Source organism: Pseudomonas fluorescens (assembly GCF_902497785.1).
Taxonomy (GTDB): domain Bacteria; phylum Pseudomonadota; class Gammaproteobacteria; order Pseudomonadales; family Pseudomonadaceae; genus Aquipseudomonas; species Aquipseudomonas fluorescens_BO.
In genome coordinates this window covers 114,646-172,316 of record NZ_CABVHK010000008.1, presented here as the reverse complement: position 1 = coordinate 172,316, position 57,671 = coordinate 114,646, and the positions used below count along the sequence as shown (strand labels likewise).

Sequence of the window (57,671 nt, the reverse complement as noted above, 5' to 3'; positions counted from 1 at the left end):
GATGCCATTGCCGACGCCTAAAAATGCCTGCAAACGTTCTTGCCATTGCCTTAGCAGCTCAGTCCTATGCACAAGCACTAACGTGTTAACACTACGCTTCGCTATCAACGCTGCGGCAGTCACGGTTTTGCCAAATGCGGTCGGAGCACACAGGATGCCAGCGTCATGACCAAGCATCTCGCTAACAGCAACTTCCTGATCACTACGTAACGTACCGAGGAAACTCACCTCAATGGGTTCACCTGCAAAGCGTTCATCTTGAAATTCAGGGGCTATACCATTTCCCTTTAGCAGGTCCAGCGCAGCATCCAAGCATCCACGTGGCAAAGCGATATGTTTAGGAAGATTTTGCGCACAGCCAATGATCCGAGGCTTGTTCCAAACCGACATTCGCATTGCCTGGGCCTTATAGAACTCAGGATTCTGAAATGCCGCGAGTCGGACAAGCTGATTTGCCAAGGGCTGCGGTAATTCCGATTTTTCGAAGTACACCTGGTTGGCCAGTGTGATATGGAGAGACGCAGGTAACGGGCAAGTCAATTTACGCGATCTCGAATCACGATCTTTCCAAGGTTCAGCATCCCCCTCGTCCTCGACATACGCGACACCTACGGGATCACGGTTACCCATCGCCCGGATAATAGCCGGCTCAATATCCCCAGGGCTCATCCGCTGAATGGAGGCCAGAAAGGCCCATTGATCGGAATGAGGTTTAAGTGACTCATCTACAAATACGCTGTTATTTTGAGCCCTCGCACGCTTTTGCAAAGGCAGAGCAATGAGGTTCCCAAAGCCACCCTTCGGCATATAGTCCTGGTTTGGAAACAGTCGGTCATAGGAACTGAGTGCCAATTGGCGAGTACGCTCACAGGCATGACTTATGATCGCAGCACCTAGGCGGCGTGCATCAAAAGCAGAAACATTACGGTCGAAAAAAATCCACGCATGAGCACCATTGCCTGAGCGCGAAATCTCTAATGCAACTGGGACATTTAGCTCATGACACGACTGAACAAAAGCTCGGGCATCATCACGCCATTCAGCCTCATCGAAGTCGACGGCCAGAAAGTAACAGGTGTCATCAGGGAGCAAAGGATAGATACCAACCACCACGTCGCCTGCCAAGTGACGAAAAATCACCTCATCAGTCAGCGGCAGCAATTGACGATTGCCGCAATCGCCACATTTGATTCGCGGCTTCTCACAAACCCCAAGGCGCCATTCGTTAGCACAGGCTGGCGCGTATCCTGACTTGCCGGCCTTGCTTTCCCAACGGATGGGATAAATGTCGGCTCTACCGCGAAACAGGTTTCTGAATAGGTCAACCTTGGCATCTGTATTGAGCAGCCGCGAAGCCTCAATGTGAGCAACCGGTATCTTCACCGGCTCAACAGGCAGGTGCCAATCAATCCCATGAGCGTCGAGCAAGGCAATTAGCCTCGCGTTCTCAGCTTGTAATGTCGCCAGCAGATTGGCGTCTGTCACAGCTTTCCACCTCTACCATTCAGAACCAGCGCACAACCCAGCGCTGCTGACCTCAATCCAACAGAAACATAGCGGTTATCAAAAGTCCAAGATTCTGATCTCGCATCCACGATGCTTGAGCGGCGTCTCTAATGTCCAGCGACTTCAAGGAGCCCCTTGATCCATGCGATTGGCTCCTGACTTCCTCTGGAGTCAAACACAAACTCTTGCCCTCGCGCTGCGCTTTTGAGAAGACAGAATTCCCCATTGGGAGTCCAACGAGTCAGGTCCGTATGGAAGCTTAAGTTAGATACTCCCTCACTAGGCAAAAACCAAGACGGCAATCGCCATTGAGTAGGATTCTTAGCGCCTGGGGCTGTGAGCATCAGGGTTTCATAAATATGGGGAAACACCCCTGCACCAGGAGCATTCGACAGCTGCCCATCAAAAACCAAACGGTCAGCTGCCAAGTACAACGTGTTCGATTTGTCTTTGCCATAAGAGAAGTGGGGGTGATAGCGCGCCCAGGGAATGGCCGTATCAGCTAAATCATCCACTTTCAAAATTTCTCCGATTTGCAGCCATCCCCAGATAATGTGCCGAGCGGGTTCACTTCTAATGAATCGCCAGACACCATCCATTCTTTCGGTGGCCCGAAAAGAACCAAAGAAAATGAAGATATCCCCAACCTGTACCTTTTGATTGAGCAGGTGTCCCTGTGCGCTACCAGTCTGACCGAGTACAGGCCGCCATCCAGGTTGCCGCTTCAAGGCTGCGTGACGCAAATCGGGATCTAGATGAGCGAAATGCCGAACACGCTTTGGATCATTTGTTAGTTGCGCAACCAATTCGCCCACATCAAGTCCATCGAACTGGATTTCGGAATATCCAATAGACGAAGCTTTGTCGGGAATAGGGAGGGAAAAAAAGCGTCCATCCGGCAGGATTGGACTGGGACAACCACCGGCAGCTGAATCAAAACCCTTTCGACTTAAGATGATCCGCATCGACGTCCTCCACAGGGCGTTTTGGTCAGGACTTCGTCTTCCGGCCAATCCGTCGGGTTGCTATGTCGCCCTGGCTGATAGCGGTCTTTAATGTATTGGATGAAACGCAAGGCCTGTTCAGGTGGCGTCAAACGCCCGTGTGCTGACTGCCCCTTCGGTAACCATGGCCGACACTCGACGGGAATGCTAATTGCGTGAGCGCCAAAGTAGTAAAATGTATCCGCCACCAAAACGTACTGACCTGAAATATCTCGTTTGAGGTCGAATTCGCTAGGCCCAGAATCGGCCCAGTGGTTCGGATTCTTGAGCTGTTCGAAGTGTGAAAACTCGCATGCGCCAGTTACTAAGGGACGGTAGATATTGTCTCCTGCCTTGGGTACAGGCCCAGACAATTGCATGTCCGGAATCTTGTCTTGAAAACGAGGATCGTTGAAGTAATCGCGCAAATGACGCTTCTCGCCAACCCGCATAAGGTAAATCAATCGCTCTTCACCGACGCGGTCACCGGTCAGTGCCATTGACGTGAAACCTGCGATCCATTGGCCTGCATGCTTGGCCCGGCGAATCATGGGTTTACAGGTCGCAAGGGTGAGTGTGTAGCCAAACGGGTTAGGTGCGAACCCAGTGTCATGGGTCATCTTGTAGCTAAACAATCGCATCAGGGCCTCCGTACTCGATGAGCCCACAACCCTAAGGGATAACGAACGTCGCGTCGGTAAATTGCCCCAGCAGCCGATAGCAAAAAACGCTGGCAATAAAATCAACTCTAGTTGGAGCAATACCGAGAGAGTTTTTTATATGCCATCACATGAAGAATGTGAAGGACAAATGGATCGATGAAAGAAATCTAAGATTGTAAAAGTAATTCTCGACGTCTCGACACTAGAAATAGACGGTAATAATTTTCGTAGCACCGGCGAAATCGTGAGTCCCCCAAAATGGCTGGAGACGACTATTAGATGGGCCGGCAATTCAAATTTATCAAAATCCCCCAAGCGTCAAAATCATCGTAAATGCAATGATCGTCGATACTGAAAGTTCAATGATAAACATTTTTTGTTTGAATTTTTGACTTCGCTCGACTAAAGGAAAGAAAATCGCTTCGATCTGAGGTTTGATTTTTGCGCTAATTTTTATGTGCTTGAGTACTTCTGCATCAATTTCGTGCTGAATTGCACGCATGGAATCTTTTTGGTTTCGCACCAAAATATCCATCAGCACCCCGAAGATTAAAACCCCCAATATCAAACTGATTTTTGAAACATCAAAACCGACACCCCCCTTAAACTGAGTGCCAACAAAAATGAATGCGGCGGGAATTGCTAGTAACTGATTTTGCATCTCAGAAATAAGTTTATTAATTCTTATATGAAAATCTAGCTTCGCCTTGGTTGCATCCTCAAGAATTTTCTCATAAGAAAACTCACTTACATAAAGTGCATAGCCATGCTCAACTGAGCGCACAAACGCTGTAAACTTCTTGAGCAACACGGCAAACATTTCATCGACAACACCTCCTCCAATAGACTCCTGAAGGCTGGCCTTTATAATTGAGTGGCGCTGATTTTTATGTTTGTCCCCATCCTGAAGAAATAGCTCGATCCCTTTAATATCCTCATCAATCAAAGAAATATCCAAGTCGGAATACATGATAAACATTTCTAATTTTTTCTTGCCTAGATATATCAATTTACGACTAGAAGCATCAGGATCAACGTGATCAGCGGCCAATTCAAGAGCCCGTGCAACTCTGACGATTTTTGCGTAATTTTCCCGATGAGCCTGCGACCTATCCTTTAGAATGAAATACTCAACAGGTGGGTTCCAAGAAAAACTTCCGGTCGTTAGCAGATCTGTCCAATCTTCAGCATAAAATGCATTAGAAGTTCTAGGCACATCTAAAGAAATACTGACTCGATCACCATCAGACTGTCCAAAAACTTTAGTACGATCAAGAAAGTGATCTGAAGCCTCCAGATTCTTAAGGATTGCACGTAACTCAGCTGTTAGCTGAAAATCACCGACAAGGCTTCCGTCGATAAGGGAGGGTGTTCCCATTACCTCGGTCAGTCTGACGCACGCGGCAAGCCATTCATCTTGAGTCATTGTCAGTTACTATCGAGTTCGTCTTTAAGCTCTTGAGGCAGCTGTTTAATTAATAGCTCGCCCTTAACTTTATCATAAACTACGCGCTTACCCAACAAAGATCTATTGAAGTTAATAGTTAAATCTTTGTCTTTACCTCCAACTCGCTTCAAGTGCTTGTACGCATCTTTAATCGGATCAAAAGAGTCTGGAACAGTCAACAAGTTATCGTCTATATATTGAATAAATGCGGTCGGATCTTTTTCATTTATTCTAGTGGCAAGTGCAGCTAAGGAAATAGGCTGTCCTTCTTTTTTCTTCTCTTCACAATAGAAAAAAACTTTCTCTTTAATTTCATTTGCTTGATCAAGAGTTAGCTTGAGGCTTTCACAATAACTTTCAACAGCTAGTACTAATTCGTTGGTTTGTGCTTTTGCATCCTCAAATTCATCGCAACCTATAAAGTCCCTAAAATACTTCGTCGGTTGCGAGTTGCTTGCCTTTTTTACAAAAGATATATACTTTCCATCCGCCGCGCGCCACTTAGCAACATTAATTCTAGCCGCCTCGTGAAGGTGCTCGATATCTAAGTTTATGTTTTCCTTTACATCAAGAGTAACCTCATCAATACCTGTTCCTGGCTTTATCTTAAGTTGCATTATAAGCAAAAAATCTAACTGATTGAGCTTGTAATGACAAAATAGGATATATCCGCCGGTGGCCAGAGCTTCCTTGGTCATCTGCGCTTTCAAGATATCCATTGCAGATATCGATAGAGCCATGAAATCACAAGCATTGGTTAGATATTTATCAAGCTGGTTAGAAAGAGGATATGCAATTACACTTTTCTGAAAAACCGCATAACCTTTTGAGCTTGTCTTCCGAAAGGCACTGACTGCGCCGCCTAGCAAATCAATGACAGCCTGATCTTTTGTGTTGAACAAAGTCTTTCGCGGCGTGATTGTGACGACTTTAGTTTGCTTGGCGTCTTTGTGAACCTTGTGAAGAATGCTGGATACAATATCCATTTGCTTTCCTTTGCTATAAATTCAAAAGCAGCAATATGATGGCACCTCGACACCATGTCAATCGAGATACTCAAATCCTAACTTTGACGCGACCAAGCGACGCTAAAACGGCGTATCACTTTTTGTCGCCTCCACAGATTCTAGTATGCATATTCGATCACAATGAATCGCCCCGGATGCGTAGATACATCGAATGGCAGCTTTGGATTGTTCTCTCTCGGTCATGGCGATGGCGACGGCAGCGAGATGAGCGGGTCATCTCCGATGCAAATAGCTGTCAGCCGATGTTGAGATTCCTCAGTCGGGCCAGGCCCTGCTTGATGTGACCGGCGTTTTCACCAATCGCCTCCAGCGCACCTCTAACATTCCCTCCAACCTCCGCTGAGCCCCGTTGCTCCACCCAGAGCGTCAGCTCCATCACCGCCGCCTCCAAGGCCAACTGGTTGTGGTAAATTCTTTCTAGAACTTCCTGTAACGAATACTCAGCTGCCATGGTTTCGACTCCTTCGAAAAAAATTAAGCATAGCAGCGGGGAATGCTCGCGATAGCACTTCCTAGCTTTCGTTTATATTTGAGAAGGAGACGGATCGTGCTCAACAACGTCTTGTCGTGAGTTGGTTGATGGCACGTTCGGAGAGCTTAGATGAGCCGACCTCCATTCAAGTCCAAAACAAAATCACTTCAGTCCGACTCTGCTTCGTTCACCACGGACAAACAACTGTCGATTGCCTCCACTGCCCGCATCAGATCAATCCTCAGTGACGGAAGCGTTGTGCGCATCACAACGCTGTTACGCTCGGCCATCTCTAGGAAGCTAGCCAAGGCGGCATCGGAGTGTTGAACAAGGCGCGCTAAGTGTTCTCCACGAGGGCCGCAAGTCCCTTTCAACCAGTTTTTGGCCGTTCGTTCGTTTGCGTTCGTCCATCTCATCAGTGTCTTCACGGCCTGGTGCGTCGAACCCAACTCACCTTGTAATGCCACCGCCAACCCCGACGCATACTCTTGCCTGTTCGGAAAAGTTTTGCCCTTTTTAGGAAACATTTTTCCCCCTTTGATCCTCTATGGTTGGTAGGACACACCGCTCGCTTGAGTAGCCAGCAGAATGGGTACGCCCCAACGGCGCACGTCCAGTGTGGATGCACACAGGGGCTATTGCGTATGCGCAGTCGTAGAAGTGCTCAATCAGAAGACACTCGCCAAGACTCAGGTTTGGCAGCGGCCTATGTCCGGATGTCCACAGAACATCAGCAGTACTCAACTGAAAACCAGCTAGACACCATCAAGCTTTACGCAGAGGCGCATTCTCTCGAAATCGTCAGAATTTATACCGATGCGGGAAAAAGTGGCCTGCGCCTGGAAGGACGTGATGCGTTAATTCAACTGTTCAGCGATGTTGAGAGCGGAACGCTCGGTTTTTCGACAATTCTCGTCTACGACGTCAGCCGCTGGGGGCGCTTTCAAGATCCGGATTTGGCCGCCAGCTTCGAGGTCCGTTGCCGACAGGCAGGTGTCTCGGTTCACTACTGCGCGGAGCAATTTTCCAATGACGGCTCTCCCGTTTCTAACATCGTCAAAAGCCTGAAGCGCATGATGGCTGGCGAGTACAGTCGGGAGCTATCCGTCAAAGTCTTTGCGGGACAATCCCGACTTATCCAGTTGGGCTATCGGCAAGGGGGAATGGCGGGCTACGGGCTCAGACGTCAGTTAGTGGACGCGGCTGGCAATCCAAAAGCGGAAATGGCGATTGGCGAACAAAAAAGCATCCAAACCGACCGCGTAAAGCTTATTCCTGGACCGCCGGAGGAGGTTGCAACCGTTCATTGGATCTACCAACGATTTGTTGAAGCCGGTTACTCGGAGACTGAGATCGCGCAACAACTGAACAGTCGAGGACTCCAGAATGACTTAGCCAGGCCGTGGACCAAAGGGGGCGTCCATCAGGTCCTGACCAACGAGAAGTACATCGGCAACAACGTCTGGAACCGGTCCTCCTTCAAACTTAAACAAGAACATGTGCGGAATGATCCAGACCAATGGATACGCGCGGACGGTGTCTTTCCTGCTTTAGTCGACCACGTACTGTTCGCCGCCGCCCAAGAGATCATCCAGTCACGCAGCTATCGCATGCCCGACGCCGAAATGCTGGAGCGGCTCAAAAAACTGTACGAGAAAGCGGGTTATTTATCGGGCCTGATCATCAATGAGTCTGACGACTGCCCCTCCAGCACGGCGTATCAATATCGATTTGGCAGTCTTCTGCGTACTTACTCGCTCATTGGCTACACCCCTTCGCGAGACTACGACTACGTTGCCGCCAACCATCATCTTCGACTGATGCATCCACTGATGCTGGCTCGAACGGTGGAGCACATTCAGCAAGTCGGGGGAAGAGTTGCAATCGACCCAACTAGCGACCTGCTCCAAGTCAACGAAGAGCTACTGATTTCTCTCGTCCTGTGCCGCTGCCAGCGCAGTGGCTCGGGAGCAAATCGTTGGAAAATACGCTTCGATCTTGGCCTCTCACCGGATATCACTGTTGCCGTCCGTATGGAGCCGGGGGAAGAGATCGCCCGCGATTACTACATCCTGCCAACCCTAGATATTCAACAGCCCAACATTCGTCTGAGTGAGTCCAACGCCTCCAACCTGGAAATCTATCGCTACGACAGCCTCGAAGCACTCGCGCAACTGTCTCGCCGCACTGTCGTGGGGAGAGCCGCATGAATATGCCGCAACACCCTCGAAGCCCGCACCATGTCGGCGAAGCGACGACCGTCCAAATGGTCAGCCTGGATCGTATCCGCGTCCTCAATCCCCGTGCGCGCAACAAACAGGTATTTGCCAAGCTGGTTGAAAACATTTCGAGCTTGGGTTTGAAGCGGCCGATTACGGTCACCCCAAGCAGCGACCAAGACAATACTGGTTTTTTCGAACTGGTCTGCGGACAAGGCCGATTCGAAGCCTTTTGTGCGTTGGGCGAGCGAGAAATTCCCTGTGTCGTTGTCAGTGCCAGTGAAGCCGACCGGTTTCTCATTAGCCTGGTCGAAAACCTGGCCCGTCGTAAGCACACGAACAAAGACTTGCTCTACTCCATTCAAATCTTGTCTGACCGTGGCTACACCACCAAACAGATCAGCATGAAGACCAGTCTGGACCCCACCTACATCAACGCCATTCTCCTGCTCTTGCGTCAAGGAGAGGAGCGGCTCATCGCCGCAGTCGAAAAGGGCTGGTTACCCATCACACTCGCGACGATGGTGGCCAGGTCGAGTGATACCGAAGTACAGGTCGCGATGGTGGAAGCCTATGAAACCGGTGTCTTGAAAGGCGAGCAGTTGATTAAGGTCAGACGTCTGATCGATAGGCGTCGATTTCTAGGAAAACACTACGGTCAAAAGCGATCAGCCGCCGAGCAACCGACAACGCCGCAAAAACTTCTTAGTACCTACCAGACCGAAGTCAGGCGCCAGCGAGTCATGCTTAAAAAAGCCGACATCAATGAACAGCGCGTCTTGATCATCGTCACCGCCATGCGCCGACTGCTGGCCGACGACTATTTCTGCACGCTGCTGCGCAGCGAAAACATCGCGGACATGCCTAAGTCGCTGGCTGACCGTATCCAAGGGGAGGGGTGATCATGGGCCAGGTAAAACAAGGTTTTGAGCGGCAGATCATCCCGATCCCCCTCGACCGAATTCTGCCGACCCGATCTGTGGAAAAGGATATAGAACAGACCAAAAAATACTTAACGATCCTGACCTCGATTCGGGAGTTAGGCGTCATTGAACCGTTGGCGGTGCATCGGCAACAGACCAATGTGGAGGGAGCGTCAGCCTTCGTGTTGCTCGATGGCCATCTTCGCTTGCACGCCCTTAAAGCACTGGGCGCCACGGAGGCACTGTGCCTGCTGTCAATCGATGACGAAGGCTTCACCTACAACCGGCAGATCAACCGCCTAACCCCCGTGCAAGAGCACAAGATGATACTCACCGCTGTTCGTAAAGGCATTTCCCCCGCCCTAATCGCCAAGGTCCTGGGCATCAACATTGAGCGCATCCATGAACGGCAGCGCTTGCTCGATGGCATCGCGCCCGAAGTAGTGGAAATGCTCAAAGTCAAAATGGTCAGCCAAGGCGTATTCCGCACATTAAGAAAAATGAAACCCATGCGCCAAATCGAAACCGTAGAGCTGATGGTGTCCGCCAACTGCTTCACCCAGACCTACGCCGACATGGTACTTGCCGCTTCACGCCCGGACATGCTGATCGAAAAAAAATCCAAGCTCTCCGCCGAAGTCAGCGTCGAAGAACTGGTGAGGATGGAGCGCGAGATGGAAAAGCTGTTTCACGATTACAAGGTCGTGGAGGACACGCTAGGGGAGACGATGCTGTTTTTGGTTGTTGCCAAAGGTTATCTCGCCCGTCTGCTGCGCAATGAAACCCTATCGGGCTACTTGAACCGTTGCCACGGCGAACTCCTGGTTGAGTTGACGGCAATCATGGACGCGGTCAGCTCCGACGCCAGAAAGCCTGAACGGGAGTGACCGATTCAGGCGAGTGTCGAATCGTTTCTACTGCCCCCTCTGTGGGCGGGGGATAAACCGCCGAGATCGGCCAAATTGAGCCGCAATCTCCTGAGCGCGGGTGGCAAGCGCGACGTCCACTCGGATCTTTTGCTGCGTATCCAACGCCTGATACCAGGTGTTCCACCGGCGCCTCGCCGCCGCACGCTCAACACGCAGCGCCTGTTTGCGCTGTACCAGTTGTGCAAAGGCCGATGCCTCGCATGGGTTGTTCGGCAGGGATTGGGGCAGGTCAGTCATGGGGAATGCTCTCATCAAGACGACAGCGCACTGTCATCATCCAGGATAGACGCGGCGCTGGGTGTAAGCGGATCCAACCAATCGGCCATACTTCGCCCCCAGTGCAGCAACGACCGCTGTTCGGCGTTAATGTCCTCACCCTGGTGTTGTTCCAGCGCCGCAAGGTACTCGCGTAGGCGTGCGGCGCGCTGCCAACGTAACGCCTGGTCTTCCAGGTGGGCCAATCGCGCCCGTTCCATCGCTTGCGCTTGCTGTCGTTGCACAAGAGCTAGTCGGACCGCCTCGCGCTCAGCGGCCTCTACCGCGTACCGCTCCTCGCGCTGAAGAATCTCTACCGCTCGGGTCACCATCAGCACGATCACATGATTGAGCTGATCGTCGACCGAACGGGCGCTGGAATCACTGACTTTTCCGCCGAAACCGTCGCTGACAATCAGCTGCAATTTGCCCGTAGGCTGAAACTGCCACTTCGGCCAATACCCCGCCTCACCAGCGGCGGCTTCCGCCCGTTCTTCGGCGGTGGGCTGATAGTCCAGACGATGCGTGGGTTCATAAAAGCGGACAGTCAATGCCACGCCCAAGACCTTCACTTCTATGCGCTGCCGACCCGGCGCGAGGGTGTAACCCCGCACTTCCAGCGCTTGCAATAGAGCATTGGCCACGTTCAAAGTGCGCGACAGCAACGCCGGCGACACGGAAATATCCAAGGTGCCGGCGGTGGTTTGCGGCAACCCTCGGGCATCAATTCTGGGGCGTTGCAGCGACGCCTGGGCGGCCGCCACCACGGGGTGCCACGCCTGCACCGACGTCACTACGCGGATGCGATTTTCCGCTCGCGCCTCAAATTCAATCACCGCCGCCAACCGAGGATCGACGGGCGTAGGGGAATCCGTAGTCGCTGGGCGAGTGGGGCGTCGCAAGGCACTGGGTGCACCGGTGTATGCCGGCAAAACGGGGACAGCGGGCACCGGTTTGCCTACCGTCTGCTTGGCCCAATACCCTTGGGCGGGGCGCGGAATATTTAAACGGGTGCACAGCTTGGCAATGCCCACATTCGACAGACCGTAGCGGCGCGCGACCACGGTCAGGGGTTCGGCCCAGACCTCCGCCAGCAGCTGCGCGCGATCATATAGTTGTTCCATGCGCTGGATCTCCCCCGGTGGATGAAACTACCCCTGATTGAACCGAAATCCGATTATGCGCAGCGCGGTTCGAATCCACCGGCAGCATCGTGCCCGTGCGTCGACTCACGGCCAGCTTAGATCAGGCCGTGGGTCACGAAAGCCATTGGGGACTGACCGTTACCGGTGCCCGCCACACCTCATTGATAACCTCGCACACTCGGATAAACCCCGCGCACCAAGAGGGCTAGCAGCTGATCCAGCGAGTCTCTGCCGTCGGGCTCGGCAAAGGTCAGGATCACGTAATAACTGCCGGTCTGGGTACGCAGGGCCCAAAACTCGGGCCATTGATCCACGTGTTGGATATCGGAGGTGCGAATACGATGGCCATCTTGAAAGCGGCCGTCCGGGCGCACGCGAACATGGTGATAGACCTGCGCCAGACAACAACACACGCAAAACTGGGCATTGACCAAATAGGCTGTGACCGGCTGATCGAAGTCCAAATGCAGAGCACGCTTAAGTTGGCGTGCGGCATAACCACTGAGCGACGTATTCATTTATTTAAAACCCTGTTTAAAAAACAACGGTTTGTTTTCTTTGTAACTTTGCAAGGCGTGCTCAACAGGACTACTCAATATTCACGCCGACTGATACTGTGCAGAGACGTTATGTCGCGCTAATTATTGAGGTCACTGATGACCCTCACCCTTTTTTGGTTAATCCTGCTCACAGTGACTGGCTTTCGCATGGCCGAACGTGAACTGCTGTGCTCGCCCACTACCCTGTCTGCCCGTCATTACCCTGCCGTGTTGTATTCACTGCTGCTGGGCAGTTTCGCGGCCTGCGTGACTGCCGTGGCCTTGGTGCTGGTGGCGCTGTGCGCGATGACGCTGCTGCCGGCCTGGGCCCATCAAGTCGCCAGCGCCAGCCTCACCACGCTCCAACGCTTCGTACCGACCGCGCCCGACAACGGGCTGATGGTGAGTATGACGGGGGTCCTGGTGATCAGTTTCGTCACCGCACCGCTGCATCGAAAGTGGCTCACACGTTTGCAGTCGTAAGGCCGATCTACTTATAACTTCAGGCCGTCTCGTGCTTATCCGAGCCACGTTTATTCCACTGGGCGGCGGCCAGCAGTTCATCAATACTGAGCAACAGCCCGCGCTGCACCCCATAAGAGGCCTTAGTGGAGACCGGTTTAACCCCGGCCGGCATCAGTCCGCGCAATATCCACGGCGACTTGCTGTTAGCCCGATGCGCAAGTTCGGCCAACACCGCATAGTTGGACATAAAGTCCAACAAGGCCGACAGTGAAATAAGCGTCACTGCACGGTTGTCTCGTGTTTCAACGGTGGCCTTCAACAAGCCCTGTTTAATCCAGGTCATGATGCATTCCTGTTTCCAGCCACGCAGATTGACCACCTCACTCACCAGCAACTTGACCTCTGGCTGTTCCTCGACCACCTCTTCCTTGAGGTCATCGAGGTCGAACCGCAGGCCCGCCAAACCGTGCAGGCTTGGGTTAAGCGCCACCGGCCGAATTTCGAGGGCGAGTATTTTGTGCAGGACCGAGCAAATGCGGTCCGTGGAAATGCCACGACGCACCGAAATATCATGCAGGCCAATTTGCCGCGCCATCGGCACCTCACGCGGCGCCAGTGCACCGTGCAGGCGAGCCACCAAAGCCTCCACGTCCTTGACCTTAAACTCGGCTGACACCAGCGCCGGGCGCTGTTTTTTGACTTGCTTGCGCAAGGCACCCGCCTGCATCAGGCGTTCAAACAGGACCTTGGACACACCCAGCTGTTTACGCACCTCAGTGGCGGTGTAATAGGCCTGTCGATTACGCCGGATGGTCTCCACCTCATCGCGATGAATCGAGAAAAACCGATTCGCCCCCGACAAGACCACCTTACCTTTCACTTCCTGGGTGGTGATCGCCGAACGCACCAACTCCGCGCCCATCCCGATCAAGCGACCCGCCTCCTCAGCGGTCAACCAGCACTTCTCCTGGAGGTGCTGGGGATCGACGGTACTGAGGCGCAGGTTGAGATGACCGTCAAAATTTTCCGTTAGCTGGCGCATCAGCGCCTCATGAATGAAGTCATACGCCGAATCAGCAAAGTGCTGGTGCAGCGCGCGATACCAGCCACCCAGGCGCTTGGCCAAACCCGGTCCTTCACTGCCGATCAGGAGTGCGTCAATGCGACCGTCAAACCCCATCGGCCACTGCGCGATCACGCTCCAGACCTTGTTCAGCTCCTGCCGGGCGTCCGCCAACGAGGAGGGGCGGGCGGCCGTGCCTCGTTTTTTCTCCGCCCCCTCGGGCGAAAGGTGCTTGGCCAGGAAGACCAACAGCTCGGCGATGCTGGCCGGCGGCTGGTCCTCCCGCCAGGGCAGCGGCAGCAACTGCCGGGCAGGATGCTCCACGCCCATCAGCAGGGCGGTTATAGCGAGTTCAGGCTCTGTGGCAGCGGGGCGGGCCAGTGCGGTCAATGACTGCCCACAATCACAATGGCCGATACGCTCGCGAGCCGTGGAGAGCGGCAAGGTGCAGCGCGGGCACACGTCGAGCAGCGTCAGGTGATGGGTCGGGCAGGCCGTCACCAACACATGGCCCCAGGCCATCCGCACGTAGGGCTGCTCTGCCAGACACGCCGTACACACCGGTTGCACCTCGCCGCGCTGAAACTTGCGCCGCAACAGCGCTGTGCTGGCGTCTACACTGGGTTGTCGCTGACTCAGCTCGACGGAATCCACCCCGAAGGCCTCGGCCATTTTATGAAGTTGAAGCGCGTCATATTCCAGACGCGGTTTCAGGTCGAGAGAGCCCAGTAGGCGCTTCACATTGGGCACGATATTACGCTCGCTCAAGCGCAGCAAATACCCGGCGAGGCTTTCGTTTTCATACGGAGTCAGCTTAACGATCAGGGTCATGGGCGCGCACTCCGACTGCGAACGCCACTGGGTGGCGCCATGTGAGCCTCTTCAAGCATTCTGACGAAGCCTTGCCCCAGCAAACTTTCGGCTGGAGGATTGCCCTGTTCGAACGGATTGAATTGAAGAAAGCCGGTACCCACGGTTTCAGCGTGTGCTTTAAACAAGGTCTTCTCGGTAATGCGCTTAGATTTTGCCAACTGTTCAGCGGCGTTAAACAGCTTAAACAACATGCCCACACGACCGAGGCAGGAACCATAGACCCGCTGGCTGAACGCGATATCGGACGCATCGGGCACTTCCCAACCGGCGTCGATGAACACTTCCATCAGCGAAACAAGGGCCTTACGAAACTCCAACTGCTCCTCTGCGTGATTCCAGTTGTAGGGCCTAAACTCATGCACGGCTTCGGCCCGATCTCGCAGTTGCTCATTACGTGTGAGGACCTCTTTGGCAATTGGAAGACCTGTCAAAATAAGCGTTAGGTTCATTTCTTCAGCCAACACCTTTAGCCAGTCGGCAGCCTCACGCGCGGCCGTTACTGAACCGCGCTCAGCAAAGTGCTGCATTTCATCAAAGATCAAGACTCGGGTACCGGTGACTTTCAGTAGCTCGCATGCCATACGGGTCAGCTCTTCCGCACTGGAACGGCCATAACGTCGGGATCCCAATGCTTCCAACAGTGCTACCGGCAGTGAGCGGCGTGTCGGATTGACCGGGGTGACGACTCGGATCACCGGCATGCGCTTTATCCCATCCACGACACTGTCCGGATGATCCACCATTACCGTCTTGATCAGCTCGGTTTTGCCGACACGGGTCGGGCCGAATATTGGAAGGATCAATGACTCGCCCGCCAGACCGCGCGCCACGACCGCTTCAATGCGCTGCAACGCTTGGACAAACAACGCATGTTCAATGAGTTCATGCTTCACCAATGCGGTCATACCGAATCACCCCCACGCATTTTTTTTCGGCGCGGAGCGGCGATGAGGGGCTGAGCACTGAGCGAAGCTGCTGGCGCGTCCTGGACCACACGCTCGCGCAGCTGTTGCTGTCGATGGGCCTCCCGCTCTGCTTGGCGGGCGGCACGGTTACGATCACCAACTTTCCCGGATTTGGCCTTCGCGTGATTCTCACGCAGCATCCGCACATGGGCCGCTTGGTACTCCTCGCCTGAGAGCGCGGCATCGCTTTTACGATGCGATTTACGAATTGCTCGGGCTTCTTCAAAGCTGATCAGTGGCATCGCCGGTTCTCGATTGCGCGCCACGATCAGGTTGTCTCGATTACGCGGATCAACGACGAAAATCTCAAGACAGTCCAGCGGGTAGTAGCGCACCTGAACTTTGCGTTTCATACCCAGCTCCTTGTACAAATGATCCAATTCGCGGCTGTGGTAAGTCATCGTGTCGAAACTGATGCCTACGCGACTCAGCGTGAGTTCTTGCGAGTGATAACGCAGACAAGCCGCACGGAACTCCTCGGGATTCGGAGGGGGCAGAACCACATACTGCTGCTTCAACAGCGCCATGGCTTTAGCCGGACTGGTGCCTACTCCGAAGCGGCTTTCGAGCCTTGAACTGGGGGTTTGCATGTACACATCGGCTACCCAGCGAATAATCAACGCCTCCAATTCAGCGACCGTGTACAAATTCTGAGTCATCGCTCGACCGATGGGATCTTTTTCCATCTTGCTTTGAGAGACGACAGAGCCCGGACAGGTATTGATCAGGTGCGCTTTGAGCGTGCCAAAAAAACGCTCGATGTAAGGCTTGGCCTGAGGTTTCCCGGCCATTGGATAATCAATCACCGTGTTGAGGTAGCGCAGTGCATTAAGCACCACACCTCCGTGGTGTTCTTGCGCGTTGTCCAGGACGATACTTTCAAGGCTGGTGGGTGCGAGCCATGGATGTTTAAGGTTGTATTTCTGACTGAACTCCTCCCCTTTCGGAGAGAAACAGAATTCCAGTGCCGACAACACAAAGTCCTGCGAGGGCTTTTGTATTGAACACTTGATCATGACAATCGCACCCGTGGCCGAATCAATACCGGCGTAGCACGTCGGACGGCCGATGATCTTGCCGTTTTCGTCACAACAGAAAACGTCCAGGGGCGTGGCATCAACTTCGACACGCTCATAGGGGCGCTCCACGACCAACTTCTTGATGGCGCCACGCATTTCCTGGGCGTAGGTGGTTTTATCCACGCGTCCAAACGTCAACAGCGTTTGAGTCAGGGCTTTCAATCTACGGCCAATACTACGGCGCGAAATACCTTTAAAAAACATATTGCGTTCCTCCGCCCGTTCGCGACAACGATGATTAACCAACTTGGTTATCTGACTGACATTGAATTTATCGGTCTCACAGAACCATTTGAAAATCTCATCCGTTACGGTTTCTTCAAAATCAAGATCTTCCAGTGTTTTGAATGGCCGCTTGTTGCCACGGGCACTGTAGAAAGGCGCCAATTGATCAGTCGCCGTAGCAATGTGATCCGCTTTTCTCCAACGTTGAAGTGTTCGCAGATTAGGAACCGTAATACCTTGGGTACGGCAATACTCGTCCAGCTGTACAATGATGGCGCTCCACGATTTTTCGTCGTTGCGCCCCCTCCGTACAAGTTCCAACAACTCCAGACGATGGTCCAGCGCACAACGCTCAGTCTTCGTCAAATGCCTGACCGGTATTTCCGCAATAGGTGTTGTCGCGCTATTGGAGACCCAACGGTATTGGCCGCGAGCCACACGCTCGTGAAACTCGTCAAAACTACTGACGAACTCTTCGCCTTTATCACCCACCAATACAATCTGCGAGATCTCTGGGCGCAAGGAGTCCACTCTCAGCAGACGGGACCCTGAAAAAACCACACTGTTGGCGGCAAATGCACTTCTCATTGGCCCAACTCCAACAACTGGAAATGGCTGAGGTCACCGTGAGCGGCCGATACCGTCGACTGTTCGGTGAACAGTGAGATATTGAGGTCTGCCGCCAGTGTCCCACTCAAAATGCCTGCCAAGACGGCGGCCTTTCCACCCGTCAACAGCGCCGCCAGCTCAAAAATGGGCCACTGCGGTTTTATCGCCAAAGCGGACTCCAGTTCTTGAGTAGCCTGATCTCTAAACGCTTTAAGAAAGTCCGCGCGCAGGTTATGAAGACAGGACATATTTGCGACCATTGCTTTGGATACCGCCGTATCCGGAACGATCAGAAAGCGAATACCGTGCTGATAAAAACACGCCTCAATCGCCGGCCGCTTTTCTTCAAACTTCTCAATAAACGAAGTGTGTTTAGCGTCGACGGCAATCAACGAGCCATCGGCCATCACACAGCGAAAGTCTGGCGTATAAAAACTCGGCGTAACACCTGCTGGCTTCTTATAATCGTCTTTAGTCGGCAACAACGTATTACTGATGATTTCTAGCGTAAAGGGTTGTGCTGTGTAACTTTTCACACGTGGATCGGCTTCCAGCAAGAGCCCAACGTTTTTTTCCAATGCACTTTCGACACGAAGTTCGCCGCCTTCACCTTTCAGTGAATTGAACGCAAGTGCTCTTTTGCCTCGACGAATTCGTCGCGTGACGTCACGCGCAAAGTGAGGACTCTGATGATCTTTGATCATGTGAAACGCTCCTGGCTATGTATGGATTATTTGCTAGCCTAGGAATATTGCAAACTTCAATACGCGCTTACTTGATACTACTAAATTATGGTTTATAGCATTGACATAACATCAACAAGTTTGAATATAAAAATCAACACGTTACTTTTTTGACATTTTTCATGGTGACAAAACAGCCACTCTACCCAACAAAATGATTCTGACGACTGGTCAACTTACTCCCTTGGAACTCTCATGAAAGCGCCCAAGCGTCGGCAGTGGATTCGCGATCTCTTCGATGCCCAAGGTCATTTCAAAGACCAGTGCATGACGGTCTGGCCGCGCCAACACCTTGCACTGCTACTCAACTATGGGCAGGTGAGGAGAGTGCTTGAGCCCTACGGCACTATTTTTCTGGCCGATGCCTGGGATCTGCCGAATCATCCCGAACGCGGTATCGAGCTGATCATTTTCTGTCTTGAACCAGAAGAAGCTCTCGACCTCAGTATTCAGCTGTCCGAACTGCTCGAAACCCGCGTCTACGCCTACGCCGTCAACGACGACAACCTGGATGCGCTGGCAAAGAGGCTCGTTCATGCCTATCCCCTGGACGACATTTTGATTCATTGGCACCTGGACGAGGAGACCGTCACACGACATTGAGTCGTTACGCATCTACCGCTTCCGACAGCTCTTGATCTCACGAGGCAAATACTAGCAATGCGTCAAATAAGTAGTCAATACTTATTTGACGCATTGCTTTGTAATCGCTACCTTGGTTGGGCAACTCGTGCGTATTCAGTTTTTATCGGAGAGCGTCACCATGATCATCAATGAAAAGGTTTTTACCCAACTGCTGGAGACCGTGAGCGCTGCATCACGCGAGCCCGTAGCGACGGTTTTGGCCTTCCTGTACTGGTGGCGCTTACAAGAGCAGGGAACGCTCGATGACTCACAGTCCATGCAGCGCTTCGTCGGACGGAGCACGACCGGCACTGTTGATGCACTCAAAGGTATGCTGGAGCGTGTGGGGTACGCCGCTGTGGACAGCGGCTGGGATCGAATGGAAAGCCTGCCCACCCTGAATGCACTGGTGGAGAAGATTTGTTTGTTCGGCGCCCAAGGGCTCCTGAAAGACCTGCATTTTGACGATGCTTACTACTGGGCACCCAGCGCTTCTCCTTCGCTGGCGTTAGCCCCCACGCTGGCAGAGCTATTGGTTTCGTTACTTGAATTGCGCCCAGGCCAACAGGTGTATGCACCTTGGGATGTAACTGGGCAGTTGAGTACGCGCCTCCTTCGATCAGACACTGCCCCGACCACTGAAACGGCCGCCACGTCAGCCGTCGCTTCACTCATCGCGCTGGTGGTGGAGGCGGGTAAAAGCACAGTGCACGCGACAGACCCGATCCTGTCACCCGCAGCGGTCAAAGCTGGCCAGTTGATCCAGTTTGACGCCGCCGTGGCAGCCCCGCCCATGGGTCTTCGTTACCCTACGACTGCGGTGGAATCAGACCTGTTTAACCGCTTCCCCGAAAAAACCTCGACGGGGAGCATCCTCCAGATCCGGCACCTGATCGCGCACACTCAAGGCCGAATCGTGGTCGTGGTGCCCAACTCCGTCCTGTTCAGCGTCGGGGCGGAGCGCACGCTCAGGAAGGAGCTAGTTGAACGACAATTGATTGAAGCCGTGATTGCGCTGCCGAGTGGGCTGTTTGCCGGGTCCACCACCTCAGCCGCGATCCTGATTTTAAATTCCGCCCGTCCAAGTGAGCAGGTGCGGTTTGTGAACGCAGACGCCCCGGCCTTTCGGGCAATCGACAGCCGCAAGCGCACAACACTCACCCACTTACCCGCGCTGTTGGACCTCATCAACGACACGTCCCCGTCCCCTCAAGCCACCAGCGTGAACAGCGAGACGTTGTCAGGCCAGGACTTTAGCCTGGAAGTCGGACGTTACGTTGTCGAGGATTCGGTTCGCGAACTGGAAAAAACGCTCGCGTCGTTTCAAACGATAAAATTGTCCGAGGGCTTCGAGATCATCCGCGCCCGACAACATGCCACCACAACCACCGGTGTTGCAGTGCGTGAGGTCTTGGCGGCGGACGTACCCGATTTTGCTTACATACCGTCCGCAGGCAAGGAGGCACTGTTCGACTTAGGCTCTCCGAAAGCCACCAGCTACTTCCTCAAGCCCTATGACATTGTGCTCGCCATCAAAGGGTCCGTCGGCAAAGTGGGGATGGTCCAAGCGGTTCCCGCGCCGGGTGAGGGCGGCTGGCTGGCCGGGCAATCCTTCGTCGTACTGCGGGCGCTGCCACAAGGGTCGTGTACCCCACATGTACTTTTAACATACCTACGCTCAGCGGCAGGCCAAAGTGCCTTGAATCGCTTGATGGTCGGGGCGACGATGCCCACGCTGCAACTCGCCTCACTTAAAGAGTTGTCGGTTCCCGTGCCAGATGAACTGGATGCCGAGAAAATGCGTGACGCAGTGGACGCTGAGGCGCGGCTTCAAGCAGCCATTGAAGAGCTTAAACGCGGACAGGCGGGCCTCTCCGCCGGATTCTGGCGCTAGCTACAACAGAGCCGCGCGACCTAGCTTGTCGCTGAGGTCGCTCAGAGGCTCCTGACAGCCACCAATAATCACACTATCAAGTTGCAACTTGATATTGACGAGTTACCAGTCACAAGATAAATTAGCTCCTACAGCCACCGCCTAGGAGTCATTATGCTTCCCTACCCATCCTCTCCCGAGTTCCCAGCCGCCCTGAAAGCCCGTCGTGAATCGCTGGGCATGAGCCGCTCGGCCTTGGCCCGCGAAGCCAAGATCCATGTGGTCATGCCGCGTCGCTACGAAGAACCTGACTGCGGGGAGTTCGCTCGACCTCGCGTCGACACCACCTGGCTGGCCTTGAACAAGGCACTTGGGTACGACATTCCAGCTGACGTATTGGGATCACTGCTGCATGAGCCCCTTACGCCATCAGCCGATGAGGATGCCATAACCACGAAGGCAGGCGAGGTAAAAGCCCTGACCCTCGCGGAAGCCAAAGCCGGCCTGGCGCTCACGTTTGGTGTGGACGTCGACCGCATCGAAATCACCATTCGTGGCTGATGTGCAAAAAAGCAACATCAACCCACAAAAAAGTTGCAACTTTTAAGGTGCCCTAAATGAACACTACGCAGACTTCGGACTGGGAAAACGTTTCGGAAACCCTGAAACACAACGTCGTAGCTATGCCGCTCGGCCAAGAGCGCAAGATTCGCGAGATCATTGGCGAAGTGACTTGGGCGCCACTGCAACGATCCACGCGCCATCGCTTTGGAAAACACGTACGCGCCAACCTTGAGCACTATGGACTGGTGTTTGCGCGCATGGCAGGGCGTATAGCCGTCTATAAAAAGTCGGCCATTTGAACCGTCGCACTCGGGTCTTGGTACACCTGTCGCCAACGGATCGGGGTCCGCTCAGCGAGCCCACTGCGTTGGCCCCAGGTTGCCCTGACGGCCGCGCTGCATGTAATTGGTCATTATGATCGCCCCCACAGCCGGGCCGGTCGTGGAAAAAACCCATCCGATGCTAATCATCAAACTAGTAAACTGCGTACTACCAGCCCCCTAGGCTATGACTAATCCCTAGCACCGAAGGGTCATCACGCAGGGAACCCGGCCGCGTTGGACGAGACTGGCGCGGCGCGGGTTTCAGTACTGCGAATGGGGAAGTCTGGTGGCTGAGAGTGCTAACCAGTCAAACCCAGGATAGCCTTAACCGCACGCAAAAAATGCTCAGTTGAAGGCCATCAAGCCACTGCCGTCGCTCGTATCCCAGCGAGTACATCCACAATCTGCGTCACAGTTGCCGGTGGGAAAACGCCCATCGGGCCCTTTGCGTTGAGGTCGGTAAAGGGCGACTCGAACAAGCGGGTAGGCTCCATCACACCGGTCTGCGTCAACTCCTGCACAATCAGATCGATAAACTCAATCTGATTCGGCGTGGCCTTTTTACCATTGATAAATTTGCTGAAGGCTTGCATGGCCGCTTCGCGATCCAACCCCACCAACGAGCGAATAAAGATACCGAGGCCATGGTTCTTTTCCTTGGCTTCATCAATCAATGCCTGAGAGCCACCGGCATCGATCAGCATTTTCTCCAACTCAACCAAGTCAGATGGCGTGAGTGCCTGATTACGGCGTAGACGTTGCAATGAAAGGTGAGCCTCATGTGCCTTAAGGAAAGCTCTGACTTTCTCCTTGAACTTACTCATGTTCAAACCAGCGGTGACTTGAGGCAAGTCGATCAAGGCAACTTCGCCAATCTGGTCCTCAAAGTTCGAATAGACGATCTTCCTCTGCCGCTTCGGAATCAGCCGGATCAGTGCCCGCAGTCGGCGGCGCACGGTTTCCAACATGGGCAAGGTGACGCCCTCCCACCACTCTTCACTTCCCAGAGACTGGATCAACACCATTTCCGCTTTGATAGCCGGTATGTTGGTTTCAGCCTCCAATACAGCAGAAATATCCTGGATCTTCTCTTTGAGACTCAGGAAGTCGGGCTTAGCTTGAAGGATCGCCAGCTGAGTGCGCAAAACCAACATGTCGAAACGCTTTGCTTCTTCATCTTCATCGACCTGTTCAGATGGCAAGTCAGCCACTTTACTGGCAAGTTCATGGAACTCTTCCGGGCCAATAGTTTGCCAAGCTTCTGCCTTGCAAAATTTTTCGACAAATTTGCGCTGCGGTCTCACCACAAAGTTATCCACATTCATGGAGGCTACCTTGTCGTGCAGCAAACCAGCAGTCTCGTTACGCAAATGAGATATGCTTACTTGGTCGTCATAGGACGGGCTATTGGCTTCTATGGCCTTTATGCCTTCCTGAAGCTTCTTGTCCAGCTCGGTAATCATCTCTAGCCGCGCCTTGAACAGGCGGGTGCCCAACGCTTCGGTCGACGAACCTTCGGAGAATTCCGGATTCTGACTGAAGAACTCCAAGTTCTGGCAGAAGTCGAAAATGAAGAAATTTTTCTTGTCCTCGCCAGGACCGAATAGATCTTTGCACAATCTCGTACCGCGCCCAACCATCTGCCAGAACTTGGTTTTGGAGCGGACGACCTTGAAGAACACCAGGTTTACCACCTCAGGCACGTCGATACCCGTATCGAGCATGTCCACCGAGATGGCGATGCGTGGCATCTTGTCCTTCTTGGAAAAGTCGTCGATGAGCGTTTGGGCGTACTCAGTTTTGTAGGTTATTACTCGTGCAAAGTGACCTTTATAGTGCGGATAGTTGACGTTGAAGCGCTCGGCAATGAAGTCCGCGTGGGCATTGCTCTTGGCAAATAGAATGGTCTTGCCCAGCTGATCACCGCCGGCAACTTTCTGGCCCTTGGTCATCAGCAGTTCCAGTACCTTGTCCACCGTGTCGGTGTTGAATAACCACTGGTTCAGCTCAGCAGCATCCACTTCATCCGGGATCGTGCCCTCGTCATTCCACTCCAGCTCGTCCCATTGCGCTTTCTCATCTTCGCTGAGTTCTGCGTACTTGATACCTTCACGCTGAAATTTCAGCGGCACTGAGATGGGAACCGGGGGTACCAAGTGACGGTCACCCACAGCCTCGTCCAAGCCATAGGCATCAGTCGGTACTCCGGTTTCCAAATCGAATAGACCATAGGTATTCTTGTCAATCTCGTCTTTGGGTGTGGCGGTCAGGCCCACCAACAAAGAATCGAAGTATTCGAAGATAGCGCGATACTTCTGGTACACCGAGCGGTGTGCCTCATCAATCACAATTAAGTCAAAGTGGCCCACACCAAAACGGCGCTGGCCATCTTTAGCTTCGTCTATTAGGCCCATCATAGTGGGGTACGTGGACAGAAACACCCGTCCTTCAGTGTTCTTTTCGGTGACTAGGTTTACCGGGGCTGAATCTGGTAGGAAGGACTTGAACGAATTGACCGCTTGGTTCACCAGCGCCACGCGATCCGCTAGGAACAGAACGCGTTTGACCCAGTTGGCGCGCATTAGCAAATCAACCAAAGCAATTACCGTGCGAGTTTTACCACTGCCAGTGGCCATGACCAGCAGCGATTTTCTCTGCTTGTCCACCTCGAAAGTTGCCCCAACACGACGCACGGCACGGGTCTGATAATAGCGCTCGACAATCTGGCTGTTAATCACCGCTTCGGCCAGCGGTTTACGACTGTTGCGACGCTGAATTAGCAGCTCTAGCTCGTCTTTCTTGAAGAAGCCCTGCACAGGCCTGGGCGGGTAGAAAAGATCATCCCAGCCCCAGTGCTCGTAGCCATTGGTGTAAAAAATCATTGGGCGCTGGCCATAGATCTGCTCCAGGCAGTCAGCATACAACTTGGCCTGCTGCTGGCCCACCGTTGGGCTCTTGGTAGTACGCTTGGCCTCAACCAGCATCAGAGGCTTACCGTCATCGCCCCACAGCACGTAATCAACGTAGCCGGTATTCTCCCCGTTGGGCATGCCGGTAACTTTGACTTCGAAGTTCTTGGCTGGATCCAGGCTCCAGCCCGATTCCTTGAGCAGGAGGTCGATGAAGGCCTTGCGGGTTTCAGCCTCAGAATAATCGTGAGTATCAGGCTGAGCGGCATTGACCTTCTTGGTTATCGCCACCTCTTCACGCAGACGCTTCAACTCCTCATTCAACGCCGCATGTTGGGTCAGCACCTCAGCGAGTTTTTCATCCTTCTCTTTGAGTTTTTTCTCCAGTTTCAGAAGCTGCTCAGCCGACTGTGGGGCTACTCCAGATGGGTTTGGTAGCAAATCAAGAGAGAAGGTTTGGCTACCGGATGGGCGAGCAGTTCGCCCATAGATACGCGCCAACCAGTAACAGAAGTGGAATAGTTCCCGCGTGGCATTCTGGGCATCTGAAGTGGAGATCTTTTTGGCCCCATGAACTGCCAGATTGCCCAGATCCTTAATCAGCCGGGCCTTGGTGAACAGGGTATTCCCCACGCCCTCGCGAAAGGTAGGTTCGTGGATCAGGGCACTCAGGGTGTCCTGGTAGGGAAGCTTGAATGACTTGTCATGGGTGTAAAGCCAGGCCACCCCGATTTCCAGCGCACGTCTGGCATAAAAGCAGGCCGTGCGAGGGTCGCTATTGACTGCGCCTTCCGCTTTACTCGCTGCCTCATGCAGCAACGTCCATTCAATCGCGAGGAAGGCGAAGTTACTCATATCCTGACTTTCTCCTTGAGAATAGCGTTTATAAGCTACACCAACTCTTCATGCCGGTACTGCAAAAATCGCCATACCACTCCGTGGCTTAAAATGAAGAGCCGGTTAGAACGCACAGATGGTCAATGCGCACTCAAATTATTGTCGATGGTACTAGCAGGTAATCTCGAATTGGCACCAGCTAATGACCTTTCCAAACCAGCGTCCACCATTAAGGTAACCAGTGATAAGCGAATCCAACAGATCAAGTGCAGTCTAACCTGCCAGATGTAGTAGTGCTAGATTTCAAGCAGGCACAATCCTTTACGCTTGTACACTCCAAACAAGATACCAATGGTGATTTCTGTGCATACTCAGAACTCTCCACAGAAGGCACGATGTTGAAGTGACGAAAACAAAAAATCATCATGCTTAGAAGCCTTCACAATACGCTCTCGAATCTTTTCTAGCTGTCCCATGACGGCAGAAAACTCGACCTGTAAATCAACCGGAGGCACCGCTACGGGAATTTTGGCCAAATTGGATTGATTTATTCCAGATATTGTAGATTGAGTTACATAGGGACGAACGAACCTTTCTCGAACCCGTTTGTTATTGAGGTAATGGAAGAGATAAAGGGGGCTTACCAACGATTTAATTGGTCTGACTCGTATAAATGAGGACTCAAAAATTAACGCCTCATCTGCCTCCGGTACCATGCAGGGTTTAGCAGCCCCCTCATAGGTCAAGGAACGGCGAGCAATGATTAAGTCATCAGGTGTAAGAGAATATTTATCGACAACTTTTTGATCACAATCGACTCGCTTTAACCCCCCACGCTCAATAATCCCACCAAATGCGTCGCTCATGTGAACCATCTCAACGCCATCATCAGAGTACTTTTCTTTGGGAAAGTAAGCCCCATTCTGGAACCCATCCTCAACGAGCGTTAAAAGTGGCCGCAGTTGAAACTTACCATCTTCTGCACTCGGGTCACCGAACATCTCCACAAAAATCGAATGAGTAAGGAGGTCAAGTTGGACCAATGACTCGAAACGCTTGGCGCGGAGGGCATTCGCTTTGTCTAGTAAAGCGGCGATGCGGCGTTGTTCCGGAAGAGGGGGAACTGGCACTGCAAAGCGCCAAAACTCGCTCATGACCATTCTCGGCATTTTTGCACCAGCAACAACTCTGTTCGCAAAATTCAGAAATTCCGGGGCACGCAGGTAGTGCGCCAAATAGGGCGCGTAGACCTTGTCGGAATTACATCGCAACGAGACAAGCTCTGTCGTTGCATAACCATGCTCGTCCGCGAGAACAACCTTGTTCAAGTAGGGCCGTAATTTTGAATAGAGAACAGTGCCTGCGGTAAATGGATAAGTAGAGGGCCCCAAATCACCAACACACACCCTACGCTTTTCGAGAACTTTTCCTGAGTCCCGCTCAATCTGGTCTAGATTAAGGTTCCACACCTCATCGTCAACGGATATTGCATTGGTACATTTTTCATCGATGACCAACTCGGCAATTGGAAGACGAATGAATCCGGTCACTTAAACATCCCCTCTAACTCAGCAATTCCCGTCTGAATCTCAATTTCCAGATGTTTCAGTCGTTCGATGATTTCCAATGGAGTCTCATAAATAGCGACTTCATGCACTACTTCCTTGTAACGATTGATGGAAAGGTCATAACCCTGAGCCGCAATATCGACCTTCGGCACATAGAAGTTCTGCTCAGTGCGTGGGCTTTCACCTTCATTCCTGCCGCGCTGGCGCCAACGGGTTAGGAGGTCGGGTAGATTGTTTTTGGCATGATCAGCTTCGCTCAACTCCTGCCTAGGGCACGGGCCCAACTTAGCCTCATCCAATAAAGGCTGGCGTCTGTCGTCCAAGCTCCAGCCATCGGCTTGCATGTCGTAGAACCAAACATTGTCGGTGCCACCCGAATTAGTCTTGGTAAATAGCAATATTGCTGTGGAGACGCTCGCATAGGGCTTGAAGGCACCGGAGGGGAGGGAGATCACGCCATCCAGTTTCTGATCCTCCACTAGCATGCGGCGAAGCTCCTTATGCGCCTTGGTGGAGCCAAATAGCACCCCGTCCGGCACAATTACTGCTGCCCGTCCGCCCGGCTTGAGTAGGCGCAGGAATAGAGCAAGGAACAGCAACTCGGTCTTCCTAGTCTTGACAATGCTGAGTAGGTCTTTTGCCGTATTGTCGTAATCTAGGCTACCGGCGAAGGGTGGGTTGGCCAAGATCAGCGAATACTTTTCTTCGTCTCCCGCGTGATCCTGAGCCAGGGAATCCTTGTAGCGGATATCCGGGTTATCCACCCCGTGCAACGCCATGTTCATACTGCCGATGCGCAGCATGGTATTGTCGAAGTCGTATCCGTGAAACAAGCCGTTATGAAAATGCACTCGGTCGGTATGACTGTTGAACAAGTCAGCATGCCGCTCACGTAGATACTCACCGGCAGCAACCAGGAAGCCACAAGTACCGCTTGCCGGATCGCAAATTACATCCTTGGGCGTCGGCGCAGTCAGCTCAACCATGAGCTGGATAATGTGACGCGGGGTACGAAACTGACCGTTCTGCCCAGCAGCAGCAATCTTCCCGAGCATGTATTCGTAGATATCGCCCTTGGTGTCCCGATCTTCCATCGGAACCTGGTCGAGCAGATCAACTACCTTGGCCAGCAAACCAGGTGTAGGAATGGTGAAACGGGCATCCTTCATATGGTGTGAGTAAGTGGACCCGTCGCCTCCCATTTGGCGGAGGAAGGGGAAGACGTGTTCACCAACAACTTTATACATTTCCGCCGGTGAAAAGTTTTTGAGTCGAGACCAGCGCAGATCGTCAAAAGGTCGACCTTTATCGTCCGTACCTGCGGGGTAAATGGGTTTTCGGATAGCCTCGCCAAGAATTCTGGCCTTAGCCTCTTCGAGCATCTGCTCATCGTCCAAACGGCGAATGAACAACAGATATGTAATCTGCTCAATCACCTCCAAGGGGTTAGCAATTCCTCCTGACCAAAAAGCATTCCAGATTGCGTCTATTTGGCTGCGAATTTCACCGGTCAGCATGACGCTTACCACTCCTTACTGGTTATGTATAAGCCATAGCGAATGGGCGCCGGCTAAATCCGTTTCATGTTAACTGACTGGCCGTCAAAGCAGTACCGAGTACACAGCCAAACAACTCACACAGCAACAGCACCCGACAGGGTGCTATTGCGAGGGCTTTCAAGTGACCTTTGATTTCTTCAAATCCGCTGAGCTTCGGCAAAAATGGAACAACGTTCCCTACTACAACACCCAGGCAAGGTTGCGGTTCATTTTAATGAAGCGGCAACCATGCTCCATAACCTAGCGCAGAATAAAAGAGAACCACGAGCATGCCCTGAACCGTTGATTGGCCGACACGGGGTTTAACCTACCACAATGAAAAACCCCGGCACATAGGCCGGGGTTTTGCTTTAGCAGGCGACAATATTCCGCCCACTTACGACATTTAATGTGCCCATCGACACTGGATCAGAAATCCAGGTTGGAAACCGCCAGGGCATTGCTTTCGATGAAGTCACGACGAGGTTCGACCGCATCACCCATCAGGGTGTTGAAGATCTGGTCCGCGCCAATGGCGTCTTCGATAGTCACTTTGAGCATCCGGCGCTGGCTTGGGTCCATGGTGGTTTCCCACAGCTGATCCGGGTTCATTTCACCCAGACCTTTGTAGCGCTGGATGGTGTGACGCTTGGTGCTTTCAGCCATCAGCCATTCAAGGGCTTCCTTGAACTCAGTCACCGGCTTCTTGCGCTCGCCACGCTGGATGTACGCGCCATCGTCAAGCAAGGTGCTCAGCTGGGCGCCCAGGGAGACAACGGTCTTGTAATCGTTGCTGCCGAAGAAGTCGCGGTTGAACGTGACGTAGTTCGACAGGCCGTGGGAGATCAGTTCGACCTCGGGCAGCCAGACGTTACGCTCGCGGTCTTCACGCAGACTCGCTTTGTAAACCAGACCCGATTTCTCGACGGTGCGCAGGCGGACTTCGTACTGGGCCATCCAATCCTGCATCGCTGCGTGATCGGACAATTGCTCCAGGCTTACCGCTGGCAGGTAGATGAAGTGCTCGGTCAGTTCCTGTGGGTACAGGCGCGACAGACGCTTGAGGGTCTTCATCACCAGACGGAAGTCGTTCACCAAGCGCTCGAGCGCTTCACCGGAGATACCCGGGGCTTCTTCGTTCAAGTGCAGGCTCGCGTCTTCCAGGGCCGACTGCGTCATGTACTCTTCCATGGCGTCGTCGTCTTTGATGTATTGCTCTTGCTTGCCTTTCTTGACCTTGTACAGCGGCGGTTGAGCGATGTAGATGTAGCCACGCTCAATCAGCTCCGGCAACTGACGGAAGAAGAAGGTCAGCAGCAGGGTACGGATGTGCGAACCGTCGACGTCAGCATCGGTCATGATGATGATGTTGTGATAACGCAGCTTGTCGATGTTGTACTCGTCGCGGCCAATGCCGCAGCCCAGCGCGGTGATCAAGGTGCCCACTTCTTGCGAAGAGATCATCTTGTCGAAGCGCGCCTTCTCCACGTTGAGGATCTTGCCTTTCAGCGGCAGGATGGCTTGGGTTCGACGGTTGCGTCCCTGCTTGGCGGAGCCGCCAGCAGAGTCACCTTCCACGAGGTACAGTTCGGAAAGGGCAGGGTCTTTTTCCTGGCAGTCAGCCAGTTTGCCCGGCAGGCCAGCGATATCCAGCGCACCTTTACGACGGGTCATCTCACGGGCTTTACGCGCTGCTTCACGCGCACGTGCCGCGTCGATCATCTTGCCGACGACCAATTTCGCTTCGTTAGGGTTTTCCAGCAGGAAGTCGGAGAAGTACTTGCCCATTTCCTGTTCGACAGCCGTCTTCACTTCGGAAGAAACCAGCTTGTCTTTGGTCTGGGAGCTGAACTTCGGATCCGGCACCTTCACCGAAATGATTGCAGTCAAGCCTTCACGGGCGTCATCACCGGTGGTGGCGACTTTGTGCTTCTTGGCCAGGCCTTCAGCTTCGATGTAGGTGTTCAGGTTACGCGTCAGTGCGGAACGGAAACCCACCAGGTGGGTACCGCCGTCGCGCTGCGGAATGTTGTTGGTGAAACACAACAGGTTCTCGTTGAAGCTGTCGTTCCACTGCAGCGCGATTTCCACGCCGATGCCGTCTTCACGCTGGATGTTGAAGTGGAACACCTGGTTGACCGGGGTCTTGTTGGTGTTCAGGTATTCAACGAACGCACGCAGGCCGCCTTCGTACTTGAACAGCTCTTCCTTGCCGCTGCGCTCGTCTTTGAGGACGATACCGACACCGGAGTTGAGGAAGGACAGTTCACGAATCCGCTTGGCCAGGATGTCCCAGCTGAAGTGGATGTTCTTGAACGTCAGGTCGGATGGTTTGAAGTGAATCTGCGTACCGGTGGTTTCGCTTTCACCGACGATTTTCATCGGCTCTTTCGGCACACCGTGGATGTACGTCTGTTCCCAGATCTTGCCGCTGCGGCGAACGGTCAGGACCAGCTCTTCAGACAGCGCGTTCACAACCGAGACACCTACACCGTGCAGACCGCCGGAGACTTTGTAGGAGTTGTCGTCGAACTTACCGCCGGCGTGCAGCACGGTCATGATGACCTCGGCTGCCGAAACGCCTTCTTCTTTATGCACGTCTACCGGGATGCCACGACCGTTGTCGCGAACGGTGATGGACTCGTCCGGGTGGATGATAATGCTGATGTCGTCGCAATGGCCGGCCAGAGCTTCGTCGATCGAGTTATCGACCACCTCGAATACCATGTGGTGCAGACCGCTGCCATCGTCGGTGTCACCAATGTACATACCGGGACGTTTGCGTACGGCATCCAGGCCTTTCAGCACTTTAATGCTCGTTGAGTCGTACGTATTTTCTTCGCTCAATGCCTTCACTCCCGATGGTCGTGGTTCTGGGTGATGCGGCCCTGTTCCACGTGGAACAGAGCGACTGGCGTTTCCGTCTGCCAGCCTTCCCTCAATAATTCGTGATCTACACAGGTGATAAACACCTGGCAGCGTAAGTCTTCCAGCAAGCGGCAAAGCGCGCGGCGGTGTTGCTCGTCCAGTTCAGACGGCAAGTCATCCACCAGATAAATACACTGGCCACGTCGGGCTTGGCTGACCAAATGCCCCTGGGCAATCCGCAATGCACAAACCACCAGTTTCTGCTGACCGCGGGACAAGATGTCTGCGGCGTTATGGGCGCCCAATTTAAGACGCAAATCAGCGCGTTGTGGTCCGGCTTGGGTATGACCCATTTGCTGATCCCGCTGAACGGACCCAGCGAGCACTGCACTCAACTCCCGGTCTTTGTCCCAGCCTCGGTAATAGCTGAGCGTCAAACCTTCAAGCTCAACCAATTCACTCAAGGTCTGTTCAAAGACTGGTTTCAAGGCTTTGATATAGGCGCGGCGGTATTCATCAATTTCAGTGCTGGCCTGGCACAGTTCCCTGTCCCAAACCGCTTGCGAAACGGCGTCAAGTGTACCATGCCGCAGCCAAGAGTTTCTCTGGCGCAAGGCCTTCTGCAAGCGCTGCCAGGTGGACATGAATCGTGGTTCCACGTGGAACACGCCCCAGTCGAGAAACTGCCGACGAATCTTCGGTGCCCCCTCAAGCAGGCGGAAGCTGTCAGGGTTGATCAACTGCAATGGCAGGATCTCTGCCAATTGCGCAGCACTGCGAGCGTTCTGTCCGTCAATACGAATCTGGAACTCGCCTTGGCGATCCCGCGAAATCCCCAGTGCGCTATGTCCACCCTCAGCCAATTCCACCTGACCAAAGACTGTGCAGGCCAATTGCTCGTATTGGATAACGGGTAACAGACGGGCGCTACGAAACGAACGGGCAAGTCCCAGCAGGTGAATGGCTTCCAGCACACTGGTTTTGCCGCTGCCGTTGGCGCCGTAAAGAATATTGATTCGGGGGGAGGGGGAGAAGGTCACCGTGTGCAGATTGCGCACCGCGGTGACCGAGACGCGACTTAAAGACATTAGCTTCTGCTGAGCATGATTACAGACGCATCGGCATGACAACGTAGGCCGAGTCATCGTTGTCCGACTCTTGCACCAGCGCGCTGCTGTTGGAGTCCGACAGGATCAGGCGAACCTGCTCGGTGGTCATCACACCCAGCACGTCGAGCAAATAGCTGACGTTGAAGCCGATTTCCAGATTGCCGCCGTTGTACTCAACGCCTACTTCTTCTTCCGCTTCTTCCTGCTCCGGGTTGTTGGCCTGGATCTTCAGCTGACCATTGGCCAGTTGCAGACGGATCCCGCGATACTTCTCGTTGGACAGAATCGCGGTGCGGCTGAACGCCTCGCGCAGTGCCTGGCGATCACCCAGTACCAGCTTGTCGCCGCCCTTGGGCAGAACGCGCTCGTAATCCGGGAATTTACCGTCGACCAGTTTAGAGGTGAAGGTGAACTCGCCGGTGGTGGCGCGGATGTGATGCTGTCCAAGGACAATGCTGACAATACCGTCCGGCTCAGTCAGCAAACGCGCCAACTCGAGGATACCCTTGCGCGGCACGATGACCTGGTGGCGATCAGGCTGACCGATATCGGCCTGCATCGAACACATGGCCAGACGGTGCCCGTCGGTGGCCACGGCGCGGATGATCCCGGCCGATACTTCTAGCAGCATACCGTTCAGGTAATAACGCACGTCTTGCTGGGCCATCGCGAAGCTGGTGCGTTCGATCAAGCGACGCAGTTTGCTTTGCTCGAGGCTGCAAGTCAGCGAGCCCGGGCCTTCTTCCACCGTCGGGAAGTCATTGGCTGGCAAAGTTGACAGGGTGAAGCGGCTACGGCCGGCCTTCACCACCAGCTTCTGCTCGTCAACCTTGATGTCGATCAGCGCATCGTTTGGCAAGCTTTTGCAGATATCCATCAGCTTGCGCGCCGGCACGGTGATCGAACCCGGGTCCGCAGGCTCTTCGAGTTGTACACGACCCACCAGTTCGACTTCCAGGTCGGTACCGGTCAACGACAGTTGCTGGCCATCGACAACCAGCAGCACGTTGGAGAGCACCGGCAAGGTCTGTCGGCGCTCGACAACGCCTGCGACCAGTTGCAGGGGTTTCAACAGGGCTTCGCGTTGAATGGTGAAATGCATGGTCTAGTCCCTTGCCTTAATAAGCTGCGCTGGTGTTCATCAAGTGGTCAGTGTACGCAGCAGGTTCTTGTAGTCCTCGCGGATGTCCGCGTCGGATTCCTTAAGTTCGTTGATCTTGCGGCAGGCGTGCAAAACAGTGGTGTGGTCGCGGCCGCCAAACACATCGCCGATTTCCGGCAGGCTGTGGTTAGTCAACTCCTTGGACAACGCCATGGCAACCTGACGCGGACGAGCGACCGAGCGTGAACGACGCTTGGACAGCAGGTCGGAAATCTTGATCTTGTAGTACTCGGCGACGGTGCGCTGAATGTTATCCACAGAGACCAGCTTGTCTTGTAGCGCCAACAGATCTTTCAGGGATTCGCGAATCAACTCGATGGTGATATCGCGGCCCATGAAGTGCGAGTGGGCGATCACGCGTTTAAGCGCACCTTCCAGCTCACGGACGTTGGAACGAATACGCTGGGCAATGAAGAACGCCGCGTCATGGGGCAGATCGACTTTGGCCTGGTCAGCCTTTTTCATCAGAATCGCCACGCGGGTTTCCAGCTCCGGCGGCTCGACGGCAACCGTCAGGCCCCAGCCAAAGCGCGATTTGAGACGCTCTTCAAGGCCTTCAATTTCTTTCGGGTAGCGGTCACTGGTGAGAATAACCTGCTGACCACCTTCAAGCAGAGCGTTGAAGGTGTGGAAAAACTCTTCCTGCGAACGTTCCTTGCGAGCAAAGAACTGAATGTCATCGATCAGCAATGCATCCACCGAACGGTAGAAGCGCTTGAACTCGTTGATTGCATTCAGTTGCAGCGCCTTGACCATGTCAGCTACGAAACGCTCGGAATGCAGGTACACGACCTTGGCATTCGGGTTCTTCTTTAATAGGTGGTTACCCACAGCGTGCATCAAGTGGGTTTTACCCAGGCCGACACCGCCATAAAGGAAGAGCGGGTTGTAACCGTGCTTGGGATTGTCCGCCACCTGCCAGGCGGCTGCTCGGGCCAACTGGTTGGACTTGCCTTCGACGAAATTCTCAAAGGTGAAAGTGCGGTTCAGGTAGCTGGTGTGCTTGAGCGCCCCTTCGACTTGCACGGTGCGCTGTTCCGAACGAACCGGAGCCTGCTGAGAACTGGCCCCCGCCATCGGATCGAAACTGTCGCGCGACGGCTCTTCACTGACTTCGGCAACTTTGTGCGCCGAACGCTTGGTCGGCGAAGCCATCGGCGCGGGTGCCGGAGCACTGACAGGCGCCTGGGCCTGTGATGCGGCTGCGGCCAAAGGCGCATTCGGCGCGGCACGCGGAGCCGAACTGCGCTTGCTGCCTATTAATAAGGACAGCGCCGGCGCCGTGCCATTGCCATGCTCATCCAGCAGTTCAAGGACGCGCCCCAGGTACTTTTCATTGACCCAGTCGAGAACAAAACGATTCGGTGCGTAGACGCGCAACTCGTCGCCTTCGGCTTCGACCTGTAGTGGACGGATCCAAGTGTTGAATTGTTGGGCAGGCAGCTCATCGCGCAAAAGCTCCACGCACTGCTGCCAAAGTTCCACTGACACGGATATCCCCTAAGTTGAAAGCCGGTGAGGCAAAAACAAGCGGCCATTGTAGCGACCAGACGCCCACTTATCCACATGCAGGTTGCGAACCTGCCATGAATTATCAACGCGTTAACCGATAAAAAGACGACCAATGGTCTGTGAATAAGCTCTGTGGATAACCGCCCATGAGGGCACTGGACAAGTGGGGGCGAAACCCGGTGGATAACCTGCATGTGGATAACAGCGCCTTTCACACACAGCTTATCCGACAGCGCAGCACAGGCTGACCACTGTTTTCCACCGTAGTTGTCATTCGCTGTACACCATGACTTATAAGGGCTTATGGCAGTTATCCACAGAAGATCGTGCCCCTAGCTTTTATAAGCTTTACAAAAAAGCTTTAAATAACTTCCTTCTTTATTTCTATATCTAGCCAAGGACCTTCCTGTGAGAAAACGCCTTGATATCTATTTATCAGGAAACGCTGGTTGGAAATTGACCTAGAGGCTTGCTTTCTCTAGAATCCCCGGTCTCTTAAAACGGGGGCCATTCCGGCCCGTTGTGGACGAACCAGGTAACACGACAATGAAACGTACTTTCCAACCAAGCACTATCAAACGCGCTCGTACCCACGGTTTCCGTGCTCGCATGGCTACCAAGAACGGTCGTGCCGTCCTGTCGCGTCGTCGCGCCAAAGGTCGTGCGCGTCTGGCCGTTTGATAATCCGGCACTGGAGGTGAGTCAGGACTTCAGTCGGGAAAAGCGTCTGCTTACTCCCCGGCATTTCAAGGCAGTCTTTGACTCCCCTACCGGCAAGGTTCCGGGGAAAAATCTCCTGCTCCTCGCGCGCAACAACGACCTTGATCACCCCCGTCTCGGGCTGGTTATCGGGAAAAAGAGCGTAAAGCTCTCCGTCGAGCGCAATCGCCTCAAACGTCTGATGCGCGAATCGTTCCGTCTGCACCAGGATTCACTGGTCGGCTGGGACATCGTTATCGTCGCGCGCAAAGGTTTGGGTGACGTAGAAAACCCCGAATTGATTCAGCATTTCGGCAAACTCTGGAAGCGTCTGGCACGCAACACGCCGGTACCAGCAGTCAAAACCGAAACTGTAGGGGTAGACAGTACCGATGCGTAAACTGGCACTCGTTCCGATCCAGTTTTATCGCTATGCCATTAGTCCTCTGATGGCCAGTCACTGTCGCTTCTACCCCAGTTGTTCCTGCTACGCGTTAGAAGCCATAGAAAATCATGGCCTTCTGCGCGGTGGCTGGCTGACCTTTCGTCGTTTAGGTCGCTGTCATCCGTGGAATCCCGGTGGTTATGACCCGGTTCCGCCTATCCCTACCTCCCGTTCTTCTTCGATGGCCGAGTAATCATGGATATCAAACGCACGATCCTGATCGTCGCCCTGGCAATCGTGTCCTACGTTATGGTCCTTAAATGGAACCAGGACTATGGCCAGGCTGCCCTGCCGACTCAGAATGTTGCTTCCAGTACTACCGCACCGGGCCTACCGGACACGGCGACTGGCAATAATGCTTCTGTCAGTGACGACATTCCACGCGCCACAAGCGATACCAGTGCTACTGCACCGGCTGAAATGCCAGTCGCTGCAAGCAAAGACCTCATCCAGATCAAAACGGATGTGCTCAACCTGGCTATCGACCCACAAGGTGGCGATGTTGCCCAGCTGACGCTGCCGCTGTATCCACGTCGCCAGGACCATCCGGAAATTCCATTCCAGCTGTTCGATAACGGCAACGAGCGGACTTATCTGGCCCAGAGCGGTTTGATCGGCGCTAACGGCCCGGACGCAAGTCCTGCGGGTCGTCCGGTTTACGCCTCGGAGAAGAAGATTTACCAACTGGCTGACGGTCAGGACCAATTGGTCGTCGACCTGAAGTTCAGCAAAGACGGCGTCAACTACATCAAGCGTTTCACCCTGAAACGCGGCCTGTATGACGTAACCGTTTCCTATCTCATCGACAACCAGAGCGCTCAGCCCTGGTCCGGTGCAATGTTCGCGCAATTGAAGCGTGACGCCAGCTCCGATCCTTCTTCCAGCACTGCCACCGGCACCGCGACTTACCTGGGCGCCGCCCTGTGGACAAGTAACGAGCCGTACAAGAAAGTGTCGATGAAGGACATGGACAAGGCTCAGCTGAAAGAAACCGTCAACGGTGGCTGGGTTGCCTGGTTGCAACACTACTTCGTGACCGCGTGGATTCCGGCGAAGGGCGAAAACAACGTCGTCCAGACCCGTAAAGACAGCAAAGGCAACTACATCATCGGCTACACCGCTCCGGCAATGACCGTTGCCCCAGGTGCGAAAGCCGAGACCAGCGCTGTACTTTACGCCGGTCCGAAAAGTCAGGCTGTGCTGAAAGAGTTGTCCCCAGGTCTGGAATTGACCGTCGACTACGGCATTCTGTGGTTCATTGCCCAGCCGATCTTTTGGCTGCTGCAACATATCCACGCGCTGGTCGGTAACTGGGGCTGGTCGATCATCTTCCTGACCATGCTGATCAAAGGGATTTTCTTCCCGCTGTCGGCAGCCAGCTACAAATCCATGGCCCGCATGCGTGCAGTGGCACCGAAACTGGCCGCGCTGAAAGAGCAACATGGCGACGACCGGCAGAAAATGTCGCAAGCCATGATGGAGCTGTACAAGAAAGAAAAGATCAATCCGCTGGGTGGTTGCTTGCCAATCCTCGTGCAGATGCCGGTTTTCCTTTCGCTGTACTGGGTTCTGCTGGAAAGCGTTGAAATGCGCCAAGCGCCGTTCATGCTGTGGATTACTGACTTGTCGATCAAGGATCCGTTCTTCATTCTGCCGATCATCATGGGTGCAACCATGTTCATCCAGCAGCAGTTGAACCCTACACCTCCGGATCCGATGCAGGCCAAGGTGATGAAGCTGATGCCAATCATCTTTACCTTCTTCTTCCTGTGGTTCCCGGCCGGTCTGGTGCTGTACTGGGTAGTCAACAACTGCCTGTCGATCGCCCAACAGTGGTACATCACTCGTAAAGTCGAAGCGGCTACTAAAGCAGCTGCCTGATTTACACTGTGAATACCACTCAAAACGCCCCCTAGTGGGGCGTTTTGCTATCTGTCACTTTTGTCTGGATACCGGTTTATGAGCGTACCTCGTGAAACCATCGCCGCCGTCGCCACCGCTCAAGGTCGCGGCGGTGTGGGCATCGTCCGTATTTCCGGGCCATTGGCGAGCGTGGCGGCCAAGGCCTTCAGTGGTCGTGAACTGAAGCCGCGGTACGCCCACTACGGCCCGTTTTTCAGTGAAAACGATGAAGTGCTGGACCAGGGCATTGCCTTGTATTTCCCGGGACCGAACTCGTTCACCGGTGAGGATGTGCTGGAACTTCAAGGCCACGGCGGCCCGGTTGTGCTGGATATGCTGCTAAAACGGTGTCTGGAATTGGGCTGCCGCCTGGCACGGCCGGGAGAATTCAGTGAACGGGCGTTTCTCAACGATAAACTCGACCTGGCTCAGGCCGAAGCAATCGCCGACCTGATCGAGGCCAGTTCTGCACAGGCTGCGCGCAATGCACTGCGTTCCTTGCAGGGTGCTTTTTCCGAGCGTGTGCATAAACTCACCGAGCAACTTATCGGTTTGCGGATCTACGTCGAAGCCGCCATCGACTTCCCGGAGGAAGAAATCGACTTCCTTGCCGATGGCCATGTTCTGAGCATGCTCGACAAAGTGCGTGACGAGTTATCCACCGTGCTGCGTGAAGCCGGGCAGGGTGCGTTGCTGCGAGATGGCATGACCGTGGTAATCGCCGGTCGGCCGAATGCTGGCAAATCGAGTCTGCTCAACGCACTGGCCGGTCGTGAAGCGGCGATCGTGACCGAGATCGCTGGCACCACCCGTGACATTCTCCGCGAACATATCCACATCGACGGCATGCCCCTGCACGTCGTCGACACAGCCGGTTTGCGCGATACCGATGATCATGTTGAAAAGATCGGTGTTGAACGTGCCTTGAAGGCCATCGGCGAAGCGGATCGAGTGCTGTTAGTCGTCGATGCCACCGCGCCCGAAGCCCTTGATCCATTCGCGTTATGGCCGGAGTTCCTTGAAACCCGTCCGGATCCGGCGAAAGTCACGTTGATCCGTAATAAAGCCGACCTCACTGGCGAAGCGATTGCTCTGGAAGTTAGCGCTGATGGTCATGTCACCATCAGCCTGAGTGCCAAGTCCGCTGGCGAAGGCCTGGATCTGCTGCGCGATCACCTCAAGGCCTGCATGGGCTACGAGCAGACCTCGGAAAGCAGCTTCAGCGCCCGCAGGCGTCATCTTGATGCGCTGCGTCATGCCAGCGCATCCCTTGAGCATGGCCGTGCTCAGCTGACATTGGCGGGTGCCGGGGAGCTGCTGGCTGAGGATTTGCGACAAGCACAACACTCTTTGGGTGAAATCACTGGGGCTTTCAGTTCCGATGACCTGCTTGGACGGATCTTTTCCAGTTTCTGTATCGGCAAATAACCCCTTCCGTTGTCCGCAGACAGGCCATTCGCGCCTGTCTGTTCCCTCCAACCAGAAAATTCCTGCGGTGCCGAGCTGATTTCTTTTCGCTTGGGCGGTTTTTCTGCGCCTGAAATTTACATTTCCCGCTGGTTTCTGTGGATTAAGCCCTGTGAATAACTGCCGCTAAGGGCAGTTGATAACAGGGCCTGAAAACTGAAGATAACCGCCCCTGTGGATAACCAGCTGTTTAATCCACAGGCTTAGACCGGTTATCCAAGGGCCTCATTGGCACATGACCACAGGGTTTTGAATCTCTGTACATATTGAAGATAAAGGGTTGTAGCGATCTATCCACAGAAATGATGCTCAGTAGAAATAAACATAAAAACAAAGATTTAATAAATTTCTTTCTTTTTAATTTCTATAACCCTGACTTCTCCACAGCTGGTTAATTTTTGTGCAAAGGGTTCTTTAGGGAAGGCGAAGTCCCTATACTTGCCGACCTGGTCCAGAAACCCGGGCTCAAACTATTCCTGAATTACCTACTTAAGCAGGCACGAGGTGCGTGGTGGATTTCCCTTCCCGTTTTGAAGTGATCGTCATCGGCGGCGGTCATGCCGGTACCGAGGCAGCACTGGCGTCAGCACGCATGGGGGCGAAAACCCTGTTGCTGACGCACAACGTGGAAACCCTCGGTGCCATGAGTTGCAACCCTGCCATTGGCGGGATCGGTAAAAGTCACCTGGTGAAGGAAATCGATGCCCTTGGCGGCGCGATGGCCATGGCTACCGACAAAGGCGGCATCCAGTTTCGCGTGTTGAACAGCCGTAAAGGCCCGGCCGTGCGTGCGACTCGGGCCCAGGCAGACCGGGTTCTTTACAAAGCCGCTGTCCGCGAAGCGTTGGAAAACCAGCCCAACCTGTGGATATTTCAGCAACCCGCGGACGACCTGATCGTCGAGCAGGATCAAGTGCGCGGTGTCGTCACCCAAATGGGCCTGCGTTTCTTCGCCGACTCCGTGGTGTTGACCACCGGCACGTTCCTCGGTGGACTTATCCACATCGGCATGCAGAATTATTCCGGCGGCCGTGCCGGTGATCCGCCCTCGATTGCCCTGGCTCACCGTCTGCGTGAATTGCCATTGCGCGTCGGTCGATTGAAAACCGGCACACCGCCGCGCATCGATGGTCGTTCTGTGGATTTCTCGGTGATGACCGAGCAGGCCGGTGATACGCCGATCCCGGTGATGTCGTTCATGGGGTCCAAAGAGCAGCACCCGAAACAGGTCAGCTGCTGGATCACCCACACCAACGCCCGTACCCACGAAATCATCGCCGCGAACCTCGATCGTTCGCCGATGTATTCCGATCAAGGGTTGATCGAAGGCATCGGCCCTCGTTATTGCCCGTCGATCGAAGACAAGATCCACCGCTTTGCCGACAAGGAAAGCCATCAGGTCTTCATCGAACCGGAAGGGTTGACCACTCACGAGCTGTACCCGAACGGGATATCCACCTCCCTGCCGTTCGATGTGCAATTGCAGATCGTGCAATCGATTCGCGGCATGGAAAACGCGCACATCGTTCGTCCCGGGTACGCCATCGAGTACGACTACTTCGACCCGCGTGACTTGAAATACAGCCTCGAAACCAAAGTCATTGGCGGTCTGTTTTTCGCCGGGCAAATCAACGGCACCACCGGTTACGAAGAAGCTGGCGCCCAGGGTTTGCTGGCCGGGGCCAACGCCGCGCTGCGTGCACAGGGCAAAGACGCCTGGTGCCCGCGTCGTGATGAGGCCTACATCGGCGTCTTGGTCGACGACCTGATTACACTTGGAACCCAAGAGCCGTACCGGATGTTCACATCCCGTGCCGAGTACCGCCTGATCCTGCGCGAAGACAACGCCGACCTGCGCCTGACCGAAAAAGGTCGCGAGCTGGGTCTGGTCGATGACGCGCGTTGGGCGGCCTTCTGCACCAAACGTGAAAGCATCACCCTGGAAGAACAACGCCTGAAAAGTACCTGGGTGCGTCCGGGGACTGAGCAGGGCGATGCCATTTCCGAAAAATTCGGTACCCCGCTGACCCATGAATACAACCTGCTCAACCTGCTGAGCCGTCCGGAAATCGACTACGCTGGCCTGATCGCCGTGACGGGTGGAGGCGCCGAAGATCCACAGGTCGCAGAGCAGGTTGAAATCAAGACCAAATACGCCGGTTACATCGATCGTCAGCAAGATGAAATCGCCCGTCTGCGGGCCAGTGAAGACACAAAATTGCCTGTGGATATCGATTACACGAACATTTCCGGTCTCTCCAAAGAGATTCAGAGCAAGCTCGGTGCGACCCGTCCAGAAACCCTGGGCCAGGCGTCACGTATCCCGGGCGTGACCCCGGCAGCGATTTCGCTGTTGATGATTCATTTGAAAAAACGCGGCGCGGGCCGTCAGTTGGAGCAAAGCGCTTGAGTTCGTTGGTCACCTCGCAACACGCCGAAGAGTTATCCACAGGTGCTCGCCAGCTCGGTGTCACGCTGTCAGAAACCCAGCATGCGCAATTGCTGGGTTATCTGGCCCTGTTGATCAAGTGGAACAAGGCTTACAACCTGACCGCCGTGCGCGATCCGGACGAAATGGTCTCGCGGCACTTGCTCGATAGTCTGAGCGTGATGTCGTTCGTCGAAAACGGTCGTTGGCTCGATGTTGGCAGCGGCGGCGGCATGCCGGGTATTCCGTTGGCGATCCTGTTTCCTGAGTCGCAAGTGACCTGCCTGGACAGCAACGGCAAGAAAACCCGCTTCCTGACCCAGGTCAAACTCGAACTCAAACTGGATAACCTGCAAGTTATCCACAGTCGCGTCGAAGCGTTCCAGCCTGAACAGCCGTTCAACGGAATCATTTCCCGGGCGTTCAGCAGCATGGAGAACTTCAGCAACTGGACACGCCACCTCGGCGACGTCGATACACGCTGGCTGGCAATGAAGGGCGTTCATCCGGCCGATGAGCTGGTAGCATTGCCGGCAGACTTCCACCTCGATAGCGAACACGCCCTGGCCGTACCTGGTTGCCAAGGCCAACGCCATCTGCTGATACTGCGCCGCACGGCATGATTGGGAACACAAGCAAGAATGGCTAAGGTATTCGCGATTGCGAACCAAAAGGGTGGTGTGGGTAAAACCACCACCTGCATCAACCTCGCAGCTTCTCTGGTCGCTACCAAGCGCCGAGTGCTGTTGATCGATCTTGATCCACAGGGCAACGCCACCATGGGTAGCGGTGTGGATAAACACGGCCTGGAAAATTCGGTCTACGACCTGCTGATCGGCGAATGCGATCTGGCCCAGGCCATGCACTATTCCGAGCACGGTGGTTACCAACTGCTGCCGGCCAACCGCGACCTGACGGCGGCCGAAGTGGTTCTGCTGGAAATGCAGATGAAGGAAAGCCGGCTGCGCAGCGCGCTGGCGCCGATCCGTGAGAACTACGATTACATTTTGATCGACTGCCCACCGTCGCTGTCGATGCTGACGCTGAACGCGTTGGTCGCGGCAGACGGGGTGATTATCCCCATGCAGTGCGAGTACTTCGCCCTCGAAGGCTTGAGCGACCTTGTGGATAACATCAAGCGCATCGCCGAATTGCTCAACCCGAACTTGAAGGTCGAAGGCCTGTTGCGGACCATGTACGACCCGCGCCTGAGTCTGATGAACGACGTTTCGGCGCAGCTCAAGGAGCACTTCGGCGAGCAGCTCTATGACACCGTCATTCCGCGCAACATCCGCCTGGCCGAAGCGCCAAGCTATGGCATGCCGGCGCTGGCGTACGACAAAACTTCGCGGGGCGCCATTGCCTACCTGGCACTGGCCGGCGAGATGGTTCGCCGTCAGCGCAAAAACTCACGCACTGCCGCTGCTCAGGCAACTTAAGGAATCCCCATGGCCGTCAAGAAACGAGGTCTCGGACGTGGACTGGATGCACTGCTGAGCGGTCCGACTGTCAGCTCGCTGGAAGAACAAGCGGTCCAGGCCGATCAACGTGAGCTGCAGCACCTGCCCCTGGACCTGATCCAGCGTGGCAAGTACCAGCCGCGGCGGGACATGGACCCGCAGGCGCTGGAAGAGCTGGCGCAGTCGATCAAGGCCCAGGGCGTGATGCAGCCGATCGTGGTGCGTCCGATCGGCAGCGGCCGTTTCGAAATCATCGCCGGCGAACGTCGCTGGCGCGCGAGCCAGCAGGCTGGCCAGGAAACCATCCCGGCGATGGTTCGTGATGTACCGGATGAAACCGCCATCGCCATGGCACTGATTGAAAACATTCAGCGTGAAGACCTGAATCCAATCGAAGAAGCGGTGGCCTTGCAGCGTTTGCAGCAGGAATTCCAGCTGACTCAGCAACAAGTGGCCGAAGCCGTGGGCAAGTCCCGCGTAACCGTGGCTAACCTGCTACGCTTGATCGCGTTGCCGGAAGTTATCAAAACCATGCTGTCCCACGGTGATCTGGAAATGGGTCATGCGCGTGCTTTGCTGGGTTTGCCGGAAAATCAACAGGTTGAAGGGGCGCGACATGTTGTCGCACGGGGGCTGACGGTGCGCCAGACTGAGGCACTGGTTCGCCAGTGGTTGAGTGGCAAACAGGAGCCTGCCGAACCGGTGAAACCGGACCCGGATATCGCCCGACTCGAGCAGCGCCTGGCCGAGCGCCTAGGCTCTGCGGTGCAGATCCGACATGGAAAGAAGGGGAAGGGGCAGTTGGTGATTGGGTACAACTCCCTCGATGAGCTTCAGGGTGTGCTCGCACACATTCGCTGAAACATTTCCTCATGTAGCGTGCAGTCGGAAATCACTACCTGACAGTTGAATAGGGGCAGAACCGCCCCTATACTCTGCGCGCATTTTGTCGGCACAAATTATGCCAAGTTATTGAATTCTGGCAGCCGATCCTTGGGGAGCAAAAGTGATGGAGAGCCGCACGCCAAACCGCTTGCCGTTCCATCGCCTGGCAGTTTTTCCGGTGTTGATGGCTCAGTTTGTCGTTCTGCTGATTGGCGCTTTGGCGCTCTGGCAATGGCACGGAGTCGTAGCCGGGTACTCGGGACTCTGCGGAGGCCTGATAGCCTTGCTGCCCAATGTTTATTTCGCTCACAGGGCATTTCGGTTTTCCGGCGCCCGAGCAGCTCAAGCCATCGTCCGGTCTTTTTATGCCGGTGAGGCGGGCAAACTGATTTTGACGGCAGTGCTGTTTGCATTGACGTTCGCAGGTGTGAAGCCATTGGCGCCGCTAGCTGTATTCGGCGTCTTCGTGTTGACCCAACTGGTCAGCTGGTTCGCGCCCCTGCTGATGAGAACAAGACTTTCGAGACCTTAGGGCGTTTGAGGCAACCATGGCAGAGACAACCGCTTCGGGCTATATCCAGCACCACTTGCAGAACCTGACTTTCGGTCAGCTCCCAAATGGCGGGTGGGGTTTTGCCCACACCGCAGCAGAAGCCAAGGAAATGGGCTTCTGGGCTTTCCACGTCGATACGCTTGGCTGGTCGGTCGCTTTGGGTCTGATCTTCGTTCTTCTTTTCCGCATGGCGGCAAAGAAAGCGACTTCCGGTCAGCCTGGTGCTTTGCAGAACTTCGTTGAAGTATTGGTCGAATTCGTCGATGGCAGCGTGAAAGACAGCTTCCATGGTCGTAGCCCGGTGATTGCGCCGCTGGCACTGACCATCTTCGTCTGGGTCTTCCTGATGAACGCTGTCGACCTGATCCCGGTCGACTGGATTCCTCAGCTGGCCATCCTGATCACTGGCGATGCGCACATTCCATTCCGTGCCGTATCCACCACTGACCCGAACGCTACCCTGGGCATGGCCCTGTCGGTGTTCGCGTTGATCATTTTCTACAGCATCAAGGTCAAGGGCATCGGCGGCTTCATCGGCGAACTGACCCTGCACCCGTTCGGCAGCAAGAATATCTTCCTGCAAGCACTGCTGATTCCGGTGAACTTCCTGCTGGAGTTCGTGACGCTGATCGCCAAGCCTATCTCGCTGGCACTGCGTCTGTTCGGCAACATGTACGCCGGCGAGCTGGTCTTCATTCTGATTGCTGTGATGTTCGGCAGCGGTCTGCTCTGGCTTAGCGGCCTGGGCGTAGTTCTGCAGTGGGCGTGGGCTGTGTTCCACATCCTGATCATCACCCTGCAGGCGTTTATCTTCATGATGCTGACCATCGTCTACCTGTCGATGGCGCACGAAGAGAACCATTAAGACCAGTCTCGACTAGTCTGATGTCCCACCCGGTCAAACGGGTGGGTGCCCGAACAGGGCTATGAAACGATTTGTTTTACCGCTTTAAAATCTAAAAAACCTAAACCATACGACGTAAAAGTCGGGAGGAAAGATGGAAACTGTAGTTGGTCTAACCGCTATCGCTGTTGCACTGTTGATCGGCCTGGGCGCACTGGGTACCGCAATTGGTTTCGGCCTGTTGGGCGGCAAGTTCCTGGAAGGCGCAGCGCGTCAGCCAGAAATGGTTCCAATGCTGCAAGTTAAAATGTTCATCGTTGCCGGTCTGCTCGACGCCGTAACCATGATCGGTGTTGGTATCGCTCTGTTCTTCACCTTCGCGAACCCATTCGTTGGTCAACTCGCTGGCTAATCACTCGAACCTTCGAGTGATTGGTTTGATGTGCAACGAACGAGCGAGGTGTTGGCGTGAACATTAATGCAACCCTGATTGGCCAGTCCGTTGCGTTCTTCATTTTTGTACTGTTTTGCATGAAGTTCGTGTGGCCTCCGGTCATCGCGGCTTTGCACGAACGTCAGAAGAAGATCGCGGATGGACTGGACGCTGCCGCCCGAGCAGCTCGCGACCTGGAGTTGGCCCAAGATAAAGCGGGTCAACAACTGCGCGAAGCTAAGGCTCAGGCAGCTGAAATCATTGAGCAAGCCAAGAAACGCGGTAATCAGATCGTTGAAGAGGCTGTTGAAAAAGCCCGTATCGACGCTGACCGTGTGAAGGTTCAGGCTCAGGCCGAGATCGAGCAGGAACTGAACAGTGTCAAAGATGCGCTGCGTGCCCAACTGGGTGCTCTGGCCGTCGGCGGCGCCGAGAAGATCCTGGGTGCCACAATCGATCAAAACGCGCACGCGGAGCTGGTAAACAAACTGGCTGCTGAAATTTAAGCGAGGGCGATCATGGCAGAATTGACCACGTTGGCCCGACCTTACGCTAAGGCAGCCTTCGAGCACGCCCAGGCCCACCAGCAACTGGCCTCTTGGTCAGCCATGCTCGGCCTGGCTGCAGCAGTGTCGCAAGACGACACCATGCAGCGCGTGCTCAAGGCCCCGCGACTGACGAGCGCAGACAAGGCCGCCACGTTTATTGACGTGTGCGGCGACAAGTTTGATGTGAAGGCACAGAACTTCATCAACGTCATTGCCGAAAACGACCGTCTCCCGCTGTTGCCGGAGATCGCCGCTCTGTTCGACCTGTACAAGGCTGAACAAGAGAAGTCGGTAGACGTTGAAGTAACCAGTGCTTTCGCATTGAACCAAGAACAGCAAGACAAACTCGCCAAGGTTCTCAGTGCACGACTCAACCGGGAAGTGCGCCTGCAAGTCGAGGAAGACAAATCCCTTATCGGGGGCATTGTCATCCGCGCCGGCGACCTGGTTATCGATGGCTCGGTTCGCGGCAAACTCGCGAACCTTGCCGAAGCATTGAAATCTTGAGTTTGAAGGGGCAGCAGAGCAATGCAGCAACTCAATCCTTCCGAAATAAGTGAAATTATCAAGGGCCGCATCGACAAGCTCGATGTGACCTCCCAAGCCCGTAACGAAGGCACTGTCGTCAGCGTATCTGACGGTATCGTGCGGATTCACGGTCTGGCCGACGTTATGTACGGCGAGATGATCGAGTTTCCGGGCGGCGTCTTCGGTATGGCTCTCAACCTGGAGCAAGACTCCGTAGGTGCCGTAGTTTTGGGCTCCTATCAGTCTCTGGCTGAAGGCATGAGCGCCAAGTGCACCGGCCGCATCCTCGAAGTTCCGGTTGGTAAGGAACTGCTGGGTCGCGTAGTCGACGCACTGGGTAACCCTGTTGACGGCAAAGGTCCGCTGAACAACACCGAGACCGATGCGGTCGAGAAAGTTGCTCCAGGCGTGATCTGGCGTAAGTCGGTAGACCAGCCTGTACAGACCGGCTACAAGGCTGTCGATGCCATGATCCCTGTCGGCCGTGGCCAGCGTGAGCTGATCATCGGTGACCGTCAGATCGGTAAAACCGCTCTGGCGATCGACGCGATCATCAACCAGAAAAACAGCGGTATTTTCTGCGTCTACGTAGCGATCGGTCAGAAGCAATCGACCATTGCCAACGTGGTTCGCAAGCTGGAAGAAAACGGCGCACTGGCTAACACCATCGTCGTTGCAGCGAGCGCTTCGGAATCTGCAGCACTGCAATTCCTGGCACCGTACTCCGGTTGCACCATGGGTGAATTCTTCCGCGACCGCGGTGAAGACGCGCTGATCGTTTATGACGATCTGTCCAAGCAAGCAGTGGCTTACCGCCAGATTTCCCTGCTGCTGCGCCGTCCACCAGGCCGTGAAGCTTACCCAGGCGACGTGTTCTATCTCCACTCCCGTCTGCTGGAGCGCGCATCCCGCGTTTCGGAAGAATACGTAGAGAAGTTCACCAACGGCGCAGTGACCGGCAAAACCGGTTCCCTGACCGCACTGCCGATCATCGAAACCCAGGCTGGCGACGTTTCTGCGTTCGTTCCGACCAACGTGATTTCCATCACTGACGGTCAGATCTTCCTGGAATCGGCCATGTTCAACTCCGGGATCCGTCCTGCTGTGAACGCCGGTGTTTCGGTATCCCGTGTGGGTGGTGCCGCTCAGACCAAGATCATCAAGAAGCTCTCCGGTGGTATCCGTACCGCTCTGGCTCAGTACCGTGAACTGGCGGCATTCGCCCAGTTCGCTTCTGACCTGGACGAAGCGACCCGTAAGCAACTTGAGCATGGTCAGCGCGTTACCGAGCTGATGAAGCAGAAGCAATATGCACCAATGTCGATCGCTGACATGGCGCTGTCGCTGTATGCCGCTGAGCGTGGGTTCCTGACCGACGTTGAAATCGCCAAGATCGGCAGCTTCGAACAAGCGCTGATTGCTTTCTTCAACCGCGATCACGCCGATTTGATGGCGAAGATCAACGTGAAGGGTGACTTCAATGACGAAATCGACGCTGGCCTCAAGGCCGGTATCGAGAAGTTCAAGGCCACCCAAACCTGGTAAGCCGCAGCGGGAGCCGCAAGGCTCCCGCTTGCTAACCTGATAGGTGTTACATGGCAGGCGCAAAAGAGATTCGCAGTAAGATTGCGAGCATCAAAAGCACGCAAAAGATTACCAGCGCCATGGAAAAAGTGGCGGTCAGTAAAATGCGCAAGGCACAAATGCGCATGGCTGCTAGCCGTCCTTACGCGGAGCGCATCCGCCAGGTTATTGGTCATTTGGCCAACGCCAACCCGGAATATCGCCACCCATTCATGATCGACCGTGAAGTAAAGCGCGTCGGTTACGTCGTGGTGAGCAGTGACCGTGGTCTGTGTGGTGGCTTGAACACCAACCTGTTCAAGGCCTTGGTCAAGGACATGGCGAAAAACCGTGAAAACGGCGTCGAGATCGATCTGTGTGTTGTTGGTAGCAAGGGTGCGGCTTTCTTCCGCAACTTCGGCGGTAACGTCGTAGCAGCTATCAGCCACCTGGGTGAAGAGCCGTCGATCAATGACCTGATCGGCAGCGTCAAGGTGATGCTGGATGCCTACCTGGACGGCCGTATTGACCGCCTGTCCGTGGTGTCCAACAAGTTCATCAACACCATGACGCAACAGCCTACCGTGGAGCAGTTGATTCCATTGGTAGCCACCGCGGATCAGGGACTCAAGCACCACTGGGATTATCTGTACGAACCGGACGCCAAAGAGCTGCTTGACGGCTTGATGGTCCGTTACGTGGAGTCGCAGGTCTACCAGGCGGTGGTCGAGAACAACGCGGCTGAACAAGCTGCGCGGATGATCGCGATGAAGAACGCTACCGACAACGCCGGTGATTTGATCAGCGATTTGCAGCTGGTCTACAACAAGGCGCGTCAGGCTGCGATCACCCAAGAGATCTCGGAAATCGTCGGCGGCGCTGCCGCGGTTTAACGGTTCAAATATTCAGAGGATCCAGCTATGAGTAGCGGACGTATCGTTCAAATCATCGGCGCCGTTATCGACGTGGAATTTCCACGCGACAGCGTACCGAGCATCTACAACGCGTTGAAAGTAGTGAGCGCGGCCGAAACCACCCTGGAAGTTCAGCAACAGCTGGGCGACGGCGTGGTTCGTACCATTGCGATGGGTTCCACCGAGGGCTTGAAGCGCGGTCTGGAAGTCACCGACTCTGGCGCTGCCATCTCCGTACCGGTCGGTAAAGCGACTCTGGGCCGGATCATGGACGTACTGGGCAACCCGATCGACGAAGCTGGCCCGATCGACACCGAAGAGCGCTGGGGCATTCACCGTCCTGCGCCAACCTTCGCTGAACAAGCGGGCGGCAACGACCTGCTGGAAACCGGCATCAAGGTTATCGACCTGGTTTGCCCGTTCGCCAAGGGCGGTAAAGTCGGTCTGTTCGGTGGTGCCGGTGTAGGCAAAACCGTAAACATGATGGAACTGATCCGTAACATCGCCATCGAGCACAGCGGTTATTCCGTGTTCGCCGGTGTGGGTGAGCGTACTCGTGAGGGTAACGACTTCTACCACGAGATGAAGGATTCCAACGTTCTGGACAAAGTGGCACTGGTCTACGGTCAGATGAACGAGCCGCCGGGTAACCGTCTGCGCGTAGCACTGACCGGCCTGACCATGGCCGAGAAGTTCCGTGACGAAGGTAACGACGTTCTGCTGTTCGTCGACAACATCTATCGTTACACCCTTGCCGGTACTGAAGTATCCGCACTGCTGGGCCGTATGCCTTCCGCAGTAGGTTACCAGCCGACTCTGGCCGAAGAGATGGGTACTCTGCAAGAGCGTATCACTTCGACCAAAAACGGTTCGATCACCTCGATCCAGGCGGTATACGTACCGGCGGATGACTTGACTGACCCGTCGCCAGCGACCACCTTCGCCCACTTGGACGCCACCGTCGTTCTGTCCCGTGACATCGCCTCCCTGGGTATCTACCCGGCGGTCGATCCACTCGACTCGACTTCGCGTCAGCTGGACCCGAACGTGATCGGTCAGGACCACTACGACACCGCTCGCGGCGTACAGTATGTTCTGCAGCGTTACAAAGAACTGAAGGACATCATTGCGATCCTGGGTATGGACGAGCTGTCGGAAACCGACAAGCAGTTGGTAAACCGTGCTCGTAAGATCCAGCGTTTCTTGTCGCAGCCGTTCTTCGTGGCTGAAGTCTTCACCGGTGCTTCGGGTAAATACGTTTCCCTGAAAGACACCATTGCTGGCTTCAAAGGCATCCTCAACGGTGACTACGACCACCTGCCAGAACAAGCGTTCTACATGGTCGGCGGCATCGAAGAAGCGATCGAGAAAGCCAAGAAACTGTAATCCCGGCGCCCGGCAACGGGCGCTAATTTAGGTTGAGGCAATCAGATGGCTATGACAGTCCATTGCGATATCGTCAGCGCGGAAGGGGAAATCTTCTCCGGCCTGGTCGAGATGGTGATTGCGCACGGTGCACTGGGTGATCTTGGTATCGCCCTGGGCCACGCGCCGCTGATCACTAATCTCAAGCCTGGCCCGATCCGCCTGGTCAAGCAGGGCGGGGAAGAGGAGGTGTATTACATCTCCGGTGGTTTCCTCGAGGTTCAGCCGAACATGGTCAAGGTTCTTGCCGACACCGTGCAACGTGCTGCCGACCTGGACGAAGCCTCCGCTCAGGAAGCCGTTAAGGCTGCCGAGAAGGCCTTGCATGAGCGGGGCGCGGAATTCGATTACGGTTCTGCTGCCGCACGTCTGGCCGAGGCCGCAGCTCAGCTGCGCACCGTCCAGCAGATCCGCAAGAAGTTCGGCCACTAAAAGGCCATTGCTTGTTGCGCGATTGATTAAAAAGGGTAGCCTCGGCTACCCTTTTTTCTTTTCCGAATTTCATTACCTGGTCGCAGCCGCTGACCACCCAGGATTGGTAGCCAGTCATGTCACTTGAAATTGTTATTCTCGCTGCCGGTCAAGGCACTCGCATGCGGTCAGCGTTGCCGAAAGTGCTGCATCCGATTGCCGGCAACTCGATGCTCGGCCATGTTATCCACAGCGCTCGACAACTTGATCCACAGCGCATTCACGTGGTGATCGGTCACGGTGCCGACGCGGTGCGTGAGCGCCTGGCCGCTGACGACTTGAATTTCGTCCTTCAAGATAAACAGCTGGGTACTGGCCACGCAGTCGCTCAAGCCGTGCCGTTCATTGAGGCCGACACCGTTTTGATTCTCTATGGCGACGTGCCATTGATTGAAGTCGAGACGCTCCAGCGCCTGCTCAAGCACGTTGCGCCGCAGCAACTGGGATTGCTCACCGTCAACCTGGATGACCCGACCGGTTATGGCCGCATCGTTCGCGATGCCGGTGGCAAGGTCACGGCCATCGTCGAGCAGAAAGATGCCAACGAAGCCGAGCGCGCGATCTCTGAAGGCAACACCGGCATTCTGGCGCTGCCATTCGCGCAGCTGGGTGGCTGGATGAGCCGTCTTTCCAACAATAACGCCCAGGGCGAGTATTACCTGACTGACGTCATCGCAATGGCGGTCAGCGATGGACTGGTTGTGGCCACCGAGCAGCCTCATGACGCGATGGAAGTGCAGGGCGCCAATGATCGCAAGCAGCTGTCGGAACTTGAGCGTCACTACCAGCTGCGCGCCGGTCGCCGTTTGATGGCGCAAGGCGTGACCCTGCGTGACCCGGCTCGTTTTGATGTGCGTGGTGAAGTCACCGCCGGCCGCGATGTGCTGATCGACATCAACGTGATCCTCGAAGGCAAGGTCGTCATCGAAGACGATGTGGTGATCGGCCCGAACTGTGTGATCAAGGACAGCACGCTGCGTAAAGGTGTGGTGGTCAAAGCCAACAGCCACATCGAAGGCGCGATTCTTGGCGAAGGCAGCGATGCGGGTCCGTTTGCACGTTTGCGTCCCGGCACGGTGCTGGACGCTCGCGCGCATGTGGGTAACTTTGTTGAATTGAAGAACGCTCACTTGGGCGAAGGCGCCAAGGCCGGTCATTTGACTTATCTGGGAGACGCCGAAGTCGGGGCGCGGACCAACATCGGCGCGGGCACCATCACTTGCAACTATGACGGTGCCAACAAATGGAAGACCGTGTTGGGTGAAGACGTGTTCATTGGTTCCAACAACTCGTTGGTGGCGCCTGTGGATATCTCCAGCGGAGCAACCACGGCTGCTGGGTCGACCATTACGCAGAATGTGGATAACCAACAGTTGGCGGTGGGTCGTGCACGTCAGAAGAATATTGACGGCTGGAAACGGCCGGTGAAGATCAAGAAGACCTGAGTTATCCACAGAGTTTTCAAAATCTGAAGATCGCAGCCTTCGGCAGCTCCTACGAAGTAGACACGCCTCTCGCGTAGGAGCTGCCGCAGGCTGCGATCTTTTCAAATTTATCCACACTGCTTTTTATCGCCTCCCGCTTGACGAAGTTTCGCTAATAGGTTTTGATTGCTTCCGTTATCTTTCGAATCGAAACTTACCAGACCATGTCGAAACGCAATACACCTCAACGCCGTCACAACATCCTCGCCTTGCTCAATGAGCAGGGCGAAGTCAGTGTGGATGAGCTGGCCAAGCGTTTCGAAACGTCGGAAGTTACGATTCGCAAGGATTTGGCGGCACTCGAAAGCAATGGCCTGCTTCTGCGACGTTACGGCGGGGCGATCACCATGCCTCAGGAATTGGTCGCGGACCTCGGTCAGCCAGTGTCCAGACATAAACAAGCCATCGCCCGCGCCGCCGTCACACGAATTCGCGAGCACGCACGGATCATCATCGACAGCGGCAGCACGACCGCGGCGATGATCCCTGAACTCGGCCAACAACCGGGTCTGGTGGTGATGACCAATTCCCTGCATGTTGCCAACGCGTTAAGCGAACTTGAGCACGAACCGGTGCTGCTGATGACGGGCGGCACCTGGGACCCTCACTCCGAATCCTTCCAGGGGCAAGTCGCCGAACAGGTCCTGCGCTCTTACGATTTCGACCAGTTATTCATCGGTGCCGATGGCATCGACCTGGTGCGGGGCACGACCACTTTCAACGAACTGCTGGGACTCAGCCGTGTCATGGCTGAGGTTGCCCGGGAAGTGATCGTGATGGTCGAGGCTGACAAGATTGGCCGCAAGATTCCCAACCTGGAACTGCCGTGGAGCAGTGTCCATACCCTAATTACCGACGATCGACTGCCGCAAGAGGCACGCGATCACATTCAGGCCCGCGGCATCAATTTGATTTGCGCGGCTGTCAGTCAGGAGAAATAGCATGTGTGGAATTGTTGGCGCAGTCGCAGAACGTAACATCACCGCCATCCTGCTCGAGGGCCTCAAACGCCTGGAATATCGTGGCTACGACAGTGCGGGTGTGGCGGTTTATACCAATGACCAGAAACTTGAGCGCATGCGTCGCCCGGGTAAAGTCAGCGAGCTGGATCTGGCCCTTGAAGCCGAGCCGCTGGTCGGTCGCCTGGGTGTCGCGCACACCCGTTGGGCCACTCACGGTGCGCCTTGCGAGCGCAATGCTCACCCGCATTTTTCCGGTGATCTGGCGGTGGTGCACAACGGCATTATCGAGAACCACGAAGCCCTGCGTGAACAACTCAAAGCGCTGGGGTACGTATTCACTTCGGACACTGATACTGAAGTCATCGCCCACCTGCTCAACCACAAGCTCAAGGATCTGCAAGATCTGACCGTGGCCCTCAAGGCCACCGTTAAAGAACTGCACGGTGCTTATGGTTTGGCCGTGATCAGCGCCGATCAACCGGATCGTCTGGTCGCCGCCCGCAGTGGCAGCCCGCTGGTGATCGGCCTGGGCCTGGGGGAAAACTTCCTTGCCTCCGACCAGTTGGCTTTGCGCCAGGTTACTGACCGCTTCATGTACCTGGAAGAAGGCGACATCGCCGAAATTCGCCGCGACAGCGTGCAGATCTGGGACGTCGCCGGCCAATCCGTCGAGCGCGAATCCGTGCAGTATCGCGACGGTGCAGAAGCGGCTGACAAAGGTGAATTCCGCCACTTCATGTTGAAGGAAATCCACGAGCAGCCGGCCGTCGTGCAACGCACCCTCGAAGGTCGTCTAAGCGCGAATGGTGTGCTGGTGCAGGCTTTCGGTCCACAGGCCGCCGAGCTGTTCGCGAAAGTACGTAATGTGCAGATCGTCGCCTGCGGCACCAGCTACCACGCCGGCATGGTCGCGCGTTACTGGCTGGAAGAATTGGCCGGCATCCCGTGTCAGGTCGAAGTGGCCAGTGAATTCCGTTACCGCAAAGTCGTGGTGCAGCCCGACACCTTGTTCGTGACCATTTCCCAGTCCGGCGAAACCGCCGACACCCTGGCCGCGCTGCGTAACGCCAAGGAACTGGGTTTCCTCGCCAGCCTGGCGATCTGCAACGTCGGCATCAGTTCCCTGGTGCGTGAATCTGACCTGACCCTGCTGACCCAGGCCGGTCGCGAAATCGGCGTGGCGTCGACCAAAGCGTTCACCACCCAATTGGTCGGCCTGCTGCTGCTGACGCTGTCCTTGGGTCAGGTTCGGGGCACATTGGCCGACGGTGTCGAAGCCACGTTGGTCGAAGAATTGCGTCGCCTGCCAACTCGCCTGGGTGAAGCCCTGGCCATGGACAGCACCGTAGAAAAAATCGCCGAGCTGTTCGCCGAGAAGAACCACACACTGTTCCTGGGTCGCGGCGCGCAATTCCCGGTGGCGATGGAAGGCGCCCTGAAACTCAAGGAAATCTCCTACATTCACGCTGAAGCCTACCCGGCGGGTGAGCTGAAACACGGCCCGTTGGCGCTTGTGGATAACGACATGCCAGTGGTTACCGTGGCGCCGAACAACGAACTGCTGGAAAAGTTGAAGTCCAACCTCCAGGAAGTTCGTGCTCGCGGCGGTGAACTGGTGGTTTTCGCAGACGAGAAGGCTGGCATGACCAACGGCGAAGGCACTCACGTTGTGCAGATGCCGCATATCCACGACACCCTGTCGCCGATCCTCTACACCATTCCACTGCAATTGCTCTCGTACTACGTGGCGGTGCTCAAAGGCACTGACGTGGACCAGCCGCGTAACCTGGCGAAGTCGGTGACCGTGGAATAAGTTATCCACAGATGAACCAAAAGGGGCGAGGTATCTGTTTTCTGATAGGACCTCGCCCTTTTACGTACGACTTTAGAATTTTTCGCGAATCAACCGCAGTGGATAGTCTGGCTCTCGATAACCTCCTGGTTTCTGGCGTTTCGGCAATATCACTTCCTCCCTTGGCACGTCCTTGTAGGGAATTCGACTCAGCAGGTCGCTGAGAATGTTCAGGCGTGCGCGTCGCTTGTCATTCGAGTTGGCCACAAACCATGGTGCATGGTCGGTATCGGTCATCTTGAACATGTCGTCCCTGGCGCGGGAATAGTCATACCAGCGACTGTACGATTTGAGATCCATACCGGTGAGTTTCCAGATTTTACGGCCATCTTTGATACGGGCCTGGAGCCGGCGTGTTTGCTCTTCCTGACTGACTTCCAGCCAATACTTGATCAGGATCACACCCGAATCCACGATCGCACGTTCCACGAGGGGAACTGACTTCAAAAAACCGGTGGTCTGTTCTGGCGTGCAAAACCCCATGACGCGCTCAACGCCCGCGCGGTTGTACCAACTGCGATCAAAGATCACCACCTCGCCAGCCGCTGGCAGATGCGGCAGGTAGCGCTGAATAAACATCTGACTCTTTTCTCGTTCCGTAGGAGCACTGAGCGCTATTACCCGGAAGACGCGCGGGCTCACCCGCTCAGTCAATGCCTTGATCGTTCCGCCCTTGCCGGCACCGTCACGTCCTTCAAACACGATGCAAACCTTGATGCCCTTGTGCTTCACCCATTCCTGCAACTTGACGACTTCGACGTGCAATTTGCGTAAGGCTGCCAGGTAGTCTTTGTTGTTCATCTTCGACGGTTCAGCCATTGATTGCTTTGGTGCGCGCTTCTTATCCTTTGCCATGACACCGACCTCGCTTATCCACGGTTAAGTCAGATTAGGTCGTTTTTTCCGTTGCGCTTAAAATCGCAGTTTGACGGTCATGGAGTGGAACTCTTGGTGGCGAAATTTAACGCATCATCAAAGATCGCCACCGCGCGAGTCCACCCTGCCGATGCACCCCGGATCTTGTGCGGGAAGCAGGAAATGAAGAAACCACTGGGCGGCAGGACCTCGAGATTGTGCAGTTTTTCCAGGTGGCAGTAGCCAATGTGGCGGCCCGCCTTATGACCTTCCCAGATCAACGAGGCGTCGCGTGTTTGCGCATATTTGCGGGCGGTATGGACAAAGGGTGCATCCCAGCTCCAGCCATCGGTGCCGGTTAAACGCACCCCTCTTTCCAACAGAAACAGTGTAGCTTCGAGGCCCATTCCGCAACCGGCTGCTGTGTAGTCCGGCTGACCATAGCGTTTCCCTGCCCTAGTGTTTACCACCACTATCTCAAGTGGGGTGAGCACATGACCAATGCGTTCAAGCTCCGCCTCGACATCTGCTGCAGAGACCACGTAACCGTCTTCAAAGCGGGTGAAGTCCAGTTTGACTCCTGGCTGAAAGCACCAATTGAGCGGTACTTCATCAATGGTGATGGCAGGTATACCTTCCCCCAGCGAGTCGTCCATGGTGCTGTGAAAGTGATACGGCGCATCAAGGTGAGTACCGTTGTGAGTATTCAACTGGATATGCTCGATAACCCAGCCTTCACTGTCTGGCAGATCGGTTGACGCGAGTCCGGGGAAAAAAGTGGAGACCTGTTCAGCGGTATCGCGGTGATTTGAGTACTGGATCTTCGGACCGTATCCGGGTGGGTCGGAGATAACGTCATTCTCCAGGTAAATCGAGAGATCTACAAAACGGCGAGCCATAGTAGGTTGTCCTGATGTTGGAAAATTCGCGATTCAG

The 57,671-nt window shown here is 54.8% G+C and carries 52 protein-coding genes (2 of these 52 only partly in view); 29 read left to right on the top strand and 23 right to left on the bottom strand.

All coding sequences use genetic code 11. The features are described 5' to 3' along the window. From F8N62_RS14080 to F8N62_RS31880, 7 genes are all read right to left on the bottom strand, one after another. On the bottom strand, positions 1-1,485 hold the 5' portion of the coding sequence (locus F8N62_RS14080) for a TOTE conflict system archaeo-eukaryotic primase domain-containing protein (protein WP_150711479.1). Its footprint begins 888 nt before the window's first position; the window shows 1,485 of its 2,373 coding nt (coding positions 1-1,485); it begins with the start codon at positions 1,483-1,485; the stop codon falls past the left edge of the window. 128 nt (positions 1,486-1,613) lie between these two features. Then, positions 1,614-2,471: a hypothetical protein gene (locus tag F8N62_RS14075; protein ID WP_150711478.1), complete on the bottom strand. Its 858-nt coding sequence runs from the start codon at positions 2,469-2,471 to the stop codon at positions 1,614-1,616. After that, positions 2,456-3,130: a hypothetical protein gene (locus F8N62_RS14070; RefSeq protein WP_150711477.1), complete on the bottom strand. Its 675-nt coding sequence runs from the start codon at positions 3,128-3,130 to the stop codon at positions 2,456-2,458. The genes F8N62_RS14075 and F8N62_RS14070 overlap by 16 nt, the downstream gene beginning before the upstream one ends. A 322-nt stretch (positions 3,131-3,452) precedes the next feature. Then, positions 3,453-4,577, bottom strand: coding sequence for a hypothetical protein (locus F8N62_RS14065; RefSeq protein WP_150711476.1), 1,125 nt, complete (start codon positions 4,575-4,577; stop codon positions 3,453-3,455). Between the two features lie 2 nt (positions 4,578-4,579). Further along, on the bottom strand, positions 4,580-5,584 hold the full coding sequence (locus tag F8N62_RS14060) for a nucleoid-associated protein (protein ID WP_150711475.1): 1,005 nt from the start codon (positions 5,582-5,584) through the stop codon (positions 4,580-4,582). Between the two features lie 277 nt (positions 5,585-5,861). Continuing rightward, entirely contained in the window at positions 5,862-6,077 is a 216-nt protein-coding gene (locus F8N62_RS14055; RefSeq protein WP_150711474.1) for a hypothetical protein, read from the bottom strand. A gap of 188 nt (positions 6,078-6,265) precedes the next feature. Next, entirely contained in the window at positions 6,266-6,625 is a 360-nt protein-coding gene (locus tag F8N62_RS31880; RefSeq protein ID WP_150711473.1) for a hypothetical protein, read from the bottom strand. A gap of 117 nt (positions 6,626-6,742) precedes the next feature. Here F8N62_RS31880 and F8N62_RS14045 point away from each other — a divergent pair, with 117 nt between their 5' ends. Genes F8N62_RS14045 through F8N62_RS14035 form a run of 3 tightly spaced genes read left to right on the top strand, consistent with a single transcriptional unit; the run spans position 6,743 to position 10,127 of the window. After that, positions 6,743-8,308: a recombinase family protein gene (locus F8N62_RS14045; protein WP_150711472.1), complete on the top strand. Its 1,566-nt coding sequence runs from the start codon at positions 6,743-6,745 to the stop codon at positions 8,306-8,308. After that, on the top strand, positions 8,305-9,219 hold the full coding sequence (locus F8N62_RS14040) for a plasmid partitioning protein RepB C-terminal domain-containing protein (RefSeq protein WP_150711471.1): 915 nt from the start codon (positions 8,305-8,307) through the stop codon (positions 9,217-9,219). Before F8N62_RS14045 ends, F8N62_RS14040 begins: the two co-directional genes overlap by 4 nt. Positions 9,220-9,221: 2 nt before the next feature. Beyond that, on the top strand, positions 9,222-10,127 hold the full coding sequence (locus F8N62_RS14035; RefSeq protein WP_150711470.1) for a ParB/RepB/Spo0J family partition protein: 906 nt from the start codon (positions 9,222-9,224) through the stop codon (positions 10,125-10,127). A gap of 293 nt (positions 10,128-10,420) precedes the next feature. On the opposite strand, the gene F8N62_RS14030 is transcribed toward F8N62_RS14035, so the two are convergent. Together F8N62_RS14030 and F8N62_RS14025 are read right to left on the bottom strand one after the other, a co-directional pair. Next, positions 10,421-11,548, bottom strand: coding sequence for a hypothetical protein (locus tag F8N62_RS14030; RefSeq protein WP_150711469.1), 1,128 nt, complete (start codon positions 11,546-11,548; stop codon positions 10,421-10,423). Between the two features lie 179 nt (positions 11,549-11,727). Next, positions 11,728-12,087 (bottom strand): hypothetical protein, encoded by a 360-nt coding sequence (locus F8N62_RS14025; protein ID WP_150711468.1) that lies wholly within the window; start codon positions 12,085-12,087, stop codon positions 11,728-11,730. 138 nt (positions 12,088-12,225) lie between these two features. On the opposite strand from F8N62_RS14025, the gene F8N62_RS14020 reads away from it, so the two are divergent. After that, positions 12,226-12,591 (top strand): hypothetical protein, encoded by a 366-nt coding sequence (locus tag F8N62_RS14020; RefSeq protein WP_150711467.1) that lies wholly within the window; start codon positions 12,226-12,228, stop codon positions 12,589-12,591. Between the two features lie 19 nt (positions 12,592-12,610). On the opposite strand, the gene F8N62_RS14015 is transcribed toward F8N62_RS14020, so the two are convergent. From F8N62_RS14015 to F8N62_RS14000, 4 genes are read right to left on the bottom strand one after another with little or no spacing between them, the layout of a single operon-like run. Further along, positions 12,611-14,467 carry a TniQ family protein gene (locus F8N62_RS14015; protein ID WP_150711466.1) on the bottom strand — a complete coding sequence of 619 codons (1,857 nt, stop codon included), beginning with the start codon at positions 14,465-14,467 and terminating at the stop codon, positions 12,611-12,613. Beyond that, positions 14,464-15,414, bottom strand: a complete 951-nt coding sequence (locus F8N62_RS14010) for a TniB family NTP-binding protein (protein WP_150711465.1) — start codon at positions 15,412-15,414, stop codon at positions 14,464-14,466. Before F8N62_RS14010 ends, F8N62_RS14015 begins: the two co-directional genes overlap by 4 nt. Then, positions 15,411-17,366: a Mu transposase C-terminal domain-containing protein gene (locus F8N62_RS14005; protein ID WP_150711464.1), complete on the bottom strand. Its 1,956-nt coding sequence runs from the start codon at positions 17,364-17,366 to the stop codon at positions 15,411-15,413. The genes F8N62_RS14010 and F8N62_RS14005 overlap by 4 nt, the downstream gene beginning before the upstream one ends. Further along, a complete protein-coding gene (locus F8N62_RS14000) occupies positions 17,363-18,091 on the bottom strand; it encodes a hypothetical protein (RefSeq protein ID WP_150711463.1) in 729 nt (242 codons plus the stop codon). Before F8N62_RS14000 ends, F8N62_RS14005 begins: the two co-directional genes overlap by 4 nt. Positions 18,092-18,325: 234 nt before the next feature. Here F8N62_RS14000 and F8N62_RS13995 point away from each other — a divergent pair, with 234 nt between their 5' ends. From F8N62_RS13995 to F8N62_RS13980, 4 genes are all read left to right on the top strand, one after another. Beyond that, complete coding sequence (locus tag F8N62_RS13995; RefSeq protein ID WP_150711462.1) at positions 18,326-18,733, top strand: hypothetical protein; 408 nt, start codon at positions 18,326-18,328, stop codon at positions 18,731-18,733. Positions 18,734-18,893: 160 nt separating this feature from the next. Continuing rightward, positions 18,894-20,648: an N-6 DNA methylase gene (locus tag F8N62_RS32065; RefSeq protein ID WP_150711461.1), complete on the top strand. Its 1,755-nt coding sequence runs from the start codon at positions 18,894-18,896 to the stop codon at positions 20,646-20,648. A gap of 153 nt (positions 20,649-20,801) precedes the next feature. Continuing rightward, positions 20,802-21,188 (top strand): helix-turn-helix domain-containing protein, encoded by a 387-nt coding sequence (locus F8N62_RS13985; protein WP_150711460.1) that lies wholly within the window; start codon positions 20,802-20,804, stop codon positions 21,186-21,188. Between the two features lie 56 nt (positions 21,189-21,244). Further along, the gene (locus F8N62_RS13980; protein WP_150711459.1) at positions 21,245-21,490 is read left to right on the top strand and encodes a hypothetical protein; all 246 of its coding nucleotides are present in this window, start codon (positions 21,245-21,247) and stop codon (positions 21,488-21,490) included. A 383-nt stretch (positions 21,491-21,873) separates the two neighbouring features. On the opposite strand, the gene F8N62_RS13975 is transcribed toward F8N62_RS13980, so the two are convergent. From F8N62_RS13975 to dnaA, 7 genes are all read right to left on the bottom strand, one after another. Continuing rightward, on the bottom strand, positions 21,874-25,278 hold the full coding sequence (locus F8N62_RS13975; RefSeq protein ID WP_150711458.1) for a DEAD/DEAH box helicase family protein: 3,405 nt from the start codon (positions 25,276-25,278) through the stop codon (positions 21,874-21,876). 353 nt (positions 25,279-25,631) lie between these two features. Then, positions 25,632-26,810, bottom strand: a complete 1,179-nt coding sequence (locus F8N62_RS13970; RefSeq protein WP_150711457.1) for a restriction endonuclease subunit S — start codon at positions 26,808-26,810, stop codon at positions 25,632-25,634. Next, entirely contained in the window at positions 26,807-28,345 is a 1,539-nt protein-coding gene (locus tag F8N62_RS13965) for a type I restriction-modification system subunit M (protein ID WP_150711456.1), read from the bottom strand. The genes F8N62_RS13970 and F8N62_RS13965 overlap by 4 nt, the downstream gene beginning before the upstream one ends. 450 nt (positions 28,346-28,795) lie before the next feature. Continuing rightward, complete coding sequence (gene gyrB / locus F8N62_RS13960; protein ID WP_150711455.1) at positions 28,796-31,213, bottom strand: DNA topoisomerase (ATP-hydrolyzing) subunit B; 2,418 nt, start codon at positions 31,211-31,213, stop codon at positions 28,796-28,798. Positions 31,214-31,218: 5 nt separating this feature from the next. Then, positions 31,219-32,322 carry a DNA replication/repair protein RecF gene (gene recF, locus F8N62_RS13955; protein ID WP_150711454.1) on the bottom strand — a complete coding sequence of 368 codons (1,104 nt, stop codon included), beginning with the start codon at positions 32,320-32,322 and terminating at the stop codon, positions 31,219-31,221. A gap of 19 nt (positions 32,323-32,341) precedes the next feature. Next, positions 32,342-33,445 carry a DNA polymerase III subunit beta gene (dnaN, locus tag F8N62_RS13950; protein WP_150711453.1) on the bottom strand — a complete coding sequence of 368 codons (1,104 nt, stop codon included), beginning with the start codon at positions 33,443-33,445 and terminating at the stop codon, positions 32,342-32,344. A 39-nt stretch (positions 33,446-33,484) separates the two neighbouring features. Further along, complete coding sequence (gene dnaA / locus F8N62_RS13945; protein WP_150711452.1) at positions 33,485-34,996, bottom strand: chromosomal replication initiator protein DnaA; 1,512 nt, start codon at positions 34,994-34,996, stop codon at positions 33,485-33,487. Between the two features lie 567 nt (positions 34,997-35,563). On the opposite strand from dnaA, the gene rpmH reads away from it, so the two are divergent. The 21 genes from rpmH to glmS all read left to right on the top strand — a co-directional run bounded on the left by rpmH (position 35,564) and on the right by glmS (position 55,841). Continuing rightward, positions 35,564-35,698: a 50S ribosomal protein L34 gene (rpmH, locus tag F8N62_RS13940; RefSeq protein WP_003213577.1), complete on the top strand. Its 135-nt coding sequence runs from the start codon at positions 35,564-35,566 to the stop codon at positions 35,696-35,698. Between the two features lie 16 nt (positions 35,699-35,714). Further along, positions 35,715-36,116 (top strand): ribonuclease P protein component, encoded by a 402-nt coding sequence (rnpA, locus tag F8N62_RS13935; protein ID WP_224791369.1) that lies wholly within the window; start codon positions 35,715-35,717, stop codon positions 36,114-36,116. Beyond that, positions 36,109-36,354, top strand: coding sequence for a membrane protein insertion efficiency factor YidD (yidD, locus tag F8N62_RS13930; RefSeq protein WP_010207715.1), 246 nt, complete (start codon positions 36,109-36,111; stop codon positions 36,352-36,354). Before rnpA ends, yidD begins: the two co-directional genes overlap by 8 nt. Before the next feature lie 2 nt (positions 36,355-36,356). Continuing rightward, on the top strand, positions 36,357-38,042 hold the full coding sequence (gene yidC, locus F8N62_RS13925; RefSeq protein WP_150711450.1) for a membrane protein insertase YidC: 1,686 nt from the start codon (positions 36,357-36,359) through the stop codon (positions 38,040-38,042). Between the two features lie 78 nt (positions 38,043-38,120). After that, positions 38,121-39,491 (top strand): tRNA uridine-5-carboxymethylaminomethyl(34) synthesis GTPase MnmE, encoded by a 1,371-nt coding sequence (mnmE, locus tag F8N62_RS13920; protein ID WP_150711449.1) that lies wholly within the window; start codon positions 38,121-38,123, stop codon positions 39,489-39,491. Between the two features lie 550 nt (positions 39,492-40,041). After that, positions 40,042-41,940 carry a tRNA uridine-5-carboxymethylaminomethyl(34) synthesis enzyme MnmG gene (mnmG, locus tag F8N62_RS13910; RefSeq protein ID WP_150711448.1) on the top strand — a complete coding sequence of 633 codons (1,899 nt, stop codon included), beginning with the start codon at positions 40,042-40,044 and terminating at the stop codon, positions 41,938-41,940. Beyond that, positions 41,937-42,581 (top strand): 16S rRNA (guanine(527)-N(7))-methyltransferase RsmG, encoded by a 645-nt coding sequence (rsmG, locus tag F8N62_RS13905; protein WP_150711447.1) that lies wholly within the window; start codon positions 41,937-41,939, stop codon positions 42,579-42,581. Before mnmG ends, rsmG begins: the two co-directional genes overlap by 4 nt. An 18-nt stretch (positions 42,582-42,599) precedes the next feature. Then, entirely contained in the window at positions 42,600-43,397 is a 798-nt protein-coding gene (locus tag F8N62_RS13900; protein ID WP_027926208.1) for a ParA family protein, read from the top strand. Between the two features lie 9 nt (positions 43,398-43,406). After that, entirely contained in the window at positions 43,407-44,279 is an 873-nt protein-coding gene (locus F8N62_RS13895; protein ID WP_008027541.1) for a ParB/RepB/Spo0J family partition protein, read from the top strand. Positions 44,280-44,427: 148 nt separating this feature from the next. Next, complete coding sequence (locus tag F8N62_RS13890; protein WP_150711446.1) at positions 44,428-44,835, top strand: F0F1 ATP synthase subunit I; 408 nt, start codon at positions 44,428-44,430, stop codon at positions 44,833-44,835. 16 nt (positions 44,836-44,851) lie between these two features. Beyond that, positions 44,852-45,721, top strand: a complete 870-nt coding sequence (gene atpB / locus F8N62_RS13885; protein ID WP_150711445.1) for a F0F1 ATP synthase subunit A — start codon at positions 44,852-44,854, stop codon at positions 45,719-45,721. 133 nt (positions 45,722-45,854) lie between these two features. Further along, positions 45,855-46,112 (top strand): F0F1 ATP synthase subunit C, encoded by a 258-nt coding sequence (gene atpE / locus F8N62_RS13880; protein ID WP_002555987.1) that lies wholly within the window; start codon positions 45,855-45,857, stop codon positions 46,110-46,112. A gap of 56 nt (positions 46,113-46,168) precedes the next feature. Continuing rightward, positions 46,169-46,639: a F0F1 ATP synthase subunit B gene (locus F8N62_RS13875; protein ID WP_008027535.1), complete on the top strand. Its 471-nt coding sequence runs from the start codon at positions 46,169-46,171 to the stop codon at positions 46,637-46,639. A gap of 12 nt (positions 46,640-46,651) precedes the next feature. Then, on the top strand, positions 46,652-47,188 hold the full coding sequence (locus F8N62_RS13870; protein ID WP_150711444.1) for a F0F1 ATP synthase subunit delta: 537 nt from the start codon (positions 46,652-46,654) through the stop codon (positions 47,186-47,188). 21 nt (positions 47,189-47,209) lie between these two features. Beyond that, positions 47,210-48,754 (top strand): F0F1 ATP synthase subunit alpha, encoded by a 1,545-nt coding sequence (atpA, locus tag F8N62_RS13865; RefSeq protein WP_150711443.1) that lies wholly within the window; start codon positions 47,210-47,212, stop codon positions 48,752-48,754. A gap of 50 nt (positions 48,755-48,804) precedes the next feature. Further along, complete coding sequence (gene atpG, locus F8N62_RS13860; RefSeq protein WP_150711442.1) at positions 48,805-49,665, top strand: F0F1 ATP synthase subunit gamma; 861 nt, start codon at positions 48,805-48,807, stop codon at positions 49,663-49,665. A 27-nt stretch (positions 49,666-49,692) separates the two neighbouring features. After that, on the top strand, positions 49,693-51,072 hold the full coding sequence (gene atpD / locus F8N62_RS13855; RefSeq protein ID WP_140665206.1) for a F0F1 ATP synthase subunit beta: 1,380 nt from the start codon (positions 49,693-49,695) through the stop codon (positions 51,070-51,072). Between the two features lie 45 nt (positions 51,073-51,117). Next, a complete protein-coding gene (locus F8N62_RS13850; RefSeq protein WP_007969909.1) occupies positions 51,118-51,543 on the top strand; it encodes a F0F1 ATP synthase subunit epsilon in 426 nt (141 codons plus the stop codon). Between the two features lie 116 nt (positions 51,544-51,659). Continuing rightward, the gene (gene glmU, locus F8N62_RS13845) at positions 51,660-53,027 is read left to right on the top strand and encodes a bifunctional UDP-N-acetylglucosamine diphosphorylase/glucosamine-1-phosphate N-acetyltransferase GlmU (RefSeq protein ID WP_150711441.1); all 1,368 of its coding nucleotides are present in this window, start codon (positions 51,660-51,662) and stop codon (positions 53,025-53,027) included. 203 nt (positions 53,028-53,230) lie between these two features. Beyond that, complete coding sequence (locus tag F8N62_RS13840) at positions 53,231-54,007, top strand: DeoR/GlpR family DNA-binding transcription regulator (RefSeq protein WP_150711440.1); 777 nt, start codon at positions 53,231-53,233, stop codon at positions 54,005-54,007. Position 54,008: 1 nt separating this feature from the next. After that, complete coding sequence (glmS, locus tag F8N62_RS13835; protein WP_150711439.1) at positions 54,009-55,841, top strand: glutamine--fructose-6-phosphate transaminase (isomerizing); 1,833 nt, start codon at positions 54,009-54,011, stop codon at positions 55,839-55,841. Positions 55,842-55,913: 72 nt separating this feature from the next. Here the strand turns inward: glmS and ppk2 are convergent, their stop codons facing one another. From ppk2 to F8N62_RS13820, 3 genes are all read right to left on the bottom strand, one after another. Further along, positions 55,914-56,735: a polyphosphate kinase 2 gene (gene ppk2 / locus F8N62_RS13830; RefSeq protein ID WP_150711438.1), complete on the bottom strand. Its 822-nt coding sequence runs from the start codon at positions 56,733-56,735 to the stop codon at positions 55,914-55,916. Positions 56,736-56,812: 77 nt separating this feature from the next. Beyond that, entirely contained in the window at positions 56,813-57,634 is an 822-nt protein-coding gene (locus F8N62_RS13825; protein ID WP_150711437.1) for a cyclase family protein, read from the bottom strand. A 33-nt stretch (positions 57,635-57,667) separates the two neighbouring features. Then, positions 57,668-57,671: the 3' end of an MFS transporter gene (locus F8N62_RS13820; RefSeq protein WP_150711436.1), read on the bottom strand. Its footprint extends 1,220 nt past the window's final position; the window shows 4 of its 1,224 coding nt (coding positions 1,221-1,224); its start codon lies beyond the right edge, outside the window — the gene reads right to left on this strand; it ends in the stop codon at positions 57,668-57,670.

Excerpts from the sequence above, each read along its gene's own strand:
- F8N62_RS13975 (WP_150711458.1), bottom strand. The coding sequence starts at position 25,278 with ATGAGTAACTTCGCCTTCCTCGCGATTGAATGGACGTTGCTGCATGAG.
- recF (WP_150711454.1), bottom strand. The coding sequence starts at position 32,322 with ATGTCTTTAAGTCGCGTCTCGGTCACCGCGGTGCGCAATCTGCACACG.
- F8N62_RS13870 (WP_150711444.1), top strand. The coding sequence starts at position 46,652 with ATGGCAGAATTGACCACGTTGGCCCGACCTTACGCTAAGGCAGCCTTC.
- F8N62_RS14070 (WP_150711477.1), bottom strand. The coding sequence starts at position 3,130 with ATGCGATTGTTTAGCTACAAGATGACCCATGACACTGGGTTCGCACCT.
- F8N62_RS13985 (WP_150711460.1), top strand. The coding sequence starts at position 20,802 with ATGCTTCCCTACCCATCCTCTCCCGAGTTCCCAGCCGCCCTGAAAGCC.
- F8N62_RS31880 (WP_150711473.1), bottom strand. The coding sequence starts at position 6,625 with ATGTTTCCTAAAAAGGGCAAAACTTTTCCGAACAGGCAAGAGTATGCG.
- rpmH (WP_003213577.1), top strand. The coding sequence starts at position 35,564 with ATGAAACGTACTTTCCAACCAAGCACTATCAAACGCGCTCGTACCCAC.
- F8N62_RS14015 (WP_150711466.1), bottom strand. The coding sequence starts at position 14,467 with ATGACCCTGATCGTTAAGCTGACTCCGTATGAAAACGAAAGCCTCGCC.
- F8N62_RS13825 (WP_150711437.1), bottom strand. The coding sequence starts at position 57,634 with ATGGCTCGCCGTTTTGTAGATCTCTCGATTTACCTGGAGAATGACGTT.
- F8N62_RS32065 (WP_150711461.1), top strand. The coding sequence starts at position 18,894 with ATGATCATCAATGAAAAGGTTTTTACCCAACTGCTGGAGACCGTGAGC.
- F8N62_RS14025 (WP_150711468.1), bottom strand. The coding sequence starts at position 12,087 with ATGAATACGTCGCTCAGTGGTTATGCCGCACGCCAACTTAAGCGTGCT.
- F8N62_RS14060 (WP_150711475.1), bottom strand. The coding sequence starts at position 5,584 with ATGGATATTGTATCCAGCATTCTTCACAAGGTTCACAAAGACGCCAAG.
- F8N62_RS14010 (WP_150711465.1), bottom strand. The coding sequence starts at position 15,414 with ATGACCGCATTGGTGAAGCATGAACTCATTGAACATGCGTTGTTTGTC.
- atpD (WP_140665206.1), top strand. The coding sequence starts at position 49,693 with ATGAGTAGCGGACGTATCGTTCAAATCATCGGCGCCGTTATCGACGTG.
- glmS (WP_150711439.1), top strand. The coding sequence starts at position 54,009 with ATGTGTGGAATTGTTGGCGCAGTCGCAGAACGTAACATCACCGCCATC.
- yidD (WP_010207715.1), top strand. The coding sequence starts at position 36,109 with ATGCGTAAACTGGCACTCGTTCCGATCCAGTTTTATCGCTATGCCATT.
- atpE (WP_002555987.1), top strand. The coding sequence starts at position 45,855 with ATGGAAACTGTAGTTGGTCTAACCGCTATCGCTGTTGCACTGTTGATC.
- F8N62_RS14030 (WP_150711469.1), bottom strand. The coding sequence starts at position 11,548 with ATGGAACAACTATATGATCGCGCGCAGCTGCTGGCGGAGGTCTGGGCC.
- yidC (WP_150711450.1), top strand. The coding sequence starts at position 36,357 with ATGGATATCAAACGCACGATCCTGATCGTCGCCCTGGCAATCGTGTCC.
- mnmE (WP_150711449.1), top strand. The coding sequence starts at position 38,121 with ATGAGCGTACCTCGTGAAACCATCGCCGCCGTCGCCACCGCTCAAGGT.
- F8N62_RS14075 (WP_150711478.1), bottom strand. The coding sequence starts at position 2,471 with ATGCGGATCATCTTAAGTCGAAAGGGTTTTGATTCAGCTGCCGGTGGT.
- F8N62_RS14005 (WP_150711464.1), bottom strand. The coding sequence starts at position 17,366 with ATGAGAAGTGCATTTGCCGCCAACAGTGTGGTTTTTTCAGGGTCCCGT.
- atpG (WP_150711442.1), top strand. The coding sequence starts at position 48,805 with ATGGCAGGCGCAAAAGAGATTCGCAGTAAGATTGCGAGCATCAAAAGC.
- F8N62_RS14035 (WP_150711470.1), top strand. The coding sequence starts at position 9,222 with ATGGGCCAGGTAAAACAAGGTTTTGAGCGGCAGATCATCCCGATCCCC.
- glmU (WP_150711441.1), top strand. The coding sequence starts at position 51,660 with ATGTCACTTGAAATTGTTATTCTCGCTGCCGGTCAAGGCACTCGCATG.
- F8N62_RS13900 (WP_027926208.1), top strand. The coding sequence starts at position 42,600 with ATGGCTAAGGTATTCGCGATTGCGAACCAAAAGGGTGGTGTGGGTAAA.
- F8N62_RS13840 (WP_150711440.1), top strand. The coding sequence starts at position 53,231 with ATGTCGAAACGCAATACACCTCAACGCCGTCACAACATCCTCGCCTTG.
- F8N62_RS14040 (WP_150711471.1), top strand. The coding sequence starts at position 8,305 with ATGAATATGCCGCAACACCCTCGAAGCCCGCACCATGTCGGCGAAGCG.
- F8N62_RS13850 (WP_007969909.1), top strand. The coding sequence starts at position 51,118 with ATGGCTATGACAGTCCATTGCGATATCGTCAGCGCGGAAGGGGAAATC.
- F8N62_RS14045 (WP_150711472.1), top strand. The coding sequence starts at position 6,743 with ATGCGCAGTCGTAGAAGTGCTCAATCAGAAGACACTCGCCAAGACTCA.
- F8N62_RS13980 (WP_150711459.1), top strand. The coding sequence starts at position 21,245 with ATGAACACTACGCAGACTTCGGACTGGGAAAACGTTTCGGAAACCCTG.
- F8N62_RS13965 (WP_150711456.1), bottom strand. The coding sequence starts at position 28,345 with ATGCTGACCGGTGAAATTCGCAGCCAAATAGACGCAATCTGGAATGCT.
- F8N62_RS14020 (WP_150711467.1), top strand. The coding sequence starts at position 12,226 with ATGACCCTCACCCTTTTTTGGTTAATCCTGCTCACAGTGACTGGCTTT.
- F8N62_RS13895 (WP_008027541.1), top strand. The coding sequence starts at position 43,407 with ATGGCCGTCAAGAAACGAGGTCTCGGACGTGGACTGGATGCACTGCTG.
- dnaN (WP_150711453.1), bottom strand. The coding sequence starts at position 33,445 with ATGCATTTCACCATTCAACGCGAAGCCCTGTTGAAACCCCTGCAACTG.
- ppk2 (WP_150711438.1), bottom strand. The coding sequence starts at position 56,735 with ATGGCAAAGGATAAGAAGCGCGCACCAAAGCAATCAATGGCTGAACCG.
- F8N62_RS14000 (WP_150711463.1), bottom strand. The coding sequence starts at position 18,091 with ATGATCAAAGATCATCAGAGTCCTCACTTTGCGCGTGACGTCACGCGA.
- F8N62_RS14055 (WP_150711474.1), bottom strand. The coding sequence starts at position 6,077 with ATGGCAGCTGAGTATTCGTTACAGGAAGTTCTAGAAAGAATTTACCAC.
- F8N62_RS13890 (WP_150711446.1), top strand. The coding sequence starts at position 44,428 with ATGGAGAGCCGCACGCCAAACCGCTTGCCGTTCCATCGCCTGGCAGTT.
- atpA (WP_150711443.1), top strand. The coding sequence starts at position 47,210 with ATGCAGCAACTCAATCCTTCCGAAATAAGTGAAATTATCAAGGGCCGC.
- atpB (WP_150711445.1), top strand. The coding sequence starts at position 44,852 with ATGGCAGAGACAACCGCTTCGGGCTATATCCAGCACCACTTGCAGAAC.
- F8N62_RS14065 (WP_150711476.1), bottom strand. The coding sequence starts at position 4,577 with ATGACTCAAGATGAATGGCTTGCCGCGTGCGTCAGACTGACCGAGGTA.
- F8N62_RS13995 (WP_150711462.1), top strand. The coding sequence starts at position 18,326 with ATGAAAGCGCCCAAGCGTCGGCAGTGGATTCGCGATCTCTTCGATGCC.